Raw genomic sequence first — 57184 nt, 5'->3', positions numbered from 1 at the left:
TAAAGAAATTAAAAAAATTCAGAAATAATTATGAAGATTTGAGAGAACAAATTTATGATTTGTTGACGATGTTAATTTTTATTTTTGGTTTTCTACCATTAATGCTAAAATTTTCACTAACAAAATATGAAACGTTACTTGGTGAAGTTGATAAATTTTTTCTAATTTTTTTGATAGGAGTATTGCCACCGTATTTATATTCAAGTTTATCTAAAATATATTATGCTACAGCAGAAAAACAATTTAGTAAATCACTTATAAATCATATGGAAAAAAAGATAAATAATAAATAAATTATATTGTTCTACCAGCCCTCTGGAGGATAACAAAAGATAGCAGCTTAAACGCGCCATCTCTTGTTGTCCTCTTTTTATTTTAACCAAAGGAGTGTTGCATAATGGATATTCTAAAAAATATAGATGGTAAGGCTACGCAAAAAGCTATTGAAAAGATTTTACGACAATATCGAACATATCAACTAACGACACCGGAGGATTTGTTACCAACGATTACGGCGAATTATACTTTAAATATGCCTTCATACAGGGGAGAATACCATTCAAAAGTTGAAGAAGTAGCAATCCGAAATGTTGAGCAATATAAGCAAGCGAAAGCCTTTTTTGAAAGATTTAATCGTGCTTTTTACAAATTAACTCAAAAAGAGCGACAGATTATTGTTATGGCTTGTTTAGAGGAAACACCTTTGTTTAATTATCAGATTTCAAAAAAGCTCCATATTAGTGAGCGAACTTTTTACCGTATCAAGGCACAAGCATTGTATAAATTGGCTTTAGCATTGCGCGTGGAGGTATATGAGGGGGATGAGGTGAAGAGTCAATGAATTTTGTCCAGCCAATACGTGATATAGATAAGATTCGTGATGTCCGTAAAACATTGCAAGACAATCCACGTGATGAATTACTTTTCTGCTTCGGCATTTATACTGGGCTAAGAATAAGCGATATTTTGCGTTTAAAGGTAGGAGATGTTCGTCATAAGCAAGTCTTGTTTATAAAAGAGTTGAAAGTACAAAAAAAGAAGCAGAATAAGACGAAGCGCATTCCGATATTAAAAGAACTGCAAAAAGTGCTCATTCCGTACATTGAAGATAAGGAAGACCAGGAGTATTTATTCAAATCACGACAAGGAAAAAACAAACCAATCACGAGAGTAAGGGCATATGCAATATTACGTGCAGCTGCTTTGGCTAATGGCTTGAACGAGATAGGTACACATACGTTACGCAAAACGTTTGGCTATCATGTGTATCAAGATGAAAAAGATGTGGCGTTGCTGCAAGATATTTTTAATCATTCAGCTCCCTATATTACATTGAAATATATTGGGGTAAATCAAGATGCCATCGATCAAGCCTATCAAAAATTAAATAAGCGATTGAAATTTTAAAATAGCACTGTCAGGTCGGTGCTATTTTTATTTTGCTTATTTTAGGAAATGGAGCAAGTTCTAAAATTGTTTAACACTTTCACACACTAAAGACATTTACAAAATAAGGACTTGTAAAGCTCATGATTTGAATGTGGTGTAAAGTATTGAGAAATCTAACTTTTTAACACTTTCTGTACCTTAACAGAATATAAGATATGTTAATGTTATGTGTAGTAAGTACAACCATTTGGAATGATATAGCTTTGTACTAAAATCTATTTTTTATAAAGTTTGCTATTTTATTAAAATATAGAGAAGTATTTGGTAAAATAGTTATTAAATACTTTGTAATGATTTAGGAGGAATTTGAGTTGAGAAAAATGTTTCAAGGTTTCCTTACAGATAATGAGGAAGAATATAAAGAATTATGGGAAAAAGCATTAATTGCTGTTGATACAAACGTACTTATTAATCTTTATAAATATACAACAAAAGATACATATAAAACGTTCTTTGATATTCTTAAGGAATTAAAGGATAAGAATAGATTATTTATTCCTCACCAAGTTGCATTAGAATATTTCTATAACTATGAAAAAAATATGAACTTACAGCAAGAGGGCTATAAAAAATTAGCAAATAAGTTAATGTGCTTAAAAGAAAGTGCAAATACAAACATTAAATCTATAGAAAGTGAATATCCTTTTCTAAAAATTGATGATTTTAAATTTTTTGTTAAAGACTTAGAAGAAGCAAATAAAAAAGTAAAAGAACAGTTAGATAAAGAGCTTGAGTCTTTACCTGATGTTAAAGAAATTGAAAATAATATTATAGAATTACTAAATGAAATTGTTGGTCAATCTTATAACCAAAAAAAAATTGAAGCGATTCAAAAAGATGGGGAATATAGATTCTTATATAAAGTACCCCCAGGTTGGGAAGACGATACAGACCCAAATAAACAGGGGTTTAGAACTTATGGATCTATGATGTATCAACAAAAATATGGTGACTTGATTATGTGGCATCAGATGATGGATAAAGCAAAAGCCTCGTCTAAACCAATTATCTTTATTACTGAGGAAAAGAAAGAGGATTGGTGGGAAAAAGATAAAAAAGCAATTAAAAGACCTCAGCCTCATCTAATACAAGAATTTTTTGAGGTAACAAAGCAAAAATTCAACATGTTTAGAATTGAAAGATTTGTTGAAAATGCAAAAACTTATTTAAATATACAAGTATCTAATGAACAAATAGAAAACTTGACTACTCAAGTTAGAAATATTAGAAAGATTGCAGAGAAACAATTGGATCAAGAATATATATTAAGAAAAAAGTTAAATGTAAGCGAATTGTTTCAATATCTAAATGATGGTGATAAAGCTACATTTGATATAATGTTAGAATCATCCAATGATATAAACTTAGATGGAAAAACAGCGAATTTTAGACACAATAAGGCTATAGAATGGGCATTACTTAATTCCTTACCTAAGTTAGAGGATAGAGTAAGAGAATTAGGAGTTATATTAACTAGTTATAATCCTGCAATGGCAGCGACCGTATTTTATACCTTAAAAGAATTACCGAAGAATGTTTATCAGAGATCCTCACTCCTTTTAGATGCAATAGATTTTGCAGAAAGTAAGATAGATTTTTACCAAGGACAGGGATATTAATTTTTAATTAAGATTTAAAATGAAGTGTTATTAATACCACCATAACCTAAATTGATTAACAAAGCTTTAATTGTAATTAAGGGGACATTTATTTCGTTTTTTCTTAAACTAACAATGCGAATGGCAGACTTTTGGCAGTAATTTGGCAGGATGTTGGCACACTCTTTCGAAATAAACATGCTATTATGGTAGTATGCAATATCTATCAAACAACATAACGATAGGCGATGTAGCACATGCTGCGTCGTCTTTTTTTGTCTTAGGTTCTTCTACCCAAGAACGCCAACCTGCGGGTCTCCGAGGCCCGAAAAAGGGCTAGATATAGTGTGAAAAGAATTGTTCCTTCCAGCCATGAAATTTTGTGAGGTGAGTACATGTGTGACAGCGAAAACGAAATTGGATAATCGAACGATTGTCAATACGAAAACGATTGCCAAAATGTTTAATATGACAGAAAGAAATGTTCGTTATTTAGTTGAAGAAGGTGTGATTGCACGTGTTGCTCATGGCCGCTATGATCTGATCGATACCGTCAGTCGCTACATTACTTTTTTGAAAATGTCCTTTGATGGCATTGATGAGAACAAGGTGATGGAGTCTTTAGATTATGAGAAATGGCTGCATGAGAAGGCGAAGCGGGAGAAGGCTGAAATTGAGTTGGCGCATCTAAAACGAGAAATGCATAAGGCGGATGAGGTGGAGAAAATTCAAAATCACATGGTCATGGCGTTTCGTTCAAAGATGCTGTCGCTCCCCTCAAAGTCTGCATTACTTTTAGCGAGTAAGGATGACCCGAAAATGATAGAAGCATTACTGGAAAGAGATATTCATGAGGCATTAGCTGAGCTTGCTGAGTATGATGCAGCACAGTATTTTACAGAAGATAATGTTGAACTAGAAGTGGAAGGTGATGAAGATGGTCCAAAAACAGACAATGAGTCTATTTAAAGGAATTGCTAGCTTAGTAGCACCTCCTCCAAAGCTTACGGTATCACAGTGGGCGGATAAGCATCGTGTATTATCTAAGGAATCATCAGCTGAGCATGGGCGATGGAATACGGAGCGTGCGCCATATCAAAGAGAGATTATGGATGCAGTCAATGATCCAGGGGTTGACCAAATTGTCGTAATGTCTTCTGCGCAAGTTGGGAAATCCGAAATATTAAACAATATTATCGGTTACTATATCGATTATGATCCGTCTCCAATGCTTTTAATGCAGCCAACGCTTGAAATGGCAGAGGCTTATTCAAAAGACCGGATAGCCGCCATGATACGGGATACACCAACATTAACGAAGAAAATTAATAGTCCAAAGGCGAAGGATGGAAATAATACATTGCTACAAAAGAAGTTTCCTGGTGGTCATCTAACGCTTGTTGGTGCCAATTCACCTGCAAGTCTATCTTCTCGTCCTGTTCGTTTAATCCTTGCTGACGAAGTAGACCGGTTCCCAGCATCTGCAGGTGCAGAAGGAGATCCGTTAGCACTTGCGCAGAAGCGGACAAAGACTTTTTGGAACAGTAAATGGGTATCGGTATCGACACCTACTATAAAAGGTGCATCGAGAATTGAAGCTGAATATGAGGAAAGCACAATGGAACAATGGTGTGTATCTTGTCCGAGCTGTGGGTTATTTCAACCGTATAGTTGGCCACAAATTCGTTTTCAGACGGTGACAATGGAATGTGTGCATTGTAAAGCAAAACATAACGAAGTGGAGTGGAAGTCACGTCCTGGTAAATGGATTGCGCGAAATCCTGAAGCGTCGAAGCGAGGTTTTCATTTGAATGCACTAGCATCACCTTGGGAGAAGTGGGCAAAGATTATTGCGGAATTTAAAGAAGCGAAACGTAAAGGGCTAGAAACATTTAAAACGTGGGTCAATACAACGCTTGGGGAATCTTGGGAAGAAAAGACTAACGATCAAGACCATACAAAGCTTGTTTCCAGACGTGTTCGTTATGATTGTGAAGTGCCTAAAGATGTTTTAGTGCTGACAGCTGGTGTCGATGTGCAAGATGACCGTCTAGAAGTGGAGATAGTAGGCTGGGGAGTGGATGAAATTTCCTGGGGAATAGCATATAAAATATTTTACGGTGATCCTGCGCAGCAAGCTGTATGGAATCAAGTTGATGCATTTTTATTAAAGGATTATATTCGGAACGACGGTGTAAAGCTTTGTGTTGCTGCCACTTGTGTGGATTCAGGTGGGCATTATACAAGTGAGGTCTATGATTTTTGTAAAGATAGGGAGCATCGCCGTGTATTTGCGATTAAAGGAAAGGGCGGTAATGGCGTCCCTTATATTAATAAACCGTCAAAAGTAGGTAGACAACAAGTGCATTTATTTACGCTTGGCGTCAATGAAGGGAAGGATTTAATTTATTCCCGATTGAAAAATAAATATGAAGATAAGCCTGGTTATTGCCATTTTCCGTTAGAAGCGGATAAAGGGTATGACGAGGCTTTTTTTATTGGCTTAACGGCAGAAAGAAAAGTGACACGCTTGTTCAAAGGTGTTCCGCGGATTGAATGGGTGAAACGTTCTTCTAATATACGCAATGAACCGCTTGATATACGAAATTATGCAACAGCTGCTTTACGTATTTTAAATCCGGATTTGAACTATCTTGCTGAACACAATTTAACAAGCAACATTTATACGCAAACAACGAGGCGGAAAAAACGTAAGCGGAGAGTGATTTCTAAAGGAGTGTAGAAGATGGCTTTTACAGTTGATGAATGTAGAGAAAGGTTAGCTATTTGGTTGGAGGCAGAGGCGAAAATAGCCATTAATCAGAGTTATTCGTTTGAAAATCGACGTTTTGACCGTGCAAATTTGGCGCAAGTAAGGGATCAAATAAAGTTTTGGAGAAGCGAGTTAGCGCTAGCAGAAATGCGAGAGTATGGTCGAAGCCGTAGACGGGTGATACGAGTTGTGCCGCGTGATTTGTAGGGGGTGTAACAAGTGAACTTATTGGATAAAGCGATTGAGGTTGTTTCGCCTGAAAGAGCATTGAAGCGTGCAGGTGCTCGCAAGCGACTACAAATTATCAATTCAGGTTACGCCAATAGTGGCGCGAATAGGCGTAAAAAATCGATGATTGGTTGGATTTTTAAAGGTGGTTCCACAAAAGAAGATATCGATGACAATCAAGATACGTTGCGTCAACGATCTCGTGACCTGTATATGAACACCCCACTTGCTACTGGCTCAATTAAAACGATACGAACGAATGTTGTAGGCTACGGTTTGATTTTAAACAGCCAAATTGACCATGAGTTTTTAGGTTTGTCTATTGAGGAAGCGGATGCATGGGAAACGACAGTTGAACGTGAGTTTGCTCTATGGGCTGATTCTATTATGTGTGATGCGTTGCAAATGAATAATTTTTATGAGTTGCAGCAACTGGCATTTATATCGTGTTTGATGAGTGGAGAGGTGTTTGCAACGTTGCCTTATCGTAACCATCAACAACATTGGTATGGATTACGTGTGCAGCTACTTGAAAGTGACCGTATCTGTAGTCCAAATGGAGCAAGTAAAAACATTATCAATGGCGTGGAGCTTGGTCGGTATGGGGAAGTTGTTGCTTACCATATTTGTGATACACATCCTTTAGCGGAGAGTACCGGTCAGAAAAAGTGGGTACGTATCGACAAGTTTGGTCAGAAGAGCGGACGTCAAAATATATTGCATTTAATGGAGTCTGAACGGCCAGAGCAACGACGAGGTGTGCCAATCCTGGCACCGGTAATTGAGAGCTTAAAACAGCTCGGAAGATATACTGACGCTGAGTTAACGGCTGCCCTTGTGTCTTCACTGTTTACAGTTTTCATTGAAACGAAGGATGAGTATGATGCGCCTCCGTTAGGGTCAGCCATTAATGAACAAGAACAAGTGGATAAAGAGGATGAATTAAGCTATGAACTTGGCGCAGGTGCGATTGTGGCACTTGCTGAAGGTGAAAAAGCAAATACCTCCAATCCAGCACGTAATAATGCCTCATTTGATCCATTTGTTGTAGCTGTTTGTCGTCAAATTGGAACAGCGTTAGAGCTCCCTTATGAAATATTATTAAAACATTTTACATCCAGTTATTCAGCCTCACGAGCTGCACTTTTAGAAGCATGGAAGATGTTTAAGATGCGGCGCACGTTTTTAGCAAATGGTTTTTGCCAGCCAATTTATGAGGAATGGTTAACAGAAGCAATCCTTCTTGGCAGAATTCAAGCACCTGGTTTTTTGGATAATCGATTGGTGCGAAAAGCTTATTGTGGTGCTGAATGGAACGGGCCAACACAAGGACAACTCGACCCATTAAAAGAAGTACAGGCTGCGATGTTACGTGTGGAAAATGAATTTAGCACGAGAGCACGTGAAACGGTTGAACTAACAGGGGGTAACTACTGGCTTAATCATGCACAGCGTGTGCGTGAAGAACAAGCACGTCGCGAGGCGGGGCTCGATTTGAGTTATTTAGAAATTATGAAAAATATTGTACAGGAGAAAGGGGTGAGATAGACGATGAGGATTGACCTTCGTGGCGCGATTGTACCAGACGGAGAACAATGGATTTATGACTGGTATGGGATTCCTGCTGTTAGCCCTAAACGCATTATGCAGCAAATTGATAAAGCAATATCAAGTAACGAAAAAGAGCTGATCGTTAATATTAATAGTCCTGGTGGATCTGTTTATGCAGCGTCCGAAATATGGTCGCATATTAAAAAATTTCCTGGTGATTCTGTAGCAGAAATTACGGGCGTTTGTGCAAGTGCAGCGTCCATTATTGCAATGGCTACGAAACGAACAGTTATAGCTCCTGTAGGCGCATTAATGATTCATAATGCATCGACTATTGCACAAGGTGATTATCGTGAAATGGAAGCGATGAAGCAATTATTAATCAAAACAAATGAAGCGATAATGCAAACCTATAAAGTGAAAACGAAAAAGTCAGACGATGAGTTAAAGCAGATGATGGACGCGGAGACTTGGATGAATGCACAGCAAGCAGTGGAGCATGGCTTTGTCGATAGCATTATGTTTACAGAGGATGTAGAAGTCGTTGCTTCAGCACAAATGGCACAGGATTTTGGCTCCAATGGTTTATTACCTAAAGCAGTAATCGACAAAATGCGCAAATTGTTAGCGAGAGAGCCAAATTTAGTCGTCAACAACAATGTTTCACTAACAAGCGAGCAAGTAGCAGTGGAAGGAGAGAAACAACAAATGGATGTAAAGGAATTAGAAAGTAAACACCCTGACTTAGTCGAGCAAATTCGCAATAAAGCCAAAGAAGATGCAATTGCAGCTGAGCGTCAACGTATTCAGGAAATTGAAAATATTGCACTACCTGGCTTTGAAGAAATCGTGAATAAAGCGAAGTTTGAAACAGGCATGACGGCTGCTGAAACAGCGTTACAACTGTTAAACGCGCAGACGCAACAACGTACAACGAAGCTAGTAAATATCCAACAAGATGCTTCGGTACTTAATGGTATTGAAGGGCAGGAAGCACCAACGAATAATGATGACAATGAAATAGATGCACTTGTTAATAAAGTGTTAGGGAATGGAGTGAAATAGCATGCCGATTTTAGAGTTTGATAATTTACTAGGCGGCTTTCAAACAGATGTCGTTTCAGAGCATATCACAGTAGCGGCAAACCAAGAATTATCAGTAGGACAAGTATTTGCTCTGAATGAAAAAGGTCAAGCGGTTGCCATGACGAAAACGAGTTCGGCAAAAGATGTTTACGGTATTATGGCGGATGCCATTGCAACATCGGCTGATGAAACGAAACCGGCTGTTTGTTACAAGCGTGGAGAATTTAATGTCCGTAAAATTATTTTACCTGCGGATGCAGATGAAGTACCCTATCATATCGCTCTAAGCAATATCGGGATCACATTAAGAAATACTGTGCCAGCAGACCCGCAAAAGGAGGAATAGATCAATGGCTATCAATTTATTTGAAACACGTACAATGCTAAAGTTTTCCGAGCGCATGCCTCGTGTCACGACATTTTTACGAGATATGTTATTTACTGATACAGAACTATCGCCGACAAACATAGTCGATGTAGATATTAAAAAAGGACGTGCCAAAATTGCACCGTATGTAAGTGAAAAAATCGGCGGTAAAGTTGTAGAAAATAGCGGCTATCGGACAGAAACATTTGCACCACCATTAGTTGCACCTACGACGATTACAACAGCTGCGGATTTACAAAATCGTTCAATGGGCGAAAATTTATATTCTTCTCGTACGCCAGACGAGCGAGCAGCGGCAAAACTAGTGAAAGATTTAAAAGAGCTCGACACCATGATTACGCGTCGAGAAGAAGTGATGTGTGCGCAAGCGATTTTTGATGGTGAAATTAATGTGAAAGGCGCAGGTGTCGATTATGTGATTTCGTTTAATCATACCAATCGAGAGACGCTTTCAGGGTCGAACTTATGGAGTGCTTTTACATCACAAAAATATGCTGATTTGAAACGTTGGGTACGAACTGTCCAAGAAACAGGCTTTGTAAACGTTGATAATGTAGTCATATCACCAGATGTAACGGATGTCCTGTTGAGGGATAATGACATATTACAACTATTAGATATTCGCAATGTAAATATTGGTGAACTGAAGCCTGAAAGGTTACCAAATGGTGCAACGTATATCGGTACAATTGCAGGGGTAGGTCGTATTTATGAATATGCTAGTAGCTATTATGATGATGTCGATAATAAGGTGAAGCCAATTGTGCCTCCTGGAACGATTGCCTTGCTAGCGACAGAAGCAGATTTTTCCATGGCCTATGCAGCCATCACCATTGCTAAAGGGGAGGATTTAATCACTTACGAAGCGGATCGTGTCCCTGATTCTTGGACGGAAAAACGCCCTGCTCGAAAAATTTTGCAATTAAGTGCCAAACCGTTGCCGATTCCAAAAGAAGTAAATAGCTGGTTTGTAGCGAAAGTGCTATAAGGGGGAACGCATATGATTCGAGCAAAACATACGATTCGTCACGATAATGTGTTTTATGCAAAAGGAGCGATTATCGATGGGTTAACAGAAGCAGAGGAATCACGATTAGTTCACTTAAAGGCAGCGGAGTATGTACTTTCGCCAGAAGAGGAGCTTCAAAAGCAGAGAGTTGAAAATCAAAAGGTAACGATACCTGTAGAAGAAATGGAAGAGCTTCGCATTGCGCTCGACACTGAATACAATGCAGAAGATCTAAAACGTACAGCAAAAGATGTTGGGGTAGATTTAACAGGTGTTTCGAAAAAAGACGACGTCATACAAGCGATTATCCAGCAAGGAAAAGCGCATGCGATGTTAGAGGACGACACCGATGAATAGGACATTTAAAGACCTTGTAGCCGAGGATTTAGATGTCTTTTTTAATTGTCTGGAATTGGCGGAGGTGCATGAATTAGACGGAGAATTCCTTGATGTAGTTATAGAAAGTAACGTGGAAAATGTGAAAGACTATAGCCGTGATCAGTTAAGTGCGTCTCAAGAAGTGTTTGTCCATCTTAAAACAATTTTTGTGAAAAGTTGCGATTTCTATGTTCCGAAAGTAGGCAACCTTCTGATGTTGGATGGCGAAGAATACTATGTCGAAGAAGCGAGCGAGGACATGGGGATTATCCGCATTGTCGTTAGCGCAAATGAAAGTTAGGAGACAAAATGATTGAACTAAAAATGCATCAAGTGGAAGTGTTAGAAGCACTGTTTGCTACAACACCAAAAGAAGCACGGATGCTATTTGCTCGTGCAATTAATCGATCTGCAGAATCTTCAAGAACGAAGGCGAGTCAGGAAGTTAAAGCTAAGTATGTGATTCGAGCCCTAGATGTAAAAAAGCCGATGAAGGTCAAGAAAGCGACCGCTAGCCAGCTATCAGCACATGTTCATATAAGCGGGGGTGTAACGCCATTAATGAAGTTTGATATCACACCCACAATGCCCGATGACATGCCAGTGCGTGCTCGTGTGAAAAAAGGTAGTAGTAAAAAACTCATTCCACATGCCTTTGTTGCAAAAATGGATAATGCACATATGAACGCTTTTACACGTGTTGGAAAAAGGCGGTTACCGATTAAGGGACGATATGGACCTTCAATAGCACAAATGACGAGAGAGCCAAAAGTATTTACTAATATTACGACTCATGCACAAAAAACATTGGATAAACGGCTTGACCATGAAATGAACCGACTATTATACGGAGGCTGATAAGATGGATGCTTTAAATATGACCGATGAATTAGTTGCCTTTTTTACAGAAGCTTTGGCAGATATGCGCTTGCAAACGAAAGATGAAGATATATGGAAACCACCGACAGTATATGATGGCTATTTGCCACCGAAGAAGAATGCACGACGTGGTGATGACGATACCGAACAGGACGACTACCCATTCGTCATTGTTCGTTTTTTGTATGAAAAAGATAATTTAAAAGATAGTAATACGATACAATTTAGATTTTTAATTGGTACGTATAGCAAGGATGAACGCCAAGGGTGGCGAGATACGCTGCATGTCATGAACCGGATGAAATTTGCGTTAAAAGAAGTCGGATTTGTAGGCCCTGGTTCATTATCAGGTGATATCGAAATGGCGCTTTTTGAAGAGCAAATGAAACCGCTGTGGCGTGGCGTCATGGAAGTCGAATTTGCAACACCAGCAGTTCAATTAGATAGGAGTGAGTTTGGAGATGCCTTCAATGATTAAAATTCAACAAGCATCACTACAACAAGTAGGTCAAGTTATTACAGAGAGTGTACCGCAGGAGATTCTTATCTATGTAGGGCCACCCGTAATCGGTTTACAACGTTTCAGTTCTTTTGTTGGGGGGTACCCGGAGCATTTTAAAGATCACCTTGAAAAATCACCGGCATTTCGAAACATGTTTATTGCCCCCGAAAAGCTCGTGGAGGTTCAACAGCGTTTACTAGATGCGCATTCAGTGGAATCGATGTGGTTTAAAAAAACAGCAGCCTATTTTAGTGAGGTGAAATTGTGATGATACGACATGGTTCAAGAGTACGAGAAGTTCCTACTTCTATTTCTGCACCAGTGTTAGCAACAGCGACGCTTCCGGTTGTTTTTGGCACAGCACCTATTCATTTAGCTGAAACACAGGAAAACGTGAATCAGCCCATTTTAGCCTATTCATTTGCGGAATTTGTGAAAGCACTGGGGTACTCCGATGATTGGGCAAATTACACCCTTTGCGAAATGGCGGATTTAGCATTTAGACAATTTAAAGTAGCACCAGTTGTGTTTGTAAATGTTCTAGATGCAACAAAACATAAAACAAGCAAAACGGAATCCATAACGATTCGAAATAAAAAAGGGGTCATCGAAACAAGTGGGGTTTTATTAAAATCGCTAGTTGTTCAAAAGAATGAAACGAAATTGAAACATGATGAAGACTATATGGCGTCATTTAATGATGATGGCCAAGTTGTACTAGCAATAGTAAAGGGCAATGTAACAACCGTAAATGTCACTTATGATTATGTAACGCCAAATGTCATTACGAACAATCATATTATCGGTGGTTATGATATTGCATCTGGAAAAAGTACAGGTTTAGAGTTGCTGAACAATGTATTTCCTAAACTAGGGATGGTGCCAGGTCTTGTTCTTGCACCTAAGTTTTCGAAAGATCCAACGGTAGCAGCGGTGATGAAAGCAAAGGCTTCATCCATCAATTCCTACTTCAAAGCACAGGTGTTGGATGATGTGAATACCCGTGTTGCAAATACGTATACAAAAGTGAATGAATGGAAAAACACCAACAATTATACGGGTCATAATGAAGTCGTTTGTTGGCCACTTGTTGGCATGGGTGAAAAAGTGTATCACCTTTCGTCTCACATTGCTTGTCGTATTATGAAAACGGCTTATGACAATGGAGATTTTCCTCACGAATCACCATCTAATAAATCATTACCAATGACCAAATTATTAGTAGAGAAAGACAGTGGTTATGAAGAAATTGATTTATCACCGGATCAAGCAGAGTTGCTAAATAACCAAGGTATTACTACCGCTATTAACTTTATTGGTGGATGGCGTGCTTGGGGGAACTATACGGGAGCATACCCTGGCAACACGGATGTCAAAGATATTTTTACGCCTGTTCGGATTACGCACAATTGGTTAGGTAACACCATTATTTTAACAACTTGGAGTATGGTAGATGGTCCGATTGGTCCGCGACTAATTAACAGAGTGTTGGATACGATGGGGATGTGGTTGAACGGTTTACAAGGTCAAGGGGTTTTAATTGGCGGACGCGTTGAATTCAGAAAAGAAGATAACCCTTTAACGGATTTAAATAGCGGAAAAATACGTTTCCGTTATTTAGTAGCAGAACCGACACCAGCGCAAGATATTGATAATATTTTAGAGTTTGATGTGAATTATTATAATGCATTGTTTATCACTGATTAGGGGGGACAAGCATGTTTCCGGAAAAAATAAATGATTTTAGGGTTTTCGTAAATGATAAACCTGATTTATTAGGTATTACGGATGCAGAATTACCCGAGTTAAAATTCATGGCAGAGACTGTGAACGGTGCTGGCATTTTAGGAGAATATGAAGCGCCCAATTACGGTCATTTAGAGTCGATGAAGCTTAAACTCAATTGGCGTGTTATTACAGGGGAGCTAATTGATTTTTATAAACCAGAAAGCTTAAAAATAGACTTACGGATGTCTAATCAAATCTATGATATAAAAAAACGTTCACGCTCTCATGTACCTTCTAGAGTACTTGTGCATGGATCTGTACTAGGAAATCCATTAGGAAAAGTGGCAAAAGGCTCACCGTATGAAGCTTCAACTGAGATTGAGGTTTACTATATAAAGCTTGAGTATAATGGCAAAGTGATGTTTGAATATGATCGTCATAATTATATTTACAAAGTGGACGGCATTGATTACAGCGCAAAAATTCGAGAAGCATTAGGACTTTAATGTAAAAGGAGCAGATGAGAAATGAAGGACAATCGAGAAGTTCAAAATGAAATAAAAGAAGAAGTAGAAAATCTAAATATTAAAGTTATTACTTTACAAAGTCCTATCGAAATTGATGGGACTTTTTTCAATGAAATTAAACTGGATTTTGGCAATATGACCGGCGCTGATGTATTGCAAATTGATACGGAATTAAAAACAGAAGATCACCCAGAAGGATTCAATTCCGTTTACAATCAACATGTTTTATTAAAAATAGCGTCCAAAGCTTCAGGTATTTTACCGGACGATTTAATGAAATTATCGATTGCAGACTTTGTCGAAGTTACCTTTACGGCTCGTAATTTTTTGTTAGGATTATAGGTCCAACGGGAGGCGCAAGAGATATAAGAAAATTACTGCTTGTCATGGCCTCTAATTCTTTTACCTCCATTGACTATTGGGCACAACAATCCTTTCTGTCACTGAAAGAGTGGAAAGAGGTACTGGAAGAAGTACTAGAGGAAGGAGCGAAAAAAGATGGCTAGATCAAGATCGTATGATATGACTTTCGAGATTAACGGGAAAGTCGCTAGCTCCTTCAACAATGTTTTTAACAAAGCCACAACAAACCTGAATGATTTAAAAAAACGCTCACGTGAAGCACAGCGTGAAATGGCTCGCCTCGGTCGCGAGTTCCGTAATGGCAAGATACATCAGTCTCAATATGCAGAAGGTACTGCAAAACTAGCACGTGAATTAAAACAGCTAGAAGGAAGCCAACGCCGTCTTAATGCGCTGAAATCTACCTTTGATAGTGGCATGAATAAAGCGAAACGTGCTGCAGGTGTGGCAGTGGGTGGTACTGCAGTTGCAGCGACAACAGTGGCTTTGTCATCATTGAATAAAGCAGCGGATTTTGAAGCGCAGATGGCCAAAGCAGGTGCGAAAACCGAGGCTACTCGAATGGAAATGGCAGCTTTAAATAAAGAGGCATTACGATTAGGAGCCAATTCGAGTTTATCAGCGTCACAGGTTGCAGTTGCAATGGATGAGCTCGGTGCAAAAGGTTTTGACGCCAATAAAATTATCGCAGCAATACCTGGCTTAATTGCAGCGACAGAAGCATCGAGTGAAGATTTAGCGTTGGTTTCGAACGTTGTTACATCCGCCATTAATGCTTACGGTCTGGAAGCGAAAGAGGCAAGTCGGGTTGCCGATGTGATGGCCATGAGTGCCAATAAAACAGCTGCCGGTGTCGCTGATTTAGGCTTTTCATTTAAATATGCTGCGCCAGTCGCTAATACACTCGGTATTCAATTAGAGGAGTTGGCAGCGTCTACAGGTATTTTAGTGGACAAAGGTTTGGCTGGGGAACAGGCCGGAACAGCCTTGCGTATGGCTTTAATTCGATTATCTAAGCCACCAACAGAAGCCAAAAAAGCGCTAAAGGCTTTAAACATTACGGCTATCGATTCTAAGGGGAAATTTAAAAGTCTTACTCAACTTTCGCAAGATTGGGAAAAGGCAACCGCCAAACTTTCTGAAACACAAAAAGTACAGTATGCGGCAACGATTTTCGGTACTGAGGCTTCTACCGCCATGTTAAGTCTATTTGGATCTGGTCCAGCTAAAATTAATGAAATGACAAAGTCGCTTGAAAATAGTAGTGGGGCTGCAGCAAAAGCGGCTGCGGTAATGAAAGATAATTATGCCGGTGCGAAAGAGCAAATGTTTAGTGCACTTGAATCAGCTCAAATAGCTATAGCAACCCCGACATTGAATGTGTTTAAAGATACATTTCAAGGTTTAACCGCCATGATTGACGATGGTATGCCAAAGATTGAATCTTTAGGAGAAAAAATCGCATGGGGTTTGCGTGATATATTAGAACCTTTTGCAACTTTAAAACCAAAGCTAACACCAGAAATCAGGCATGATCCAGAAGCCTTTAAGGAATATGAAAAAGCTTTGGCCAAATTTCAACATTTTGATGGGATGGATTTAGGCGATAAAGTCATTTATATGTTGGATACGGCTACTGCTAAAGCGGAGGAGTGGCTAGGTGGCAGCGGCGGCCAAGCAATGGAAAAAATCTTCTCTAAACTTGGAGAAATAGCAGTTAAAGCATTTTTCGGAGCATTTACAGGTTCTTTAAAAGCAGCCGGCGGTAATGCATTAAACGGCAATTTTGCAGGCGCACTTGGCATGGGTGCTGTAACTTGGATGCTTGGTGGTGGAGCACTTGTAAAAGGTGCTATCGGTGCAGGTCGATGGGCATTGGAGAAACGAGGCGGGAAAGGAGCAAGGAAAGATTCCGCATCTTCTCAAGATACTTCAAGTGTTGAAACAGCATCTACAAAAGCAAAAGGAAAAAAATCAAAAGCCAAAAGAACCAAGGGAGCAGCGCAAGCAGCCACTGCAACTTTATGTGAAGTCACAACAGCGCCAACAAGCTCAAAAGAAAAGAAATCGAAAACTAAAGGAACAAACAAAGGCGCAGCCAAAGTAGCTCCTAAAGCTAGACAAGCATCTGCTTTATCTCAAATCTTTAACAAAGGGAAAAATGCCGTAAAAGGTGGCGGAAAGGCGCTAACGACTGTTGCGAAAGGGATTGGTAAAGGCTTTGCGCCAATCGGTTTAGCAATGGGTGTTCATGATATTTTTAAATCAAAAGATAAAGTTAAAACGACAGCACAAACAGCCGGTGGATTTGCAGGTGGACTTGGTGGTGCCAAACTAGGAGCGGCTATCGGAACAGCTATTGCCCCAGGAATCGGTACAACCCTTGGTCTTCTGTTAGGTGGAGCTGCTGGCTACATTGGGGGAAAATGGGCCGGTGGAAAAGCGGTAGATACAGCGCGTGGAGGACAGCGAGCTGCAAGTCATGCACCATCTGATAAAGGACGTACTGAGGTAACCAAATCAGTGGATACTACAAAATTAAATGCAGCTGCGACACAACTTGCAACTACGTTTGAGACGACGCATACAGCATTTACAAAACTAGAAACAAGTATTAGTACGACTACTGCCAATATGGATAATTTAACGAAGTATACAGGACAAGGCAGCACGGAATTTGTTACGTCCTTTGCTTCATTAAAAGTAACTACCGATCTATCCAATACAAATATGTCAACGTTAGCATCAACCATCGGACAAGCTACGGGGTGGGTTTCATCTATCCAAGGTATTCAACCTGCTGTCCATCATGTGATCGTCGCGTTAAATCGACTTCGCACACGTATCGACAATATGCAGATTCAAGGTGCTGGCGGCGCTATATCAAGGAGGACGCAATATGAATAGCTATACAACCATCCAGGGAGATACGTGGGATTTAATTGCCTATCGGTTATGGGGGAGCGAGTATTTGCTCCCTCTTTTACTTGAAGCAAATCCAAAGCATCGTGACACAATTATTTTTACGGGTGATGTTGTTTTAAACGTTCCGGTCATCGATACAGCGATTTATTCACCACGTCCTGCATGGCTTGGGGAGCACGATGATGTATGACGATGGCTAGACGAACAGAGCTAAATGTAAACTACAATAATACACGTTTGACCGATGAATTGGGAGACGATTTATTAGATTGGACGTATACCGATAATTTAAGTGGAGAAATCGATGATTTACAGCTTGTTTTACAGGATGCGGATGTGCATTGGTTAAATGACTGGTTCCCATCGAAAGGTTCCCTGATAGAAGCTGAAGTTGCAAAAACTCATTGGGCAGATCGCGTTGTAAAAACGAAGCTAGGAAAGTTTGAGGTAGATGAATTAATTGGTGATGGACCACCAACAAACATGACGATTAAGGCGTTAGCTGTTCCCGAATCCAATTCCATTCGAGGTGAAAATAAATCGAAGGCATGGGAAAACGCGACGCTAAAACAAGTAGTACAAGATATTGCGAAAGCGAATCGTTTAAAGCTTTTTTGGGAAACAACTGAAAATCCTAAAAAAGATCGCTATGAGCAAGAATCTGAAACGGATTTAGCCTTTTTGCATCGATTATGTAAAGACGAGGGGTTATGTCTTAAATTATCTAATAGTGCCATTGTGGTATTAGATGAGGCGGATTATGAGGCGAAACCTGTAGTTGATACAATACTGCGTGTGAGTAAAGAAACGTCTAACATTCAAGTACTTCATTGGCGTTTCAATACAACACTTACGGGGACGTATAAAGCTTGCCGAGTACAGTCACATGATGCTGGGAAAAAGAAGACGATTAAGGCAACATTCACACCTCCAAAGGCGCCAAAAGTCGGCCGTACATTAGTCGTAAAGGAAGAGGTTAAATCGGTGGCAGAAGCTCAAAAACTGGCGAAAAAACGATTGAGAGAAGTGAATAAAGATGCTACTACGATTCAATTGGTTGTTATCAGTGAAATGCATATCGATGCAGGCATGACGTTTGATTTAATCGGGTTTGGCCGTTTGAACGGAAAGTATATCGTGACGAGGGTACAACATCACAAAAGCAAAATAACACTCGATTTGCGTAAATGTTTGGAGGGATATTGATGCGTGTGCAAGTTGGCGAAGTCACAACCATTGATCCAACAAATGGAACAGCAAGGGTGAAAATTGAAGAGCAAGACAACAAAATATCAGCACCGTTGCGTGTGTTATATCGCGGAACTTTAAAAAATAAGGATTACTGGATGCCGAAGATTGGTGAACATGTACTTTGTTTATTTACAAAACAAAGTGAAGGCTTTATTGTAGGAGCTTTTTATTCAGAAGGCACACAACCACCCTGTAGCGAATCAGAGAAACGATGTATCGAGTTCGAAGATGGTAGTGTGATAGATTATGACGCTAAAACACATACATTGCATCTTAATATAACTGGTGAAATCAATATCCAAACAAAAGGGCCTGTTACAGTAAATGGCCAAATACTTTCACCAATTGCTAGTACTTCATAAAGGAAGGGATTCGAAATGGCGACAATCGGTAGCTTTGGCGATGTACTCTTTGAAGTATCCACGGAAAAAACTCTGACATTTTTTGATTTAGAGAAAAAAAGCAGTGCAAAGTGGGAAGAGCACGATATTCAAGGCAACAAGACAAAATTAGAGTTTAATGGGCCGGGGCTAACGGATATTACGTACAACCTTTTATTGCGGGCTGAACAAGGCATTAACCCTGTAAAGGAACTAGCAAAGTTAGAGAACATGCAACATAAAGGGGAAGCACATCACTTTATCTTAGGACAAAAACCAATCTCGCAAAATAAATTTGTAATAGCGGAGTTATCGGCAGGCTTACGAAATATTGATCCAATAGGAAATGTCTTATCTGCAGAAGTAACAGTTTCTTTAAAAGAGTATGTGCAAAGTAAAACGGTCGTTAAAAAAACAACGGCAAACACGCAGCAAAAAGCAACTACCAGTAATAAAAAAGCACTCGGAACGATGACCATTACGGTGAAATCGGTGCATATACGAAGTGGCCCAGGTACTAACCATAAGGTAATAGGGTATGCCATGAAAAATCAGCTATTGACTGTTTACGGTGTGAATAATGGTTGGTATTGCCTTGGTGGAGGCAAATATATTACAGCGAATAACGCTTACTCAACGTTTAAGAAAGGGTGATGTTATGTACGAAGTTGAGCCGACAGAACCAATGAAAACAATCGATTTTGGAGCGACAGGTGTAGAGGAGATTCTACAGAATGTCGCTTTTATTATGGCCACAGCTCGTATGAGTTGCCCACTGGACCGTGAGTTTGGTTGGGATAAGACGGTAATCGATACGCCTATACCGATTGCAAAAGCAAGAATAGTGGCCAATTTAACCGAAGCGATTCACAAATTTGAACCACGAGCAATCGTTGTAGCTGTAGATGTGTTAGGAGATGGTCTTCAAGGACGGTTAACGCCAAAAGTGCAGGTGAGCATTCATGAGTCGCTTTAATTTACCTGATTTATACTTTTTAGAAAAAGCACCCGAGCAAATTGAAAGTGAAATGTTGTTACATGTTAGAGAAAAAACAGGGCTAACTCTGCAGCGTGCAGATCCAAGGTTGAAGTTTATTCAGGCTTTGGCTGCATTTGTTTCCATAGAGCGCAACAAATTAGAACACGGTTTGCGCCAGAATCGCTTGTCATATGCCGAGGATGACATGCTAGATCATATGGGTGCTGAAATGTCTACAGAACGTCTACAAGCGAAGTATGCACAGACCACAATGGCATTTAGTTTAGAAGAAGATCGTGTAGATGCTCTGACAATTCCCGCGGGAACAAGGTATCAGGTTGGCGATGTTTATTTTGAGTCAAAGGAAGCCCATATCATTGCGCCAGGTACCCACCTTTATACAGTTGAAGCCACTTGTACAGAACCAGGAGAAATTGGCAATGGCTTTTTAGTTGGTGAAATCACCACGTTAGTAGAGCCTTTACCTTATGTAAAATCCGTCCAAAACACGACCGTTACTAGTGGAGGTGCAGATGAGGAAAGTGATGATACGTATGCAGAACGAATTCGATTAGCACCCGAAAGTTTCTCCGTAGCTGGTTCCAAAGGTGCTTATATTTATTGGGCTAAGGCTGTTAATCAAAATATAAGTGATGTAAAAGTAGAATCACCGATAAGCGGAGAAGTGCATGTCTATATTCTTATGGCAAACGGAAAGCTTCCGGTAGAAGAAGAGTTGACCTTAGTTGAAACGAAAATGAGAGATAACCAAATTCGACCATTAACTGACAAGGTATTAGTAAAAGCACCATCGATTGTTAATTACACAGTATCAGTAGAGTATTGGATTGCAAATCAAAACAGTATAGTTTCTCCAATTATCGAAAAGCAAGTGAATCAAGCTTTTGAAGGGTATCTTATATGGCAACGTTCAAAAATGGGGCGAGATGTTGATTTTTCAGAGCTAATAGCACGTCTAAAACAAGCCGGGGCAGCGCGTGTATCTGTAAGTTCACCTATGTTTATTGAAATTGCAGATACTCAGGTTGCAAATGAATTGTCAACAGAAATAACGTTTAAAGGGCTAACAAATGACTAGTGACTTATTGAAATTGTTGCCCCCTAGTTTAAGACAAGACCCTGTCCTTGAAGCCATTGCTGAAGCTGCAGAAATACAATTAAAACAAACTTATCAGGAAGCAAAAGTTGTCAGCAATTTAGTCAATATCGATGAAATGCCTGGTGAGTTACTTGATTTATTAGCTTTTGAAAAGCATGTCGATTTTTATGAGGCTAATTTGCCAATTGGCCAGAAGAGAAAACTAGTGAAATCTTCAATTAGCTTGCATCGTAAGAAGGGTACGCCTGCAGCTATTCATCTAGTATTTAATAAGCTTGCTCTTGATAGTAAATTAAAAGAATGGTTCCAGTACGGAGGAGAACCTTATTACTTTAAGATTGAAGTTAACATCAAGGATAAAAGTGTTAGTGAGGAAACGCTTAATTCACTAATTATGATGATTAATGAATATAAAAATATCCGTTCACATTTAGAAAAAATAGAAGTTTTCTTTACTACAAATGGTAAAACGCAAGTAGGATCTTGTTCAATTTTTGGTGAAGATATATCGGTGTTTCCATGGCAAATCACAAACATTGATACAAAAGGTATTTATCGTTTTGGATTAGGACAGCAGTTCTTTGATACAACAACGATTTTCCCAAAAGGGGGTATTTAAGTGGCTGAAAATTTTTATACAGTTTTAACGAACGCTGGTATAGCAGCATTTGCAAACGCACAAGTTTCTCAAAGTAAGGTAGATTTTTCTACTATTGCTGTAGGTGATAGTAATGGAGCTTATTATAATCCTTTAGCTACTGCTACAAAGCTTGCTAACGAAGTTTGGAGAGGACCTATTAATTCGATTTCAATTGATGAAACGAATCCAAACTGGTTAATTGTAGAGGCTGTTATTCCTGCAACAGCAGGTGGATTTAGCGTCAGGGAAATAGGTGTTTTCAACACAGCAGGCGTACTTTTAGCAATTGGAAAGGTTCCGGAAACATATAAGCCTGCGAGCGTACAAGGAAGTTTAAAAGATTTGTATTTACGTATGATTCTAGAAGTATCTAATGCTAGTGCTGTGACACTAAAGGTAGATCCTGCAGTTATATTTGCAAGTAAGAAGTATGTAGACGAAAAAGTCGCTTCTATATCTCAGAATACTACAAAAATTATGGAACAAGTAAGTGATATTACCGCACATTTGAAGGATATGACCAAACATAACCAATTCATGGAGGGTAATAAAAAATATCAAGTAATTCTTGGTTGGGATACAACTTATAATTGTCCAACTATGGATTATCAGGAGGTGGTTGAATAATGCCTTATAAGTTGCCAAGTTTTGAAATACAAGCACTGATAAAAACTGCAGTTGATTCAATAAAAACAGTAGTAGACGGTATGAAAAGAACTACTGATGTAACTAAAACAATAGTAGATAGTACGAAAAAAACTGCTGATACGACTAAAATAGTAGTGGACGGTATTAAAGAAACAACTGAAACAACGAAAACAGTAGTAGATGGTATGAAAAGAACTACTGATGCAACGAAAACAGTAGTGGATGGTATGAAAAGAACTACTGATGCAACGAAAACCGAAGTGGATGGAATGAAAAGTACTATTGACACAACCAAAACAGTAGTAGAAGGAATGAAAAGAACAATTGATACAACCAAAACAGTAGTAGATGGTATGAAAAGAACTACTGAAACAACGAAAACAGTAGTGGATGGAATGAAAAGAACTACTGAAACAACGAAAACAGTAGTGGATGGTATCAAAGGAACAACTGATAGAACGAAAACAGTAGTAGAAAATCTAATTAATAAACAAGATTCACTCTTGCTCAAAATCCAAAATGGTGATTTAAAACGTAATATTGCTGTTTTTGATATGCCTGGTACTTATTCTTGGGCATGCCCAGAAGGAGTTACCGTTATTGTTTTAACCATGTTTGGTGCTGGTGGTAGTGGTGGTGTTACTGTAATAAATAACTGGAGGACAAGTTCAACCGGTGGTTATGGAGGAGCGTCTGTTCGTAGAAAACCAATCAAGGTTACTCCGAGAAATACGTATAGATTAGTCGTTGGTCGTGGTGGTACCGGTCTTACAAATATTTCTACAACCATTGCTGGAAATGCTGGCGGTGCTACTTCTGGTTTTGGTATTGTTTGTAATGGAGGAGCTGGAGGTCTTCAAGGTGCGGTAAAACAAGCAACCGGTAATTCTCCATTATGCAACAAAGGGACGACACCTCATTTTTTTGTGCACTCAAGTTCAATTGTAACCCAGTCAACTTCAGCTCTCTTTGATAAGTCGAGTACAATTTTTGGTTTAGGTGGATCTAGCAACACAGACAATGGCGTTAATTTTTATGGGGGTGGAGCAGGGTTTGGAGATGGTGGAGATGCGGGAGACACATCTAATACAGTTGCTCCTGGAGCCGGTTCAGGAGCCGGTTATGGTTTGAATAGTGGAACGACTATTAAAGGCGGAGACGGAATCATTATTATTGAATATTAAAGGAGAATACAAATGAAAAAGTTTGTTCAAATAGTAGATAATACAGCATACTGGATTTTCGAAGCAGAAGAATTACCCCCATATCCAAATGCTGAGGATTTTTTAGAAATTACAGGTCGTGAAGAAATCAAAGAAGGTTTTTTATACAATAGCGAAACGGGAGAGTTCACAGCACCAGTCATTGCTAAGGCACCACCATTTGAATCACAACCGACAGTTGAAGAAATACAAGCACAAATATTATTAAATGTTGAGTACCTAGTATCGAGATCTGAATTGGGATTAGGAGGAAAATAAGATGAAGGTATTTGAATTATGTAAGTTTTTAATTGACCGTAAACGTTATGGACATGCGGCTATGCTGAATAAGGTAAATGTCTTTTATGCTAATAATCAATTAGAAGATCAAGAATACACAGAGCTATTAACTATAATGGATGCACAACAAACGCAAGCAAAGGCTTAGCGTTATTTTTATTGTCAAAAAGTTATTAGAGCATACTTTACTACTTTGTGATTACATTGAAAATGAAAGGAGTGAAGTTTATGGTAAATATCGTTAAATCAACTGAGTATTGCGATATCTTGAAACAAGTTAAAATTCAGGATGGAGAAAATGTATATGCAATTGAAGAAATTTATGTAAAAGCCCTTAAAAGAATTGAAGTTCGTTTCGCCTGGTATAAAATAAATGAGAATGGTGTATTGAGATTTATTAAGAGTGCATTAGATTTAGAAAAAGAAAGTTTGTTTGAATTGTTGAAAATGTCCATTGAAGAAGGGATTTTCGCGAAAGAACAATTCCATGCTCTGTCTAAATAAATTTTAATTAAAAATTATTTTATTGCCTTCCACTAACATTAGTGGAGGGCTATTTTATGCATAAGGAAGGTATCCAATGAAAACAGACACATTATATACATCACTTGTAGGCGGCTCCGTGGCAGGGGTCGCCTATTTTGTTGGTGGCATTGACCATTTAATCAAAGCATTCGTTATTTTTATGGCGATTGATTATATTTTAGGCGTTATGGTTGCGTTTGTTGTGAAAAACGTTGATAGCAGAAAAGCATTAATAGGACTGTTTAAAAAAGTGGCCATGATTTTGATGGTCATTGCAGCAGTACAACTGGACTTGGCAACCGAAAGTGGCAACTTTATGCGCAATGCCATGATTCTTTTTCTAATTGGTATGGAAGGAATCAGTATGATTGAGAATCTTGGAAAGCTAGGGTTGAAAGTACCGAAGTTTTTAACGAACTCTTTTAAACAGCTACAAATCGACAATGATGATAAAAAGGATGATAAACAATGAGTGTTACAACTACATGCCGAAATTTAGGTGAATTACTACCAGTAGCGCAAACCGCGTGCAGAGTGCTCTTTCAACAGTGCTATAAAGCAGGGATAAAAGACATCTTTATTACCGAAACATATCGTTCACAAGCACGCCAAAATTATTTGTATCAGCAGGGGCGTACAAGACCAGGCAAAATTGTAACGTGGACACTCTCAAGCAATCACACTTCACGTTTAGCATGGGACATTGCGGTAGCTCCCCCGAAACCCTTATATGATGTAGATACATTAACAAAAGTCGGGGCAATCGCTCGTAAGTTAGGTATTACGTGGGGCGGTGATTGGGCACGTAGAATTGATCGACCTCATTTTGAAGTGAAGCGCAATTGGAAGATGCCTAGAGGGTACAAATTAGAAGGACAAGTACTCGTGCCAAGCAACAGCAAAATGAAAGTCCAATTAATTGTAAAAGACAAGAGGGAGGAAATCAACGTGGCAAACACAACGTGGAATCCAGGTTCACCAGCGATGAGAACTGAAACAGAGAACTTTATTGCACAGGCTGTGAAGGAGGGGATTATTAATGCTTCACATTTGAAGGATTTACAAAGTGGAACCATGACAACTGATCGTTTGATTGGTTTGTATATTACGATTCAGCAACGTAGAGCAACAAAATAAACGGAAAAAGTCCAGAATCATTTAATCTGAGTCTGGGCTTTTATATATTGGCTGTTTTCTGATTGTTGCTATTCGAATAACGGAGCAGGTAATGGAAGATGGTAGTGGTGAAAACCAACAATCCAGCATTTGTTATGATTAATGGACGAATTTAATCCCTTCATTAGAACATCCTATGATAAAAAGGTGGGATGATTAATGGCAATTAGGGTTTTATTATTAATACTATTTATTAGTTTTAATTTTTCAATAGGTGTTTCTGCTGACGGCCCACTTAAAGCTGCTTTCATACGAGACCACCAGCTTTGGATAAAAGAGGGTGATAAGGAACTACAGCTTACGACAGGTCAGTATGTATCCTCTCCAAAGTGGTCAAAAGACGGTCAATTTATTGCCTATTTAGCAGGTAAGGAAGAGGATGGAAAAACGAATTTATATATTTATGATGTGAAGAAAAAGGAAAGTTATAAGCCGTATCCTATAATTGAAGCAAATGAAATCAAATGGTCGCCAACATCCAATCAACTAGCTTACAATTCGGGAGGTATCCTAAACGTTACAAAAACTGAAAATGGGCGACCACAAGGTTTTGAAAATGTATCTCTAGGTGTTAGTGATTTTGAATGGTTCCCCGATGGAAAAGCGTTTATCGTTTCATCTCAATCTAATTTACTTCCTACTGGATGGGAACCTGTTCGTCTTTTTAAAGTGCCCTTAGATGCCAATCTCGATACGAATAAAATAAAGCCCTTTTACACCATTCAAACAAATACAACGGACTTATTCGCTATTGATGCTGACTATTTAACGTTTAGTCCTGATGGGAGCTGGATTAGTTTTCTATTAACACCCACAGCGTCTTGGTCCAATGATAGCAATACATTATCAGTACTTTCATCAGTAGGTGATCAATTTCAAGTGATAGGGAAAATGCTTGGGTATGAAAATTGGATAAAGTGGGCTCCATCAAAAAATCAACTAGCCTACATATCGGGTGAAGGAAGATTTTTTGTTGAAAACAAGGATACAACAGTTACCGAGATCCCTACAGCGAATAAACAAAAGGACTATACACCTAAAGGATATGTAGACCTAGATTTGGAATGGCTTTCTCTAGATGAAATAATTGTTGCTCGGGCAAAAGAAAACAAAGCATGGAAATTGGGACCAGTTCCAACTATGTATACAGCGCTATATGTAATTAATCTTGAATCAGGAGAACAAAGGCAGTTTACATTTCCAAAGAACAATAAAATAGATAATACTCCTCAAGTAGTTGGTTCAAGGATTACTTGGTATCGAACAGCTAAAAAAGAAAACCAAGGAGATGTCTGGATTAAAGATAGAATAGATGGTCTAGAATATCGGTGGTTAAAAAACGTAGACACTGCACCAACTTTTTTCAATAGTAAGTAACTGAAACATCCGCAGATTCTACACTTCTTTATTCTAGTAAAAGAGAGCATTAGTTGAATATTCGGTCCAAAAGGCAGATTTAATCTACAAAACGTGTAGAAAAAATTCTGTCTTTTTGTTCTGATATTTCTTGAAACGAAAAACTCTCGTCCCAATTTTTAGGTGTAAAACAATCCCCAACCAATCCGACTTCGTTACACAAAAAAAGTCACGAAAGTCACGAAAAAGTTACATTTCTCCCGAAAACATGTGAATTTGGGCGAAAACAAGTTTTTGTACATTCGTAAGAAACCTTGCTATAATGGGCTTTGTGATTACATATGAAAGAGGGTAAAAGCATGAACGCTTACGACGAATATATGAAACAGGTAGTGAAGCCGATGCGTGAAGAATTGGTGGAGGCTGGATTTAGTGAGTTGACAACGGCTGATGCTGTGAATGAATTTATGGCGGAGGCAAAAGGGACTTCTTTGGTTGTCATTAATTCGGTTTGTGGATGTGCAGCTGGGTTAGCGCGTCCAGCAGCACGTGAAGCGGTAGGTACGGTAAAACCGGATAATCTTGTAACAGTATTTGCAGGGCAAGATCCTGAAGCTACTGCTGCTATGCGTGGTTTCTTTGAGGATGTGCCACCAAGCTCGCCGTCAATGGCTATTTTAAAAGATGGGGAATTGGCTTACTTTATTCCACGTGAACAAATTGAAGGTTTTCCAGTGGAGCAAATTACAGCGCATTTAACAGGCGTTTTAGAACAAACATGCGAGAAATAAAAACGATTGTGACTACAGCGGGCAGACCAGACGACATGTCGATGGTGCTCGCTGGTTTTGTGTGTGATACGTTACATGTTCCATTTGTGGCTCGTAATAAGCGTTCAATTCGTAAAATTTCAGAGCAAATGCAGGCAAACGTCATTGTTGCAGGAAAAAATCGCTATGAATATTATGCATTTGGAGCGGACGAGCCTTTTTTCTTTCATCCAAATTCCGCCGCATTTCGTTTAAAGCGGGTGGCACGTGGAGAAATTGAACCGTTTTTAGAGGCAGCTCAGCTAGAAAAAAATGATACTTTATTAGATTGTACATTAGGTTTAGGTGCAGATGCGATGCTAGCTGCTTTTGTTGTCGGGGAATCTGGGCGAGTGGTTGGGTTAGAGGCAGATCCTAATGTGGCGTTTATTGTGGCACATGGTATGAACACGTATGATACATCGGAGCTTCCTTTAACCGCATGTATGCGACAAATTGAAGTTGTGCAGGCAGAAGCGATTGCATATTTAAAATTACAGCCAGACGATGCATTTGATGTCGTTTATATGGATCCGATGTTCGAAGAAATAATAGAAGAATCGAATAATTTTCAAGCACTTCGCACGGCTGGCGCACATATAACATTGACCGATGAATGGGTAGCAGAAGCGAAACGAGTAGCAAAAAAGCGTGTCGTTTTAAAGGCTCACTTTCGATCGGCATGGTTTGAAAGATACCATTTTTCAAGATTGACACGTGTAACGTCAAAATTCCATTATGGCGTTATTTTGAAGCAATAAAATCGGCATACCGATTTACAATTAAATAAGAATGACGATTAGAACAGACTAAATAAAATGTCTGTTCTTTTTTCTTGTCGAAAACCATGTCTTGAAAAAAGAAAAACAACTTCTTAAATATATTAATTTATAATTTGAGTCAACTTTTAAAACAAAATAAGTTTACACAAATGAATTTTAGCGCTATTATAATTCACATACAAAGAAACTGGTTTATTGCATAAATATTTTTAAAGAGAGGTTTTTTATATGACAACTAAAGAAATGGTGTATGCGGCACTTTTTGCGGCATTAATAGCGGCTCTAGGATTGATTCCTCCAATTTCAGTAGGTTTTATTCCTGTACCAATAACAGCACAAACATTAGGTGTAATGTTAGCAGGAGGATTTTTAGGAAAGAAAACTGGGGCAATTAGTCTCGTACTGTTTATTGTTTTAGTTGCTTTAGGTTTACCTTTATTATCTGGTGGACGAGGTGGCTTTTCGGTATTAGTTGGTCCATCAGCAGGCTATATTTTTAGTTGGCCGATTGCCGCTTTTCTCATTGGTTTTGCAACTGAGAAATTATGGTCTTCTATTAAAATATGGAAATTACTAATTATTAATTTTGTATTTGGTGTATTACTAGTTAGTTTAATAGGTGCACCTGTTATGGCATTAATTACACAAACATCTATTTGGGCTGGTTTAGTGGGAGCATTAGTATATTTACCTGGAGATTGTATAAAGGCAATTATTGCAGCAATTATTGTTTTGCAATTAAGGGCAGTTAGTCCAATTGAACAAAAGCTAAATAGCGATGTAGAATAAGATATTTTTAAAGGTGTGTGAAGAAATGAACATCATCGAACCCATTATCGAACATGCAGTTCATCAGCCAAAGGGGATTGCCCTAATTCATGAGGAACGGTCTTATACATACGAACAATTAGTAAGTGCAATGAAAAAAATTGCAAAAGGTATTCAATGTAAAGGACTTGAACATGAAAAAATTGCGATATTATCAAGCAATCGGATTGAATTTGTGGAAGTTTTTTTAGGAATTATGTACGCAGGTTGTGTGCCGATTTTGCTTGATCCAAAGTGGAGTTTACATGAAATCGAGTTGGTATTAAAACAAGCACAGCCGAGAATGATTTTTCTTGAGTGTAAGCTTAAGGATAATATGCATCGTTTCACGCATATCGACACGTATGTATTTTCGGGCAAGCAAGTAGCTTCTTACGAAGAATGGTTTTCTACTTTAACAGAAGAAGCTTCTGTTAATCATGCGAAAGACCCGTTATTTATAGGCTTTACCTCTGGTACAACTGGCATGCCAAAAGGGTACGAACGAACACACAATTCTTGGCTGAAAAGCTTTATGGCAACAAAACAAGCATTTCAGTTAAATCCTTTAAAAAATTTTTTAGCACCTGGACCATTCGTGCAGTCATTGTCATTATTTGCGCTAATGCAAAGTTTATATTTTGGTGGGACGTTTCATATTCTGTCCACTTTTGAGGAAGAAAAGGTAGTCAAGTATTGCCGAGAGGTGCCAAATATGATTTTATTTCTTGTGCCAACAATGATTGAAAAGTTATTGAGATTAGATGGCTTGGAAGATATGCCTGCACAAGCTATCATTTCTTCCGGAGCTAAATGGTCTGTACAATCCAAAGCACAAGCAAAAAAGGTGTTTGGCTCAGCGAAATTATTTGAATTCTACGGTTCTTCTGAAGCAAGTTATATTAGTTATTTGGCTGTCCATCAAACGATGGAAGAACATGTTGTCGGGATTCCTTTTCCTGGTGTAGAGATTTCCATCCGAGATAACGACCAACGTGAAGTGCCTACTGGTGAAATTGGATTACTCTATATTCGTAGTGATATGATGTTCACTCGTTATTTTCAATTACCCGAAGAAACAAATGCAGTTTTTTATGAAGGTTGGTTAAAAACAGGAGACTATATGATGCAAGATGAAGCGGGTGCATTACATTTAATTGGTCGAGCTAAAAATATGTTGATTACAGGTGGCTTAAATGTGTATCCAGAAGAAGTGGAAACAGTGCTAAAACGACATAGTGCCATAGATGACTTGATAATAATTGGAGTGCCAGATGAATATTGGGGAGAGCGGCTTATTGCCTGTATAAAATGGCGAGTTGACCAAACGATTTCACTAGAGGAACTTCAACAATTTGGGGCGCAGTTTTTAGCTAGTTTTAAGTTACCTAAACAATTAGTAACGGTACAAAAATTCATTTATACAAGCAGTGGAAAAATAGCTCGTAAGGCAATGAAAGATTGGGTAATGGAGGTAATGTCATGAGAGACGCAGTGATTGTGATGGCAAAACGAACACCAATCGGCAAGTTTGGTGGTCAGCTAGCTACACTTGAACCCGAGCATTTAGTAGCTCCATTAATAAAAGAAATTATTAAAGAAACAGCATTGCCAAGCGATTGTATTGATGATGTGATTTTAGGTAATGCAGTCGGACCAGGAGGGAATTTAGCCAGACTTGCTGCTTTAGAAGCAGATTTACCATTTTCGATTCCAGGTGTTACCATTGACCGTCAATGTGGCTCAGGATTAGAAGCTATAAATATGGCTGCGAGATTCGTTCAAAGTGGAGCAGGAGAGGTTTATTTAGCTGGTGGTGTAGAAAGTACGAGTCGAGCGCCTTGGAAAATGAAAAAGCCGAACTCATTAATGGCAATGCCCCAATTCTATTCACGCGCTCCATTTACCCCACAGCGGTATGGAGATCCTGATATGGGGATTGCAGCTGAAAATGTAGCAAAGAAATATTCCATATCACGACATGCTCAAGACCACTATGCATACAAAAGCCATCAAAAGGCGATTCAAGCAATGAAATCAAATCGTTTCGCCGATGAAATAGTGCCTTTACAAGTAAAGGAGGAATGGATAACTTTAGATGAATGTCCAAGAGAAAATACAAGTTTAGAAAAGCTTCAATCTTTAAGCCCTGTTTTTTTAGAAAATGGTACTGTTACAGCTGGAAATGCTTGTCCGTTAAACGATGGCGCAGCGCTAGTATTAGTTATGTCATTAGAAAAATGCCTTGAATTCCAATTACAGCCGATACTACGATTTGTCGATTCTCAGGCTTCAGGTGTCGATCCAAATTATTTAGGGATAGGTCCAATACCAGCTGTACAAAAACTTTTGAAAAGGCAGCAACTAAACGTACAGGATATTGATATTGTTGAATTTAATGAAGCTTTTGCCTCACAGGTGTTAGCATCAATTCAAGCATTACAAATTCCAGAGGACACGGTTAATCGTGCTGGTGGTGCAATTGCCATCGGTCATCCATACGGCGCATCAGGCGCTGTTTTAATCACACGATTATTTTATGAAATGAAATATCAACCGTATAAAAGAGCACTTGCAACATTAGGAATTGGTGGGGGCATGGGGCTTGCAACGCTTGTGGAGGCAATAAAATGAAAGCAACTAAGAAAATAACCGTAACGGCTGAGTGGATACAACGCTATGCAAAAAGTATAGATGCACCGTTGCAATATCTACATGGTAAGCTCATTGCTCCTGCTACAATGCCAATCGTATTTTGGCAACAATTCAATCATGCGCATTTTCATGACACAATGCCAGTTCTCCATGGCTCTCAGCAATTTATTTATCAATTACCAATTCAAGAAGGCATGGTACTAGACTGTGAATTAGCGTTAAGTCAAACAGAACATAAACAAGGAAAACAAGGACCAATGACTTTTAATACTTATACGTTAAATTGCTTTGAACAAGGAACAGAAATAGTGCAAGTAAAAACAGTTTTGATTCATGTTGGTGCTGCCATATGAAAAAAACAGTTACTGCCAAACAGGTCCACTACTATGCACAAGTATCGAAGGATAATGCAGCGATTCATATTAATGCTGAGGCGGCGAAGCAAGCGGGCTTCGAACGCCCGATTGTTCATGGAATGTATTTAATGGGACTTGCGCAATCATTGTATATGAAAGAACATCCGTTGAAATGGATTGTTCGCTATAATATGCGCTTCCAGAAACCACTACTTATAGACGAAGAAGTAACATTTCTGTTTATAGAAAATCACACTAGAATAGAAGTATCGATATCGAATCGCAACAACGACCAAATCGCTTTAGGAAATTTTGAAGTAGAGGAGTTGGGATCATGAGTAGGGTCGTACTTATTACAGGGGCGACAAGGGGAATTGGCCGCAGTACGGCTATTTATCTTGCGAATAGTCAATACAGTGTCGTTGTAAATGGCACGAACCAGCAATTAATTGATGAGGTCGTCCAACAAATTTCTGCCAATGGAAATAGGGCAATAGGGTATTGTGCGGATATTGCGGATGTTGAAGCGGTGTCTAGGATGATTGACTTTGTCATGGAACAGTTTGGGCAAATAGATATATTGATTCATAATGCAGGAAATCTCCGAGATGAAAAATGTATGCGAATGACAACTACGCAATGGCAAGATGTTATCAATGTGCATTTACACGGAGCCTTTTACTGTATTTCGTGTGTACTACCTCATTTACTTGATCGAGGCGGTGATATTTTATTGATGACGTCAACAGCTGGACTATTGGGCTCCAAAGGCCAACTCAATTATAGTGCGGCGAAAGCAGGCATTCTTGGGATGACATGGACATTGGCGGAAGAGTTGAAGCCTTTTAATATTCGTGTAAATGCCATTTCACCTGCTGCGTTAACTGATATGACGAAGCCTGTGATTGATTTTATATCAAAAAAATATGCCCAACGCAATGAACCGTTTCCTGATTATTGGAAGGTGGGGACTCCAGAGGATATTGCCCACTTTATCGGTACATTATTAACACAGCAAGATGCAAATCTAACGGGAGAAATATTTGGGGTAAATGGTACAACGGTTACGAAATGGACGAGACCACAGCAAAGCATTTCTGCCAGTAGTCCAGAGCGTTTTTTCGCCATGTACGATGAGCAAAAGGGAAGTGTTTAAATGCTAGTATTTGAGCATGTCAATTTTTATCACAAAAAGAGTGCACCGATTTTAAAAGATATTCATTTTACCATACAGGCTGGTGAATTTGTATCAATTGTCGGCAAAAATGGATGTGGCAAATCAACACTTGCAAAATTAATGAATGGCTTATACCTTCCGAAAAACGGGGTTGTACGATTTCAACATTTGGAGACAAGTAATGCTGTAGATTTAAAAGAAATTCGACAGAAAATAGGTTTTATTTTTCAGAATCCTGAAGATCAATTTATTACAACGAGCGTTCGAGATGAAATCATTTTTGGGCTTGAAAATATTCGTTTACCAAAGGAAGAAATGGATCAGTGTGTTCAATGGGCAAGCAAAGCAGTTGATATGGAAACATATTTAGATAGCATGCCACATGAATTATCCGGTGGACAAAAGCAACGTGTTGCGATTGCGGCAATTTTAGCAATGCGTCCACAATGCATTATTTTCGATGAGGCAACGTCAATGCTTGATCCATTAGGAAGGGAACAAGTATTAGCCCTTATGCATGCACTGCATCAAGCAGGCATGACGATTATCCATATCACGCACCATATGGATGAAGTTATGCAATCAAATCGTGTACTTTTACTTGATAACGGTCAAATCTGCTTTGATGGGCATCCAATAGTACTATTTGAAACAATCAATGTTAGAGATTATTCCTTACAGGAACCGATAGCGGTCAAAATTCATCAATTAGCAAATGAAGCATGGTCATTAACAGCAGACTGGGAAGGGGCGATTCGTTTACGATGGGATACGAGCTCAAAAACGTAACTGTTACATATGAACATCGAACAGCCTTGAAAAATATTTCGTGTTCCATAGCAGATGGAAAATGGATTGCGGTCATTGGGAAAACAGGCGCAGGTAAGTCCACCTTTGTTCAATTGTTAAAAGGATTAGTAGACTTTAAAGGGGAGTATAGGCTACATAATAAGCTTATTACGCTAAGTGGAAAAGGCCAACCAAAAGATTTGCAAGAAATTGGCTATGTCTTTCAATATCCAGAGCATCAGTTTTTTGAAACAACAGTTTATAAGGAACTAGCGTTTGGACTAAAACAAAGGGGACAATCCGAAAAAGAAATACGAGCAAGTATTTCAGCGATGCTTGCGACAATAGGCTTAGATGAAACCATTTTAACACTCGCCCCTTTTCAACTTAGTGGAGGGCAAAAGCGGCGTGTAGCAATTGCATCAATATTATTAATGCAGCCAAAGTTACTGATTTTGGATGAACCTACTGCAGGACTTGATCCAACTAGCAAGTCATCAATACTAGACCTTTTGAAGAAATGGCAATTAGAAACGAATCATACCGTTCTGTTTGTTACCCATCAAATGCAAGATGTTGCGGAGTACGCTGATGAAGTCATTGTTCTTCACGAGGGAGAAATAAAAGCACATTTAACTACCAACCAATTGTTTTTGCAGCAGGCTCATATAGTAACAAGTGCAGGCCTAAAAATGCCAGACCAAATCCAACTATTAAAAGTAGTGGAACAATTACTTGGGAAAAAAATAGCCGTAGCAAACTGTATGGAGCATACTATCTTCAACGCAGTTAAGCCGTATCTACAGTTTAGAGGGAAGCTCAATGCGTAGTTCTATTATTATTGGGCAGTACGTCGACAAGCATTCCATTTTTCATCAATTAGACCCTCGAATCAAGATCATCAGTATTTTTATGTTGATGCTAAGCTTCTTACTATTAGATACAGCAACAAGCTATGTAATCACTACTTTTTTTGTATTTACTCTAATAATTGTTTCTAAAGTCCCTTTTGTTGTAATTTTAAAAGGTTTGAAGCCGTTACTTTTCATCTTATCCTTTACACTTATTTATCATCTGCTTTTTACTCAAGGACAGGTAATATGGTCAATCGGATTCATCACCATTTCGTTAGAAGGTATGGTAGCAGGCATACGGTTTGTTTGGCGTATTTTGCTTCTTGTATTATTGGCTTCTTTGTTAACCCTTACAACAAAGCCACTAATTTTAGCGAAAGGTTTAGAAAAATTGTTAAAACCGTTATCGAAGCTTCGTGTACCAATTGAACAATTTTCATTAATGATTGTCATTGCCATTCGATTTATTCCAACAGTGTTAGAGGAGTTGAATAGAATTGTGCTAGCGCAAAAATCAAGAGGGTTTGATATTAAATCATTACCTTTTATGCAACGTATTTTTGCGTATGTTCCAATTGTTATACCGTTACTGTTTACAACAGTACAAAGGGCAGATCAATTAAGTGATGCCATTGATGCTAGAGGATATGGCGATGGTAAAAATCGGACGAGCTATATTGAACTACATTTTGAGAAAAAAGATTTCATAGCAATGCTCGTAACAATTTTATTTGTCCTTGTGTTATTTTTTATAAAATGGAGTGGTATATAAAATGGAGATTTTCGGACCTGTAATGGATAATGAAACGAGATGTATGCATTATCATACTGAAAAAGATATTATCGCGATAAAGTTTGCATGCTGCGAGCGCTATTATCCTTGCTATAAATGTCATGAGGAACATGCCAAACACGCCATTAAACGTTGGCAGCAATCACAATTTAATGTAAAGGCAATACTTTGTGGACATTGTAAACATGAATTAACTATCCAAGATTATATGGAGTCATCATCTTGCCCGCAATGCATGGCTGCTTTTAATCCACGCTGTGCAAATCATTATGCTATTTATTTTGAAATGTAATGATAAGAGAAGTAATATCATATAATGGGTTTACTTTTAAAAGATAATATGCTATACTAATAATCGTGCTATTTTGGGTAGCAAATTTCAGTAATCTGGCATTCTGCTTTTTGTTTTTTAGGATACTTATTCACACTGGCGCATGCTTTGGGGCTGCAAGGACGCAAAAGAAGGTTGGGTTTGCGTTGCTTAAGTTAGAGGGCACACAGTGGAATTTTACCGCGGTGATGAAACGAAAACGTTTCGAAATAATATTCCCCAGATGATTGGGTTGAGACTTTACAATTTACAGAAATGTTACCTATTAAATACTAAAGGGGTAGTTTCGCAAAAGCGAAGCTGCCCCTTGTCTAATTTTTTTGATAATATTAACAGTAATAATAAATATTTGCCATTTCGCACCTGCTTTTTTAAAAAAGGCAGGTGTATTTTTCGTTTTATTTTCCTAAATAACGACAAAAAACGACAAACTATCTCTGGATTATATTACCGTTTACTATTGTGGGAAAATAAGTAATAATGAAGTACAGAGTTTTTTCAAAAATCAAATATATGCTAGTTTGGTTGAAAAATTCTGAAAAATGATTGAAATGAGGGTGGCATATGAAACAAGTAAATGATGTATCAATCCCTGTATTGGACCAATTAACAGATGTAGCTCAGCAACAACAAAAAGGCTTAGAGGTATTTGTAACACTCTATTCACATGAAAGGTTACTAGTTCGATTAGCAGCTTCTTGCTACGAGGATCAGTATTGGCTATATGGAGATTTTTTAATCGGTACATTAACAAATGATTACGAAAAATCTACTACTGGAATTACATTGTGTACTAAAAAAATGGCCAACAAAGATAGCATTATAAAGCATGCTTTCAAAGAAATTTGTTCGATGAATGTACAAGAGGATGGAATTCAATTTGTTAGCGATGAACTAGAAATTATTAATAGTAATGAAAATCAAATTTATATTAGAATTCCTGCACATTTAGGGCACATAACAACATACATAGAAATAACGATTAATCTTTTTGATCAAATTGCAATGGCTCCAAAAAAGATAGCGATTCAGTCAATACTAGATAATACGCCAATCGAGTTATTAGCTTATTCAACAGAGCTTATGATTGCACATAAATTTAACTTACTATATCAATACCCAGCATTCGAACAAGCGATGAAAGAATACTATGATGTATATTTATTAGCAAGTACACAGAATTTTGAAGGTCGAGTTTTACAAGAGGCTATATCAGATACATTTGACCGACATAAAACAACACTAGAAAAATATCCATCAATGTTCTCTAAACAGCTTTATTTAGACGCTACTAACAACAAGAGATGGCAACAATTAGTTAATCAACAGACGTTACCGTTCGATAAAGTACAAAAACTTGTTCATCAATTGTTAGTGCCAATTTATGAGGAAGTAATAGTAGAAAATGAATTTTTTGAAAATTGGGATTACAAGCAAGCTATTTGGCGATAAGAAAATGAAAAATCCGCGAGCTTAAATAAAGTTCGCGGATTTAAAGAAAAAAATATGAATTAGTTCGTGTAACATAAAGAAGTTAAATAACCTAACATTAATAAAAGACCAATACCCATAACGATTGACATATTTTGTACCTCCTTTTAAAAAACGACACATTTATACATAAATTATTGTACAATGAAATATAGAAATATGAAACCTTTTATTGGTTGGGACGTATTATATTATAAGAAGAATTACCAATTTGTACATAAAAGAGAAGGTGTTAATTAATGAAAAAGTGGGTTCAAAAAAGTATCGTCATAATGGTTGCGTTTTTAACATTTGGATTAATTACGCCAACACATGAAATTTGGGACGCATTCGATCATAATCCATCTAATCGTGCTTCCATTGGTCCATCACCAGGGACGAGCACTGCCCTAGCAGCTGAGCCAGAAACAATAGCAGATGAAGCGACCGAAATACAGCACGAGGCGATTGACTATGGGGCGCTACTTGTTGACGCAGCGAAAGAGCAGTCCTATATGAAGTTTGGAACAAAAATTGGCCCTAAAATTAGCAATGAATTTGACTCCATTATCTTCCCTAAAATGGAAGAAGCAATTGCGATGACCGTTGCAAATGTAGAAGACGGATCACTGGCAAATCTCACAATTACAGAAAAACCAAGTGGTAACTACGGAGAGAAAATCTTCAATATCGTTAATAACGAAACAGGAGATGATTTAATTCGTTTCCACGTACGAACTGAAAAGCGTCCACAAGAAGGCTATTACTATAACTTCCATTACCATAGTGCCGAGGACAATTTTATGGCTCATAACAATCTTGGTGATATTTACTGGGAAAAAAACACACCACCGAAGTGGTTGTCATAGTATGCTTGAAACACTCGTATTTTATGCGAGTGTTTTTTTGTGCGGAAACGTTGATAATGTTTATAGAAAATCACTAAAGATGAAATTAATAATGTAATGCAAGGAGGAGAGTGGAGAAAATACGTGTACCCCAAAAAGTACCCCAAAATCACCATTTTTTGATTTCATAAGATTCTTAATATGAATTTAAAGTGATGATATCATCCATGAGGTTAGATGCGTGTACCTCATCTTTTTCGAATGAGTGTGCATATACTTTATAAATTGTTTCAGGCGTATCCCGAGAATAAAATGTATCTTCCTTTTACTTTCCGCCCCATTCAATCGTTACGGTTGCCCTCGGATTATCCGAATACAACTCGAAGGGGAAAGCATTATAAGTACATCTGGGGTTCGATGCTTGCCATCCCAAAGCTAATTTATGTAGTGAAGTTAACAATATTACTACTATAAATATGTGATTTACAAAAGCATTAAAAGGGTCGCTGGACCAGAGTGACCCTAAACCAACAAATCATGTGGTGTCAAACTGAGAAACTAGCTAAACACTACTATTTATATGATAGTAAAACTATGTTTGTATAGTTTATAGCCTTTAAAAAAGAAATAAAAAAAGCTATAACAGCGAGGTCGTTATAGCCAGAGAAAAATTTTGTGTGACAGTGACACATCTATCTTTTCAAGATTGTATTGAATTTTATACATTAAAAAATAAAAAAGATCCTCAGACGATCTAAATATGACAAGAAACCCCCAGATTTTAACTGGGGGACGGTTTGTCAGGTAAATAAAATAAATATTATTTTTCTGGATAATCTACATGTAATGGTGGTGGTATTAACCAACCTTTATTTTTATTAAGACGTAACAGTTTAGCTCCAAGTTGAGCCTTAGCAATATGGAATTGACCATACATTAATGCGATATCTTCGCGAGTAGAGGTGCCCATTGCTTGACTGCAAGCAACTAATCCAGCTGCTAGGTCAGCACTGAGAGTAGCGCTAATTTCAGGATCGTTAAATTTCGCTCCTGGAGGAATATTTTCCATTCTTGCTACAGGTCTTTCAGGAGATGCAGGTGGTAAAGCAATACCATTTGTTTTTAGGATTTTTTCTAATTGTTTTACTTCTTCCCTAGAAAGTTCGATGATATCTTCAATAATTTTTTTCAAATCTTCATCGCCAGCGTGATTATAAAATGTTTGATAACCAGAAATCATACCATAGTCTGCAATTAAGCTTGACCAAACAGCAAATACTTCACCGTAATGTAACGGTTCATTTTTAGGATTTCCACCAAGAATACCCATGCTTACACATCCTTTTCTTATTTTAGCTAAAGCAAGGATAGCATGGTTAAAATTTATAAAAAGATACATTAGTAAATAACTTAAGGAGATTATTTAGTAAACAAAAAAGCCGCAGCGATTGCACACGTTAAAAAGGGCTACTTTAACAACAATGAGACCGTCATTAAGGTGGTTTACTAAGGAGGTAGATAAGTGCAAGACTAATTAAAATTTAGAAGTACTAAATATAAATGTAACCAAGGGCAATAGAAAAAGTACTTTTGCAATAGGGATACAAAAGTACTTAAACTTATATTTAGGGTTTTAAAACCACTTTTATACAGTCTTCCTGTTTTGTATCGAATATTTCATAACCATGTTTTGCTTTTTCGAGAGGGAGGACATGTGTAATGATATCACCTGCACTCACTTTACCATCAGCAATTAAGTTATAGACATGAGGCATGATATGAACAACTGGGGCTTGTCCAGTACGAATCGCTACATTACGCTGAAAAATATCTCCGAGTGGGAAGGCGTTGTATCGACCACCATATACACCGGTAATTTGGATAGTTCCACCTTTACGGACAGCTTGACTGGCTGTGACAATGGCTCCCATAGCCCCACTTTGAAGTTTTACGCCACTTGCAAGAAATTCGAGAGGCGTCATTTTTCCGCTCATTCCGACACAATCAATGACAACGTCAGCCCCTCCTTTAGTAATCTCTTTCAGATATTCACCACAATTTTCATGATCTTCAAAATTAACAATTTCGACGTTATTTGTTTTCTTGGCATGTTTAAGACGATACCCGATGTAGTCCACTGCGATTACTCTTTCTGCTCCTTTCAACCAAGCAAATTTTTGTGCTAATAGTCCAACAGGTCCACAGCCAAGAATAACAACAGTATCTCCTTTCTTTACGCCGGCATTTTCTACACTCCAAAAAGCAGTGGAAGCAGCATCGGCAAGGAGAACTAGACTTTCATCAGGAACTTCAGATTTCTCTGGAATTTTGAATGGGATAAAATTACCATATGGAACCCTCAAATACTCTGCCTGTCCTCCTGGAAAACCGCCTGTTGTGTCTGAATAACCAAAGTAGGCACCCATTTCGCCATTATCGTTTGCATTATCACACTGACTTTCCAAATCATGATTGCAATACCAACATTCCCCGCATGCAATATTAAAAGGAATGACAACTCGGTCACCCTTTTTAACCTTCGTCACACCTTTACCAACTTCTTCTACAATGCCCATCGGTTCATGGCCAATGACATAGTCTTTTCCAATATTCGGAATCATTCCATGAATCAAATGCAAGTCGGACCCGCAAATGGCAGTAGTGGTTAAACGAACAATAATATCATCGGCTTTTTTAATTTTTGGGTCTTTTACTTCTTTAACCTCAACATTTTTTATGCCTTGAAAAGTGACAGCTTTCATTAAAAAATCCCTCTTTTTCTTTTATTTTTTCGGTGGGGTAGGGAACATTCCTTTTCGGTTCATACTTTTAGGGAATAAATCCAACTGCGCAATACTAATCGCATTTTCGGCAGATTTAATATCTAGTTCTTTTTGGCCTTTTAGATCATAAGGTTTTAACCACTCTTTTTTTAACATCAGTTCAGAAATTTCAAAGTATAAATCAACCATGACATCCAGCTGAGTTTTCATGATTTTCTGAAGAGTAGGGGAAGCTGTTTCTGTTAAAGCAATTGAAAGATTTCTAATACCCGTCTTGGTTGTTAGTAAAAACTCAAGAGCAACCCCCGAATCAGTTAGTTCAGGCATTCCAATTGAATTTATAGGATCTAAATAGTCTTCCATACAATTGTCCTCCTAATATTCTAATTCAGATTTAGAGTAGAGTTTAACCATAGCAGTGAGTGCTGGGGTAGATAATTTTACATTTTTGACCAATAACGCTCTTAAATCATCATCAAAAACTACACCTTGACTTAGCTTTGATTTAAGTAAACTAGTTGTCATAAAGTTAATGACTTCATGAAATTCCAATGTTTCATGAAGTGCTAATTTTTTCTCAAACACGTAATTCGCACCTCCAGAATTTTCTTTAAAAAGTCTACCCTGTAGCAATTTGATTTATACAAATTCGCCTTAGAGATTAAATTTTCTTTCTAAAACTATGTTGATTGCCAGAAAATTAAGGGCGGTTTTATCAAGATAAATGCATGAAAAATCAAAGAGAACTCTGATTTGAAATTGAATTTCCTCCGTTATTTTCATTCTACACATATTCTCTTAATATTTGATGAAAGAGTTACTCTGTTGAACTATCTAAAGCCAGACTTACAACTATTGGAGGAGATTTTTTAATTGAAGAAATGAATTGTCAAAACAACGTTCTCTAATGAAAGTGAGGATAGGATACATACTTAAAAGCCACAAAACAAAGTTTTTACTTGGTATCTGTTGCTTCAAGAACGTACCACTTTCCTTTTTTATACTTATTGGGAATCCTGGCACATAGTTATATATTGCCTTTATAGTGATATTGGGAGAGAATTTTACATAGGATTAGGTTTTATTGTAATACCTAATGATCGTCAAAAGTATAAAGATAGCGTTTGTATGTATTACTCAAAAAAAATGAGTTCGACTCCAGCTCACTTAATATCCCCGATTATTTTTAAAGCACATCCTTATTAACGTAAAGGGGCCAACCGAAGTGGTTGTCATAGCATGCTCGAAACACTCGAATTTTATGCGAGTGTTTTTTGTGCTTAGACGTTGATATATCAATGTTTGAGATAGATCTTTAAGGGACAACTTATCACGTCAATCCGTGTCGGTCCTCCAAGGATACTTTCAATTTTAATTTTGTCATCTTTACGAGCGCTATCCTTCCTTCATCAAATAGGGACGTTGTTTTTTAAGGATAAGAAAAAGCGTCCATGTGAACGCTTCTTTAAGCTTTTAAAAGTTCGTTTTTCTTTTCTTCAAATTCTGCTTGTGTTATTGCACCCATATCCAATAGTTGTTTATACTTCAATATCTCATCTGCTGCAGAAGTTGTTTGCCCTTGATGTCTAACTGCTTCAACGGTAGGTTGTTGTTGACTACAAATTAATTCTAAAATAGATAGACATTCATGAGCTGCATTATATGCATTTTGATATAGCACGCCACTTTTTTTCATATCCGTCTCAATGAAGTGAACATAAACGACTGGGTTGTAAATATTGTTTAAAGTAATTTTTAATTTTAAACTGCTACAAATACCTTTAATTTTCTTTTTGCCAGTTACTGCACCTACGATTGCACCAGTATCTCCAAATAAAGCTCCACCCACAAGAGCACTACCTAAGCCGCCAGAAATTATAGTCTCGCCATCTTCTAGTAATTCAAAATTGAGGATATCACTATAGTCATATACAGTAGATTTATTACGTTTCCCTAAAATTGTGGATAAAACAAGCCATTTTTTATTGTTATCATCAAACTCTACAAAATTTCCCACTCTTTTTGTAGGATTAAATGTTTTTAATTCGCGTTTATTTTCTTTTTGTGTATGGATTGCATTTCTTATATCTTCGACGGTCATATGAAAAATATACTTTTTATTAAGACCTAATTTTTTTAGATTAGCTTCTTTATAACAAGAAGCACACACCCATTCTTTATTAGCTATTCGAAACCGATTTAAACCCACTTCTTGTTCACATACACCACATACTTGTTTTAAACTAAAAAAGCCCATGTTTAACCATCCTTTTTTTAAAAAAATTATTTGTATGTATTAAAATAGCCACTTACCTATTAGGTGTCTAAATATGCCTATTAAAAAACCTGCCATATTAATACAATAATACCATTTAATAAACACTAAAGTATAATGCATTTATAAGGGGATGAATATAAAGTGAAAATTTAATAGATTCTTGAATTAAGATGGGTTCTCAAAAGAAAGTATATAAATGTTAATTTCTATAAACTGTTAAGGGGGATAGGAGCAATAAATCATCGGATATTTGATATCTAGAAAATTCCTCCACTTTTAGTACACTAGATGAAGAGTCAATTTGAGAATCTGCAAAGGCACTTGAACTAAAAGATAGAAACACTACTAAAATTAAACTTGAAATGAACGATAAAAGTAATTTCATATGAAAGTTCCTCCTTTAATAAAAACTAATTCTCTCCTTATCTTAATATTATTTATAATTAGACATTAAATTTTATGTTTCCTCTAATTCTATTGTATTATTTTTATCAGGGGAAAACATATTATTTAAGAGAGGTGTAGTCATGGAAAACAAAAAACGCAATGTACGCAATGATGATAATAATTGGATTCCAGAAAGAAATATAGTGAAAGGATTTACTTTCAAAGGATTCCTAATTTTTATCATTATATTGATTATTGGATCGCTTGTTAATTATTTTTTAAAACAATAATTTTTTGATTATACATTTACATCTTTTTACTCTTATAGAGATTGTTTTTACCACTAATGGAATAGTGCTATTAAATCCTTGTATGTAATGAATAGGCTCTAAACTGTAAAATTGTTTAAATCCTCATATAAATTGGAAACTATCTATAAAATTTACAAAAAATATGATATACTAATTTTGTTTTACAAAAAACAAAGAGGAGGGGAAGTAACATCTAAAAGGTGTGATATGTATGAGCAAATTGAAACAAAGTTTTGGAAAATTAAATAAAATTGATATGTTTTCTCCGTATTTCTTTTTGCCATTTATTTTACTGTTATATTTTTTTATCAGTTTATTTGATTGGCATAAATTTGAACAATTCGGTATACATGTATCCATATGGCCAGCTGTTTTTTTAGCTGTTGTTTGTTATTACATAGGTGTATTAATAATCGATAAACTGGATTGGACAATTCCATCATTTGGATTGTCGTTTTTAGGGAAATATGTCGTTCATTTTATAGTTGTCTTGACAGTGCTTGGGCTCGGCTCCTATTTAATGATGATTTTTAGTGGTAACTTAGGAATTACGGATGAAGCAAACCGCCGTAATTTAGATCCAAAGTTAAACTTCTTTAGCCAATTATTATGGTTTGGTGTGTTATTGCTTTTGTCCTATAAAATGATTTTGGAGAAGACGATGACATGGAAAAAGGCAATCGTCTATGTTTCGATTTTTGCGGTTGTCATGTTCTTATTTCTATTAATGGGTTATCGTACGCCGCTTATCATTATGTTATTTACAGGCATCATTATTTTCCACTATGTTGTAAAAAGAGTGAAATTAACATGGTTTTTAACAGCATTGGTCGTAATTGGTGTAGCGTTTTCATTGTTTGGATTTATACGCGTCCTTACAGAAGATACATCAATTGAATTCAATAAGCGTGAGCAACCAAATGTAGAATTAACAGCTGAGGAAAGAGATAAACTATTAACTGCTGAACAAAAAGTAAACTTAGTACCGAAATGGGTTCGTGCATTAAATGCAGAAGCTGTCACAAGTCATATCGTTTTAAGTACGATAATCGAATACACAAAAGAAGAAGATTACTTAAAAGGTGAAATTCATAAAGGAATATTTAGTACAATTTTACCAGGTGAACAAATTTCACCCCGCATGAAGGTTACCGAGGTCGTTAACTCGATTACGAGCGAGCGAGGTGTCAATGTTACACGTGAACAGCGAACAACAACCCCAACATTTATTGGTCAATTGTTTTTAGATGGGGGTTATTTGTTAGTAGCGATCGGCTTCTTGTTATATGGTGTCTTAATATCGTTAGTTTATAATAAAGTAAAGCAAAATGGGATTCGCAGTTTCCACACTGTCGCTTACGCATTTATAATTACCGTGTTTACCGTTTCAATGCATACAGGTTTACTCGATTTAATTTTTGTTCTTATGCTAGGCTTCGTTATTATCGCATCTTCCATTATGACAACAGATAAACGTAGGCTTTCATAAAATATAGGCAAACTATCCTTTAAAGTTAATGGAAACTACTTTTAAGGATGGTTTTTTTGTGGGGAAAGTTTGTCTGAATGTATTAACGACATACAAAATACAGCCTTCCCTAAAGTAGGGAAGGCTGTTTATGATCAAGTAACGCGCTCAAAAAATGCAATTGTTTTATCCATATCTGTCACATGTTGATTACACGTTTCGCTGTCAGCACAAATATAATTACTATGGTTCGTATAAGTGCCAACGACATTCCCTTTGATGGAAGTTGTAAATAGTCCTACATCAGAGTGACGATTACAGATAGCACATATACCACGAACGGTATTATTTGCAAATATGCCTTTGATTGCTTTTAGCTTAGCGTCTTGCTCTAAAATGACATATTTACGATGTGTGCCAGGATCATCCCAAGCGAAATAACAAATTTGCTGAAAATCTAATCGTTCTAGATTTGGCAACTTAAGCTTCTTTTCTTTTTTAAACAAGCTTTTTATAGTGCTTGAGGTAATTGGCTTAAATGGGATGACATATGATTTTAGGTTGTGCAAATATGCTTCACCTGCTGCACGCTCAGTTACTGTATAAATGGGCTCAATTAGTTGGGCTTCTGAAGTTGTCATGACAATGTTATCAGAAATCTCTGTTTGAACAAGGCCACGCACAGTTTGAATGACATTTGTATCTTTTGAAGTAGCGATTGTTTGTAAAATTTTATTCATTTGTTGACCAAGTAAATTATAGTTTGCAACCGTTAAAAACGGCTGAATTAATTGTTTATCCATTGAAATCACTCCTGTAATTAGGCTTTTGTCTTTGTGGCCTAAAGAGATCATCCATTTTTAAGTTAATCTAGACCTCTTCGACCTGTATAAAGTCGGGTCTAGAGCAGGCATTACAAAAGAATGCGACCATTTCGATTCCTCCTTATAAAGAGAACTATTATTATTTTAACATTTTAAGGCAGTGAAATAAAGAAAGAGGTGGGGTTTTTTCTAAAATAAAAAAAGGCTGTGCTCAGCAGCCCTAAAACCGTCCACTATTGAATTTACGATACCATAGACATAATAAATTTCCCTGAAAGCATGAAAATCGCGTAGATAAGTAATGCACCAATAACAGCAATGCTAGGCTTATACCAGTTTGTTAAGAGGAAGGCGAGTACAGTGAAGAGCAACATACCGACTGCACCAAAAACTGTATTTTGTAACACACTATGAAAGGTATCAGCTTTCATATTTTTCATCTGCATGCCCATATTAATGAGCGTTAGTATAGGCAATGCGGTAATAATGCCCGATAAAAATAAATATTTAGACTGACTTAAGAGTAAGGCTAAAACCATAATGATTCCACCAACAAAAAAATACACCAAATATAACACGCATAACCCTCAATTTCATAAACTCTTTAAGATTTAGTAGTGTAATGATACTGCACATAGTACAGGCTTACAATAGCCTATCAATGTAAGTAGAAAAAAGTTATCTAATAAATGAATCAATTTGCAATAACTAGCGATTTTAAGCAGAGAGCAGTGAGCAAATAGACTATTGTATGAGGATGGAACAAATTAAATGAAAGGGACAGAAGGATAGTTTTCCGAACACCTTGTTGCATAATAAATATCTAATATATTAATAATAATCGCTTTATTTATATCGTCATTTACGATATAATCGCTAAAGACGATATATTAAAGGAGTATAGAAATTATGATACAAGAAATTAATCATTATTTTACAAATATTTTTTATCATCTCCATACAACACATGAAGATGTAATTTCCCATCAGAGCGTGCGTATTTTACAGATGATTCAAAAGGAAGATGAAGTGACAGTTCGCGATATAGCAACATTACTGAATATTTCACAAAATACAGCTTCGGAGCATATAAAAAAGCTTGAACGGCATGGCTGGGTTGAAAAGATTCGAGCAACCGATGATCAACGCAAAGTAAAGCTCTTTCTAACCGATAAAGGGAAGCTTGTTTTAAAGAAAAACACAGAATTAGACGATAATAAGCTTAAGCAAGCACTGAACCTATTATCAGAAGAAGAACAAAAAACTATTTTGGAAGCATTTCGGCTATTAAGTGAGGTGTCGAAATGATGTACACACTTGTAAAAATTATTAGCTCCGCTGCAATTATTGCTATTGTGACTGAAGTTGCGAGAAGGTTTCCTACATATGGTGGTGTAATTGCTGCATTGCCCCTTGTCAGTATTTTAAGTATTATTTGGCTAACCGTTCAAAGTGAACCAAATGAGCATATTCAGCGCTTTACGGTAGGAGTTATTGTTGGACTTCCAGCTACAATGGTCATGCTTTTTGTGATGTATATGGCGATGAAATCATCGATTCATATAATATTTGCCATAGCGTTAGGAGTCGCATCATGGGTAGTTTGTTTAGGTATTCAGAAAGCCATTGCTGGAGTATTCCATATATCTATTTAAAGAAGGTGAAGCAAAATGTCAGTCATAAATATTTCTCAAGTTCATAAAAAGGAAGTCATCGAGTTTTTTCAAGCACATTGGGGAACTACCGAAATGGTCATATCTAGTGGGGTCTATGATTGTAGTAAGTTAGAAGGATTTGCTTTTCTTGATGAAAGTCAAAAAATTGTAGGTCTTGTAACTTACATTATCCGAGACAAGGAATGTGAAATTATTTCTCTCGATAGTATAGAAGAGGGAAAGGGAATCGGTACATTACTTGTTCAAGCAGTAGAGGACCAAGCCCGCCAACATCATTGTACAGTTGTTTCACTTATTACTACGAATGATAATTTACATGCATTAAAATTTTATCAAAAGCGTGGCTATTATCTCGTGGAAATTTTACAAAATGCGGTTGAGCGTGCCAGAGTATTAAAACCAGAGATTCCCCTAATCGGCAACGATGGAATTCCTATACGTGATGAAATTCGTTTGCAAAAACCATCTGCCTCGATATGAGACAGATGGTTTTTTATGATTTTTTTCTTCTTGGAATTTTTATTTTAGGAGTGAAGAGGACGGTAACAAGCAAGCCTAAATATAAAGGATACTTTAAGAATTCATTCGTTGAATAACCTAATAAAAACGGTAATCCGATTAAAATCATCATTATGCCAATACTAAATAGTACAATCCCCATTGTTTTAAACAAATATAACCTCCTCTATTTTCCATTAAGATGCCAACGTAATGGACTTTTTCTATTCTAGATTGATAGTAACAAATATTAACAAAATCTGCACGGAGGGTCGTTACTTAAAATTAGGAAGTCAAAACGCATCTATCCCGACAGACCTATTGTTTTCTTAGAATACTAAATTGCAAGATGAACCATCATTGCTAGTTGAAAGAATTATGTTCCGCTGCTTGCCATTTCTCGTTATACTAATGTGGGAGATTGAAAGTGAGGAATCTAATGAAAAAAATATTCTTTGTGTTCTTTTTTAGCGTACTAGTAGTGGGTGCAACTTTTGTAATTTATTTAAAAAGTAATCCTCCGCTTGTAGTGAATGGTTATACAAGTGTTAATGGTAATCCAGATATTCGTTTAATTGAAATTGAAAATAAAGGTATAAGAGAGCTAAAGTTACAAACGATTCTCGTCGATGAAAAGTATCCTGAAAGTGCTAAGCTGGTCGTTAGCAAATCAGAACCATTTGAAGTCGGGACAAAAATTGAAAACAACGCAAATATGACATTTCATAAGTTAACGCAAGTAAGGATTTTCCCAAGTCAATACATAGACAGACAGGCAATTGGTAAGCAACCACAACATTATGCAATACAAGTAAATGCTGCATCGATTCAAAAAGTAACAATTCAATACAACTATTTAAAAATACCATTTACATTAACAGCAGAGCTCCAAGCAAATAGCGCGGAAAAAAATGATACTAAATCAAATTAAATCATAAAAGAAGCGTTTATCATTTACGTATAATTAAATTATTTGTCATATCGTTTAGGCCAATGTCATTTCATAAGATTGTTTGATGAAAAAATCCCTTTTTTCCTAAATCATGGTAATCTATTGGTAATAGTTATTGCGATGATAGGAGGGGGCTAATGGGATTAGTAATCGTTGGTGTCGTACTTGTACTTAGTATTTTAGGTACCATTTTCGTTCTTGTTAAGAAGCAGTCTAAAGGTGATATAAGGCTCCAGGTTGAAGCAATATGTGAAGGAAAGAATGAATTGGATCAGGCCATTATGAAGATTTACTTTACGTTTTCAATTGGAAAACTTGCCAGTCGTCGTAAAGAAATTATCGGTAGTATTGATTGGTCTGAAGGATGGATGCCCGTCAGCTATAATTTGAAAGAACACGGCAGCTATAGGGAAGATCGAATCCCTACATTGATAGAAGACAAATACACTACTTTTGATATAGATGCAACGAATGCAATTGATAGCGATGGGAGTGGGGAGGGTTATATTGTACTCGTGTTAGAAAAGCCGACGCATACAATGCTGTCTAGAGCAGGTGTGATGCTAGTCGTAACGGCTAACTTAGTATCTTATCAATTGTCAGAATCTATAAGCTGGCATAATGAAGTAGTGGTCAACCATTATTAACTCATAAGGATTGCACTTCACAATAAATGCTCGATTCCATAACAAAAAAATTTTTTTTTAGAAAAAATGTATGCGTTTTACACACAGTGTTATTAATAAAAAGGTCATCATTACTAATGTGAAAATTAATTTTCAAATATTGACAAGTATTTAGATGTCCGATATAGTAAATACCAATTTCATGAAACAATGAAAATAGCTATGACAGGGACACGAGAACTGATGAACGATTCACAGAGAGGGAAGCCTAGCTGAAAACTTCCTAATGCCGCATCATTTTTTACTACCTTCGAGCAGTGCTTGGAAACATGCACCGTAATTGCGACGTTACTGCAAATCAATGAGCCGCTAGTGCATCTAGTGGGAATTTGGGTGGAACCACGGGTAAATTACACATACTCGTCCCTGTTTTGGGACGGATATGTGTTTTTTTTATTTTCTAGTAAAGGAGAAAAGAACATGTCAAATCAAGTATTAAACATTCAGTTTCCAGATGGAAAACAACAAGTATTTACAAAAGGTGTTACACTAACCGACATTGCACAGGCGATTAGTCCCGCATTGCGCAAAAAAGCAATTGTAGGAAGTGTGAACGGAACCATCACTGATTTGACGCGCCCTATATTGGCAGATGCCCAAATCAATCTATTTGATGCTAGCTCACATGAGGGAATCGAGGTTATTCGTCATTCAACTGCTCATTTATTAGCACAGGCTATTAAACGAATATATCCAGATGCGCAGTTTGGGGTAGGACCTGTCATCGAAAATGGGTTTTATTATGATATTGATTTAGCACAATCCCTTGTACCAACAGACTTACAAAAGATAGAAAAAATGATGAATCGAATTGTTCAAGAAAATATTGAAATTCACAGAAAAGAAGTATCTCGTGAAGAGGCAAAACGATTGTTTCAACATGATAAATGAAGTTGGCATTACTCGCTGATATTCCTGAAGATGAAATCATAACAGTTTATGAGCAAGGTGATTTTTATGATTTATGTCGAGGACCACATGTATCCTCTACAGGTAAATTGCGACACTTTCAATTAATGCAAGTTTCAGGGGCGTATTGGCGAGGGGATAGCCAAAATAAAATGTTGCAGCGGATTTATGGTGTTGCATTTGCTACAAAAGAAGAATTACAAGATTACTTTATATTTTTAGAAGAAGCAGATAAACGCAATCATCGTAAACTAGGAAAAGAGCTGGACCTATTTATGTTCTCCGAGGAAGCGCCAGGCATGCCATTTTATTTAGCTAACGGTCAGATTCTTCGCAATGAATTAGAATCCTTTTTACGAAATCTACAAACGAAATATGACTATCAAGAGGTGCGTACACCGTTTATGATGAACCAGCGTCTATGGGAACAATCGGGACATTGGGACCACTATAAAGACAATATGTATTTTACACAAGTAGATGCTCAAAGCTTCGCATTAAAGCCGATGAATTGTCCTGGACATATGTTGATTTTTAAAAATGCAAGACATTCATACCGCGATTTGCCAATTCGCATGGCGGAATTTGGGCAAGTGCATCGACATGAATTTAGCGGTGCATTAAATGGTCTATTACGCGTACGAACATTTTGCCAAGATGATGCCCATATTTTTGTCACACCAGAGCAGATTGAGGATGAAATTAATTTAGCGCTGAAGATCATTGATCACACGTATCAAGTATTTGGCTTCGAGTATGAAATTGAATTATCAACACGTCCTGCTGATTTTATGGGTGATATTCAACTTTGGGATGAAGCGGAAACGGCATTGGAAAATGTCCTCACTAATGCAGGGTATCCTTATAGAATAAACGAAGGAGATGGTGCTTTTTACGGACCTAAAATTGACATTCATATAAAAGACGCCATTAAACGAAGTCATCAATGTGCAACGATTCAACTTGATTTCCAACTGCCTGAGAAATTCGATTTAACATATTTAAATGAACTGAATGAAAAAGTAAGACCTGTCGTTATCCACCGTGCTGTTTTTGGTTCAATTGACCGCTTTTTAGGCATCTTGATAGAACATTTTGGTGGAGCTTTTCCAACTTGGTTAGCACCACAACAAGTTATCGTAATTGGTGTTGCAAATATCCATCAAGAGTATGTTCAGCAAGTTGTACAAGCACTTGAAAAAGAACACGTACGAGTTCGTATAGATAATCGTCAGGAGAAGCTCGGGAAAAAAATAAGAGAAGCACAAATGAAGAAAACACCCTATATTCTAGTATTGGGCGATAAAGAACGCGACAATCAAAGTGTTACTGTACGCAAATATGGTAATCAAGCATTAAATGAAAAACCATTACAGCAGTTTGTTGAAGAAGTTAAACAAGAAATTTTGCAAAAAGCCTTACCTACTAGTTGATCGTAGAGAAAAGCCTGGTTGGATATTTCAATCAGGCTTTTTCTCATTTAAATGTAAAATCAGAAAATATTGATTAATGTAAGAAAGATACTTCTAGTAACGGTTATTCGAGCATACTATATAGTAGATGTACTTATTAAGAAACATTATGACTCATCGACTATTAGTAATGAATGGCGAATACTTACTACTACCTAATAGAATATTATTCGTTCCAGCATCGATCACTATATATTTATGCAATTCATCTTGTCCGTTTTGGCGATATGAAGCTAATAAATATACTTGTCTGTTTGGATGAATCCGAATGTAATTTGATAAATCTAATTTTTCACTAGTATCGTTTGTTTGCATATGAAAAATTTGAAGCGTGTCAGGCACATCTTTAAAAAGAATTTTTTGACGAAGGTTGAATGTTGCATCTTTATACTCTTCATAGATGGATTTATCTAATTGCTTATAAAATTCATCTTCAACAAGAAAAGATTGAAAGTGATTACTAGGGTATTGAAGCGTAGTGTCAGATGTTGTGATAGGTTCACAAATAGTAGTTGTTGATTCTTCAGGTGTGTGTGTTTGTGAAAATAAATTCGAAATAACGACCAAGGTTAAAAAAAGCACTTGCATCATTTGGCCTCCTATAATTAGCGTTATAGGTAGAATTCCCAATTTTTTGTTATGTATACGTTTCATTACAGTAACATTGAAAAACGAGGGAAGTCGACAGGGCGTTTTAACAAGTAATTAGGCTGAATGAAAAACCAGCCAAGTTAACATTCAATCTGACTGGTTTTATCGAAAATGGGATTACTTTATAAAATTTATTTATAAATACTCCTCCTTTATGTTAGGATGCTTGTTTTAAATATTTATTTAGTAAAACATCAAGCTCTTGGCTATAATCTACTACGGCGGGGTGAGTAAATCCTAAATCTTTTGCCTTTTTATACATAATTCTCCTTTTAATCTCAATTTCAAACTTCAAGAATTGTTTAAGCAATAAATGTACCAACTTATTCTCCTCCTAATTTTTTTCTGCATATTCTTGATTTAAAATTCCAATGACTTTGATTCAGCTTTTTCATTGTATATCAGTTAAAACAAAAAAATTGTCATATTGTGTATCGAAATTGAAATTCGTAATTTAGTCACAAATTAGTCTATGTAACTATAAAAATACTGTGAATTGTAGTGAAAATTTTATCTTCTTTTGTTAGATACATAAGCTATGTAAATAGCGAATACACGGCATTTTTCCAACGAAAAAGGTTTAGAATTAAACTTTTTGTATTTATGTCTTTTTTACTATATGGAATTCTCCTTCTAACTAGAAAAGTTTAAGAGAACTATGCCATTTTTTCATTTCTTGTCGCAATTTATCAAATTCTATTATTTGCTGTTTAATTATTAGGAATAATTCTTTTTTCTATAATTACTTGACATATATAGACTTTTTGATGCTCAGAGCGTTTAGGCAAAATTCACAACGTTTCATTATATACGCATAACGCACACATTCTATAATTGAATGTGTGCGTTTGTTTTTTAACTACGGAAGGGCCACTCTTCACGTAACAGGCCGAATAAAATAATATCGTGAAATTCACCGAAGCGAAAAATTTCATTACGAAGAGTACCTTCTTTTGTAAATCCACATTTTTCATAGGAACGTATCGCGCCTGCATTAAAGCTAAACACTTGTAGTTTAATTTTGTTTATCGCAATGTAGTCGAAGATAAACGTGATGAGCGTCTGCATTGCATCAGTTCCCAATCCTTTACCCTGCCATTTTTCACTAATAGAAATTCCTACTTGACAGGTGCTATTAGTCCAATTTATAGAATATATGCCACAAGAACCAATAAGCTGTTGTGTCGTCTTTTCAAATATACCAAAGATAAATTCTTCTTTTTTTCCACTAATACTTTGAAAGAATGAGGTATGGTCTTCTACAGTATGTGGGAAAGGAATGTCATCATTAGCAAGCAATAGTGTATGTTTTTCACTCTCCACTTTTATAAATTCTTCTAAATCAGAAGATGCCATTTGCTTTAATATAATTGATTGCCCATTAAGAAAGTTTTTAAAATATTGTTCCATATTAATTCTCCCATGTTTAAGGGCTGTAGAGTAAGTTTTACATCCCTTTGAAATTAGTTAGTTCCATACGTTTCTACTGCTTTGAGCGCAATCATATTCGTTTCTCCTTTAATTTGAATAGTGTAATAATATCATATATTGGAATTTAAAGTAATTAAATACAAAAACAACGTAAGCGTGTGTGATTTTTTAGTAAATTGAAGTTTTTCTATTTTTCCATTAATTGTTAAAATATGTTAGAATTGTTTGAAAGAAAATGAAAGAAGGGATAAAATGCGCCTAAAATTTTATGAAGCATCAGATAGTCCACTGATTAAGCAATATACATTATCTGAAGAGCAGCTTTGTTATACGATGTCCCCTCAGGCAAGTATTGAACTAGTTAAAACCGATAAAAGTCGACATGCGGTTTTAGCGTTGAAGGAAGGGAAGCTTGTTACTTTTTTTGTTCTTCACGAAAAAGAAGGAGTAAGACCTTATACTCAAAATGAACGAGCTTTATTAATCCGTGCATTTTCAACTGACATTTATGAACAGGGTAAGGGGTATGCAACTGAAGCATTACAATTATTGCCTTCATTTGTACGACAATATTTTCCTAACATAAACGAACTAGTTTTAGGTGTGAATTTTCCGAATACTGCTGCACAGGCATTGTATAAAAAGTGTGGTTTTATAGATGAAGGTGTAAATGCAGTAGGGATTAACGACGATGAGTTAAAAGTAATGCGTTATGATTTACAATCAGTCAGATGAATGAAGGGTGAAAGAAAAGATGCCAATAATGCAGGCGAATATAGAGCAAGTGGATGCGCTCAGTACAATGGATAAGGAAGTAGTAGGGGATTTTTCAAGAAAAGAAATGATAATAACTGCTATTAAAGAAAAACGATGCCTTGTTCAAAGAACGCACAGAGGGATCGCAGGATTTTTAATTTATACGACTAATTTTTTTGAATGTAGTTTTATTTCATTAATTATTGTAAAGCCTTCAGAACGAAGAAAAGGGGTGGCTACATCTTTACTAGCTCATTTTGTCAACATGGCTCCCACACTTAAAATTTTCTCCTCTACAAATCAATCAAATTTGCACATGCAAAAAGTTTTTGAGTTAGCTGGATTTAAGAGAAGTGGCTATATTGAAAACTTAGATGATGGTGATCCTGAAATTATTTTCTTTAAATCAAAAGTGGATTGAAATAGAAAAAAATTGTTTAAGTGCCTGTCACTTATTTATTTCGTTTTCCACGGGCACAGTGTATGCCGCAACCCACGCTAAGCGTGGATTGTTGCGACTTACAACTTATGCTATTCTATCAATTGTTTAGAAAATTCAGAATTTTTTGAGTGCCTGTCACTCAGTTAGTACTTTTTTTTCTTTGCTCTAATTAATAAAAAAGAGGGTTTGCGTAATTCTTTTTTGAGCTTCGGTAGTGCTTGAATGGCTTCAAGCGAAGGGATAGGTTCTTCAATTTTTTCGATAGTGAGTCCATGCGCAATTAATGTATTAAGTATCGTAGATAACGTCCGATGATACTTAATAACACCGTCCACTAACCATGTTTGCTTTCGCATACCTTCCGCTTGATAATTATCCATTGCATAATGACTTACATTACCATCCTCATCGAAAATCCAATTATCCATTTGTTTGCGTGCTGTGACAATCGGGTGTTCAATGGAAAAAATGATAATACCTTCTTCACGAAGCATTGACGATATTTTAGTAATAACTGCTTCGAAATCCTCTATATAATGTAGTGCGAGTGAGCTTGTGATACAATCAAAGCTATTTTCTGGTGCATTAAATTCTTCAAATGATTGTAAACAATAAGATATGTTTGGATGTGCATGTACAGCTTTAGCAACAGCAAGCATATTTTTCGATACATCTATCGCAGTTACATGGCGCGCTTTGTTTTCAATACAGAACTTTGCAAATTCTCCCATACCACAGCCGATATCAAGTACCTGTAAGTCATGTAGATTAGGCAGTAATGCTTTAAATGCTGGCTGTTCAAGTAATTGATTATAATTGAATGGGGATGTTCGTAATTGTTGGTATTGCTTAAAAAAATTGGGGTTATCATAAATATTCTGTTGCATGTAAAACCTCCGATTTATTTTCAATAACGTTATGTTTTATTTGCGCATGTTTATTTTCCCACATAGTTAAAGAAAGAAATAGACTTAAAATATAATTTTTGGTAATATGTAGATAGAGGCATGTCTGCTTTATCAAAACCA

The 57184-nt window shown here is 36.9% G+C and carries 69 protein-coding genes and 1 pseudogene (1 of these 70 cut by a window edge); 58 read left to right on the top strand and 12 right to left on the bottom strand.

All coding sequences use genetic code 11. The features are described 5' to 3' along the window. The 49 genes from FH508_RS12980 to FH508_RS12740 form a co-directional block, all read left to right on the top strand. A protein-coding gene (locus FH508_RS12980; RefSeq protein ID WP_172771721.1) for a hypothetical protein crosses the window boundary here: on the top strand, positions 1 to 293 show its 3' portion. Its footprint begins 298 nt before the window's first position; only the last 293 of its 591 coding nucleotides appear in the window; the start codon falls outside the window, past its left edge; it ends in the stop codon at positions 291 to 293. Positions 294 to 397: 104 nt separating this feature from the next. After that, on the top strand, positions 398 to 841 hold the full coding sequence (locus FH508_RS12975) for an ArpU family phage packaging/lysis transcriptional regulator (RefSeq protein WP_172771720.1): 444 nt from the start codon (positions 398 to 400) through the stop codon (positions 839 to 841). Then, a complete protein-coding gene (locus FH508_RS12970) occupies positions 838 to 1407 on the top strand; it encodes a tyrosine-type recombinase/integrase (RefSeq protein ID WP_172771719.1) in 570 nt (189 codons plus the stop codon). Before FH508_RS12975 ends, FH508_RS12970 begins: the two co-directional genes overlap by 4 nt. A gap of 362 nt (positions 1408 to 1769) precedes the next feature. After that, the gene (locus FH508_RS12965) at positions 1770 to 3068 is read left to right on the top strand and encodes a PIN-like domain-containing protein (RefSeq protein ID WP_228134513.1); all 1299 of its coding nucleotides are present in this window, start codon (positions 1770 to 1772) and stop codon (positions 3066 to 3068) included. Positions 3069 to 3446: 378 nt separating this feature from the next. Continuing rightward, positions 3447 to 4016 carry a hypothetical protein gene (locus FH508_RS12960; RefSeq protein WP_172771717.1) on the top strand — a complete coding sequence of 190 codons (570 nt, stop codon included), beginning with the start codon at positions 3447 to 3449 and terminating at the stop codon, positions 4014 to 4016. Beyond that, a complete protein-coding gene (locus tag FH508_RS12955) occupies positions 3985 to 5790 on the top strand; it encodes a phage terminase large subunit family protein (RefSeq protein ID WP_217270085.1) in 1806 nt (601 codons plus the stop codon). Before FH508_RS12960 ends, FH508_RS12955 begins: the two co-directional genes overlap by 32 nt. 3 nt (positions 5791 to 5793) lie before the next feature. Continuing rightward, on the top strand, positions 5794 to 6027 hold the full coding sequence (locus FH508_RS12950) for a DUF6148 family protein (protein WP_217270084.1): 234 nt from the start codon (positions 5794 to 5796) through the stop codon (positions 6025 to 6027). Between the two features lie 12 nt (positions 6028 to 6039). Then, positions 6040 to 7596, top strand: a complete 1557-nt coding sequence (locus FH508_RS12945; RefSeq protein ID WP_172771715.1) for a phage portal protein — start codon at positions 6040 to 6042, stop codon at positions 7594 to 7596. 3 nt (positions 7597 to 7599) lie between these two features. Then, complete coding sequence (locus tag FH508_RS12940; RefSeq protein WP_172771714.1) at positions 7600 to 8664, top strand: head maturation protease, ClpP-related; 1065 nt, start codon at positions 7600 to 7602, stop codon at positions 8662 to 8664. Between the two features lies 1 nt (position 8665). Further along, entirely contained in the window at positions 8666 to 9031 is a 366-nt protein-coding gene (locus FH508_RS12935) for a head decoration protein (RefSeq protein ID WP_172771713.1), read from the top strand. 4 nt (positions 9032 to 9035) lie between these two features. Then, entirely contained in the window at positions 9036 to 10061 is a 1026-nt protein-coding gene (locus FH508_RS12930; RefSeq protein ID WP_172771712.1) for a major capsid protein, read from the top strand. A gap of 12 nt (positions 10062 to 10073) precedes the next feature. Then, the gene (locus FH508_RS12925; RefSeq protein ID WP_172771711.1) at positions 10074 to 10439 is read left to right on the top strand and encodes a hypothetical protein; all 366 of its coding nucleotides are present in this window, start codon (positions 10074 to 10076) and stop codon (positions 10437 to 10439) included. After that, positions 10432 to 10761: a hypothetical protein gene (locus FH508_RS12920; protein ID WP_172771710.1), complete on the top strand. Its 330-nt coding sequence runs from the start codon at positions 10432 to 10434 to the stop codon at positions 10759 to 10761. The genes FH508_RS12925 and FH508_RS12920 overlap by 8 nt, the downstream gene beginning before the upstream one ends. A gap of 8 nt (positions 10762 to 10769) precedes the next feature. Then, positions 10770 to 11318, top strand: a complete 549-nt coding sequence (locus tag FH508_RS12915; RefSeq protein ID WP_172771709.1) for a phage tail protein — start codon at positions 10770 to 10772, stop codon at positions 11316 to 11318. Between the two features lie 4 nt (positions 11319 to 11322). Next, positions 11323 to 11817 (top strand): hypothetical protein, encoded by a 495-nt coding sequence (locus FH508_RS12910; protein ID WP_025219710.1) that lies wholly within the window; start codon positions 11323 to 11325, stop codon positions 11815 to 11817. Beyond that, on the top strand, positions 11810 to 12109 hold the full coding sequence (locus FH508_RS12905) for a hypothetical protein (RefSeq protein WP_228134068.1): 300 nt from the start codon (positions 11810 to 11812) through the stop codon (positions 12107 to 12109). The genes FH508_RS12910 and FH508_RS12905 overlap by 8 nt, the downstream gene beginning before the upstream one ends. Further along, positions 12106 to 13548: a phage tail sheath family protein gene (locus FH508_RS12900; protein WP_172771707.1), complete on the top strand. Its 1443-nt coding sequence runs from the start codon at positions 12106 to 12108 to the stop codon at positions 13546 to 13548. The genes FH508_RS12905 and FH508_RS12900 overlap by 4 nt, the downstream gene beginning before the upstream one ends. A gap of 11 nt (positions 13549 to 13559) precedes the next feature. Further along, positions 13560 to 14075, top strand: a complete 516-nt coding sequence (locus FH508_RS12895; protein ID WP_172771706.1) for a phage major tail tube protein — start codon at positions 13560 to 13562, stop codon at positions 14073 to 14075. Between the two features lie 21 nt (positions 14076 to 14096). Then, positions 14097 to 14438 carry a phage tail assembly protein gene (locus FH508_RS12890; protein ID WP_172771705.1) on the top strand — a complete coding sequence of 114 codons (342 nt, stop codon included), beginning with the start codon at positions 14097 to 14099 and terminating at the stop codon, positions 14436 to 14438. Between the two features lie 156 nt (positions 14439 to 14594). After that, on the top strand, positions 14595 to 17366 hold the full coding sequence (locus tag FH508_RS12885) for a phage tail tape measure protein (RefSeq protein ID WP_172771704.1): 2772 nt from the start codon (positions 14595 to 14597) through the stop codon (positions 17364 to 17366). Then, a complete protein-coding gene (locus tag FH508_RS12880; protein WP_172771703.1) occupies positions 17359 to 17574 on the top strand; it encodes a tail protein X in 216 nt (71 codons plus the stop codon). The genes FH508_RS12885 and FH508_RS12880 overlap by 8 nt, the downstream gene beginning before the upstream one ends. Further along, positions 17571 to 18590, top strand: coding sequence for a phage late control D family protein (locus FH508_RS12875; protein WP_172771702.1), 1020 nt, complete (start codon positions 17571 to 17573; stop codon positions 18588 to 18590). Before FH508_RS12880 ends, FH508_RS12875 begins: the two co-directional genes overlap by 4 nt. Beyond that, a complete protein-coding gene (locus FH508_RS12870; protein ID WP_172771701.1) occupies positions 18590 to 18997 on the top strand; it encodes a phage baseplate assembly protein V in 408 nt (135 codons plus the stop codon). Before FH508_RS12875 ends, FH508_RS12870 begins: the two co-directional genes overlap by 1 nt. Positions 18998 to 19012: 15 nt before the next feature. Next, positions 19013 to 19669: a phage tail protein gene (locus FH508_RS12865; protein WP_172771700.1), complete on the top strand. Its 657-nt coding sequence runs from the start codon at positions 19013 to 19015 to the stop codon at positions 19667 to 19669. A gap of 4 nt (positions 19670 to 19673) precedes the next feature. Next, positions 19674 to 19991: a GPW/gp25 family protein gene (locus tag FH508_RS12860; RefSeq protein WP_172771699.1), complete on the top strand. Its 318-nt coding sequence runs from the start codon at positions 19674 to 19676 to the stop codon at positions 19989 to 19991. Next, positions 19978 to 21093 (top strand): baseplate assembly protein, encoded by a 1116-nt coding sequence (locus FH508_RS12855; protein ID WP_172771698.1) that lies wholly within the window; start codon positions 19978 to 19980, stop codon positions 21091 to 21093. Before FH508_RS12860 ends, FH508_RS12855 begins: the two co-directional genes overlap by 14 nt. Continuing rightward, complete coding sequence (locus FH508_RS12850) at positions 21086 to 21733, top strand: phage tail protein I (protein WP_172771697.1); 648 nt, start codon at positions 21086 to 21088, stop codon at positions 21731 to 21733. Before FH508_RS12855 ends, FH508_RS12850 begins: the two co-directional genes overlap by 8 nt. Continuing rightward, positions 21734 to 22381, top strand: a complete 648-nt coding sequence (locus tag FH508_RS12845; RefSeq protein ID WP_172771696.1) for a phage tail protein — start codon at positions 21734 to 21736, stop codon at positions 22379 to 22381. It begins immediately after the preceding gene. Beyond that, entirely contained in the window at positions 22381 to 23586 is a 1206-nt protein-coding gene (locus FH508_RS12840; protein ID WP_172771695.1) for a glycine-rich domain-containing protein, read from the top strand. The genes FH508_RS12845 and FH508_RS12840 overlap by 1 nt, the downstream gene beginning before the upstream one ends. Before the next feature lie 12 nt (positions 23587 to 23598). Next, complete coding sequence (locus FH508_RS12835; protein ID WP_172771694.1) at positions 23599 to 23883, top strand: hypothetical protein; 285 nt, start codon at positions 23599 to 23601, stop codon at positions 23881 to 23883. A gap of 1 nt (position 23884) precedes the next feature. Then, positions 23885 to 24052 carry a hypothetical protein gene (locus FH508_RS12830; RefSeq protein ID WP_172771693.1) on the top strand — a complete coding sequence of 56 codons (168 nt, stop codon included), beginning with the start codon at positions 23885 to 23887 and terminating at the stop codon, positions 24050 to 24052. A gap of 80 nt (positions 24053 to 24132) precedes the next feature. After that, on the top strand, positions 24133 to 24408 hold the full coding sequence (locus FH508_RS12825) for a hypothetical protein (RefSeq protein ID WP_081769896.1): 276 nt from the start codon (positions 24133 to 24135) through the stop codon (positions 24406 to 24408). A gap of 76 nt (positions 24409 to 24484) precedes the next feature. Beyond that, positions 24485 to 24901: a phage holin family protein gene (locus FH508_RS12820; protein ID WP_172771692.1), complete on the top strand. Its 417-nt coding sequence runs from the start codon at positions 24485 to 24487 to the stop codon at positions 24899 to 24901. Beyond that, positions 24898 to 25566, top strand: coding sequence for a M15 family metallopeptidase (locus tag FH508_RS12815; RefSeq protein WP_172771691.1), 669 nt, complete (start codon positions 24898 to 24900; stop codon positions 25564 to 25566). Before FH508_RS12820 ends, FH508_RS12815 begins: the two co-directional genes overlap by 4 nt. A 198-nt stretch (positions 25567 to 25764) precedes the next feature. Further along, the gene (locus FH508_RS12810) at positions 25765 to 26982 is read left to right on the top strand and encodes a PD40 domain-containing protein (RefSeq protein WP_172771690.1); all 1218 of its coding nucleotides are present in this window, start codon (positions 25765 to 25767) and stop codon (positions 26980 to 26982) included. A gap of 338 nt (positions 26983 to 27320) precedes the next feature. After that, on the top strand, positions 27321 to 27752 hold the full coding sequence (locus FH508_RS12805; protein WP_172771689.1) for a BrxA/BrxB family bacilliredoxin: 432 nt from the start codon (positions 27321 to 27323) through the stop codon (positions 27750 to 27752). Further along, entirely contained in the window at positions 27740 to 28531 is a 792-nt protein-coding gene (locus FH508_RS12800) for a class I SAM-dependent methyltransferase (protein WP_172771688.1), read from the top strand. The genes FH508_RS12805 and FH508_RS12800 overlap by 13 nt, the downstream gene beginning before the upstream one ends. 249 nt (positions 28532 to 28780) lie before the next feature. Further along, the gene (locus FH508_RS12795; RefSeq protein ID WP_172771687.1) at positions 28781 to 29341 is read left to right on the top strand and encodes a biotin transporter BioY; all 561 of its coding nucleotides are present in this window, start codon (positions 28781 to 28783) and stop codon (positions 29339 to 29341) included. A 25-nt stretch (positions 29342 to 29366) separates the two neighbouring features. After that, on the top strand, positions 29367 to 30845 hold the full coding sequence (locus FH508_RS12790) for an AMP-binding protein (RefSeq protein ID WP_172771686.1): 1479 nt from the start codon (positions 29367 to 29369) through the stop codon (positions 30843 to 30845). After that, positions 30842 to 31993, top strand: coding sequence for a thiolase family protein (locus FH508_RS12785; protein ID WP_172771685.1), 1152 nt, complete (start codon positions 30842 to 30844; stop codon positions 31991 to 31993). Before FH508_RS12790 ends, FH508_RS12785 begins: the two co-directional genes overlap by 4 nt. Continuing rightward, positions 31990 to 32367 (top strand): FAS1-like dehydratase domain-containing protein, encoded by a 378-nt coding sequence (locus FH508_RS12780; protein ID WP_172771684.1) that lies wholly within the window; start codon positions 31990 to 31992, stop codon positions 32365 to 32367. Before FH508_RS12785 ends, FH508_RS12780 begins: the two co-directional genes overlap by 4 nt. Beyond that, positions 32364 to 32708 (top strand): MaoC family dehydratase, encoded by a 345-nt coding sequence (locus FH508_RS12775; protein ID WP_172771683.1) that lies wholly within the window; start codon positions 32364 to 32366, stop codon positions 32706 to 32708. The genes FH508_RS12780 and FH508_RS12775 overlap by 4 nt, the downstream gene beginning before the upstream one ends. Continuing rightward, a complete protein-coding gene (locus tag FH508_RS12770) occupies positions 32705 to 33526 on the top strand; it encodes an SDR family NAD(P)-dependent oxidoreductase (RefSeq protein ID WP_172771682.1) in 822 nt (273 codons plus the stop codon). The genes FH508_RS12775 and FH508_RS12770 overlap by 4 nt, the downstream gene beginning before the upstream one ends. After that, positions 33527 to 34336: an ATP-binding cassette domain-containing protein gene (locus FH508_RS12765; protein WP_172771681.1), complete on the top strand. Its 810-nt coding sequence runs from the start codon at positions 33527 to 33529 to the stop codon at positions 34334 to 34336. It begins immediately after the preceding gene. Next, on the top strand, positions 34312 to 35166 hold the full coding sequence (locus tag FH508_RS12760; RefSeq protein WP_172771680.1) for an ATP-binding cassette domain-containing protein: 855 nt from the start codon (positions 34312 to 34314) through the stop codon (positions 35164 to 35166). The genes FH508_RS12765 and FH508_RS12760 overlap by 25 nt, the downstream gene beginning before the upstream one ends. After that, complete coding sequence (locus FH508_RS12755; RefSeq protein ID WP_172771679.1) at positions 35159 to 35962, top strand: energy-coupling factor transporter transmembrane component T family protein; 804 nt, start codon at positions 35159 to 35161, stop codon at positions 35960 to 35962. Before FH508_RS12760 ends, FH508_RS12755 begins: the two co-directional genes overlap by 8 nt. 1 nt (position 35963) lies before the next feature. Next, a complete protein-coding gene (locus FH508_RS12750) occupies positions 35964 to 36275 on the top strand; it encodes a CHY zinc finger protein (RefSeq protein ID WP_172771678.1) in 312 nt (103 codons plus the stop codon). A gap of 603 nt (positions 36276 to 36878) precedes the next feature. Then, positions 36879 to 37766, top strand: a complete 888-nt coding sequence (locus FH508_RS12745) for a nucleotidyl transferase AbiEii/AbiGii toxin family protein (protein WP_172771677.1) — start codon at positions 36879 to 36881, stop codon at positions 37764 to 37766. 278 nt (positions 37767 to 38044) lie between these two features. Beyond that, positions 38045 to 38653, top strand: coding sequence for a YpjP family protein (locus FH508_RS12740; protein WP_172771676.1), 609 nt, complete (start codon positions 38045 to 38047; stop codon positions 38651 to 38653). A 799-nt stretch (positions 38654 to 39452) separates the two neighbouring features. On the opposite strand, the gene FH508_RS12735 is transcribed toward FH508_RS12740, so the two are convergent. The 5 genes from FH508_RS12735 to FH508_RS12715 form a co-directional block, all read right to left on the bottom strand. Further along, positions 39453 to 39962 carry a DUF3231 family protein gene (locus tag FH508_RS12735; protein ID WP_172771675.1) on the bottom strand — a complete coding sequence of 170 codons (510 nt, stop codon included), beginning with the start codon at positions 39960 to 39962 and terminating at the stop codon, positions 39453 to 39455. A gap of 295 nt (positions 39963 to 40257) precedes the next feature. Then, positions 40258 to 41394: a zinc-dependent alcohol dehydrogenase gene (locus tag FH508_RS12730; protein WP_172771674.1), complete on the bottom strand. Its 1137-nt coding sequence runs from the start codon at positions 41392 to 41394 to the stop codon at positions 40258 to 40260. A 21-nt stretch (positions 41395 to 41415) separates the two neighbouring features. Continuing rightward, a complete protein-coding gene (locus FH508_RS12725) occupies positions 41416 to 41778 on the bottom strand; it encodes a spore coat protein (RefSeq protein ID WP_172771673.1) in 363 nt (120 codons plus the stop codon). Positions 41779 to 41790: 12 nt separating this feature from the next. Further along, positions 41791 to 42000, bottom strand: a complete 210-nt coding sequence (locus FH508_RS12720; RefSeq protein WP_172771672.1) for a spore coat protein — start codon at positions 41998 to 42000, stop codon at positions 41791 to 41793. A gap of 880 nt (positions 42001 to 42880) precedes the next feature. Continuing rightward, positions 42881 to 43672, bottom strand: a complete 792-nt coding sequence (locus FH508_RS12715; protein ID WP_172771671.1) for an SHOCT domain-containing protein — start codon at positions 43670 to 43672, stop codon at positions 42881 to 42883. Positions 43673 to 44602: 930 nt separating this feature from the next. Here FH508_RS12715 and FH508_RS12710 point away from each other — a divergent pair. Then, a complete protein-coding gene (locus FH508_RS12710) occupies positions 44603 to 45880 on the top strand; it encodes an oligosaccharide repeat unit polymerase (RefSeq protein ID WP_172771669.1) in 1278 nt (425 codons plus the stop codon). Between the two features lie 134 nt (positions 45881 to 46014). On the opposite strand, the gene FH508_RS12705 is transcribed toward FH508_RS12710, so the two are convergent. Then, on the bottom strand, positions 46015 to 46662 hold the full coding sequence (locus FH508_RS12705; protein ID WP_172771668.1) for a FusB/FusC family EF-G-binding protein: 648 nt from the start codon (positions 46660 to 46662) through the stop codon (positions 46015 to 46017). 263 nt (positions 46663 to 46925) lie between these two features. Further along, complete coding sequence (locus FH508_RS12700) at positions 46926 to 47222, bottom strand: hypothetical protein (protein ID WP_172771667.1); 297 nt, start codon at positions 47220 to 47222, stop codon at positions 46926 to 46928. 370 nt (positions 47223 to 47592) lie between these two features. Between FH508_RS12700 and FH508_RS12695 the strand changes: the two genes are divergently transcribed. The 3 genes from FH508_RS12695 to FH508_RS12685 are packed head-to-tail and all read left to right on the top strand — an operon-like array spanning position 47593 to position 48839. After that, the gene (locus tag FH508_RS12695) at positions 47593 to 47991 is read left to right on the top strand and encodes a MarR family winged helix-turn-helix transcriptional regulator (RefSeq protein ID WP_172771666.1); all 399 of its coding nucleotides are present in this window, start codon (positions 47593 to 47595) and stop codon (positions 47989 to 47991) included. Next, positions 47991 to 48338, top strand: a complete 348-nt coding sequence (locus tag FH508_RS12690) for a DUF3147 family protein (RefSeq protein WP_172771957.1) — start codon at positions 47991 to 47993, stop codon at positions 48336 to 48338. The genes FH508_RS12695 and FH508_RS12690 overlap by 1 nt, the downstream gene beginning before the upstream one ends. 15 nt (positions 48339 to 48353) lie before the next feature. Continuing rightward, a complete protein-coding gene (locus tag FH508_RS12685; RefSeq protein WP_172771665.1) occupies positions 48354 to 48839 on the top strand; it encodes a GNAT family N-acetyltransferase in 486 nt (161 codons plus the stop codon). 13 nt (positions 48840 to 48852) lie between these two features. Here FH508_RS12685 and FH508_RS12680 read toward each other — a convergent pair whose 3' ends face one another. Continuing rightward, on the bottom strand, positions 48853 to 49032 hold the full coding sequence (locus tag FH508_RS12680) for a hypothetical protein (protein WP_172771664.1): 180 nt from the start codon (positions 49030 to 49032) through the stop codon (positions 48853 to 48855). A 264-nt stretch (positions 49033 to 49296) separates the two neighbouring features. Between FH508_RS12680 and FH508_RS12675 the strand changes: the two genes are divergently transcribed. The 3 genes and pseudogenes from FH508_RS12675 (at position 49297) to thrS (ending at position 52837) form a co-directional block, all read left to right on the top strand. Next, positions 49297 to 49788 (top strand): hypothetical protein, encoded by a 492-nt coding sequence (locus tag FH508_RS12675; protein WP_172771663.1) that lies wholly within the window; start codon positions 49297 to 49299, stop codon positions 49786 to 49788. Between the two features lie 158 nt (positions 49789 to 49946). Continuing rightward, positions 49947 to 50456, top strand: coding sequence for a hypothetical protein (locus tag FH508_RS12670; RefSeq protein ID WP_172771662.1), 510 nt, complete (start codon positions 49947 to 49949; stop codon positions 50454 to 50456). A gap of 459 nt (positions 50457 to 50915) precedes the next feature. Next, a pseudogene (gene thrS, locus FH508_RS12665) lies at positions 50916 to 52837 on the top strand (threonine--tRNA ligase). Between the two features lie 153 nt (positions 52838 to 52990). Here thrS and FH508_RS12660 read toward each other — a convergent pair. From FH508_RS12660 to FH508_RS12650, 3 genes are all read right to left on the bottom strand, one after another. After that, on the bottom strand, positions 52991 to 53467 hold the full coding sequence (locus tag FH508_RS12660) for a hypothetical protein (protein WP_228134067.1): 477 nt from the start codon (positions 53465 to 53467) through the stop codon (positions 52991 to 52993). Between the two features lie 217 nt (positions 53468 to 53684). Then, positions 53685 to 53849: an aspartyl-phosphate phosphatase Spo0E family protein gene (locus FH508_RS12655; RefSeq protein WP_172771661.1), complete on the bottom strand. Its 165-nt coding sequence runs from the start codon at positions 53847 to 53849 to the stop codon at positions 53685 to 53687. A 533-nt stretch (positions 53850 to 54382) separates the two neighbouring features. Continuing rightward, the gene (locus FH508_RS12650; protein ID WP_172771660.1) at positions 54383 to 54937 is read right to left on the bottom strand and encodes a GNAT family N-acetyltransferase; all 555 of its coding nucleotides are present in this window, start codon (positions 54935 to 54937) and stop codon (positions 54383 to 54385) included. A 273-nt stretch (positions 54938 to 55210) separates the two neighbouring features. Here FH508_RS12650 and FH508_RS12645 point away from each other — a divergent pair, with 273 nt between their 5' ends. Next, entirely contained in the window at positions 55211 to 55693 is a 483-nt protein-coding gene (locus tag FH508_RS12645) for a GNAT family N-acetyltransferase (RefSeq protein ID WP_172771659.1), read from the top strand. A 19-nt stretch (positions 55694 to 55712) separates the two neighbouring features. Further along, entirely contained in the window at positions 55713 to 56135 is a 423-nt protein-coding gene (locus FH508_RS12640; RefSeq protein WP_172771955.1) for a GNAT family N-acetyltransferase, read from the top strand. A 164-nt stretch (positions 56136 to 56299) separates the two neighbouring features. On the opposite strand, the gene FH508_RS12635 is transcribed toward FH508_RS12640, so the two are convergent. Further along, on the bottom strand, positions 56300 to 57043 hold the full coding sequence (locus FH508_RS12635; protein ID WP_172771658.1) for a class I SAM-dependent DNA methyltransferase: 744 nt from the start codon (positions 57041 to 57043) through the stop codon (positions 56300 to 56302). Positions 57044 to 57184 lie beyond the last annotated feature (141 nt).

Origin of the sequence: Lysinibacillus sp. CD3-6 (assembly GCF_006351725.2) — a bacterium.
Lineage (GTDB): Bacteria > Bacillota > Bacilli > Bacillales_A > Planococcaceae > Lysinibacillus.
This window is presented reverse-complemented; position numbering and strand designations above follow the sequence as displayed.

Coding starts and splice junctions, on each gene's coding strand:
- FH508_RS12975 (WP_172771720.1), top strand. CDS start 398: ATGGATATTCTAAAAAATATAGATGGTAAGGCTACGCAAAAAGCTATT.
- FH508_RS12970 (WP_172771719.1), top strand. CDS start 838: ATGAATTTTGTCCAGCCAATACGTGATATAGATAAGATTCGTGATGTC.
- FH508_RS12965 (WP_228134513.1), top strand. CDS start 1,770: ATGTTTCAAGGTTTCCTTACAGATAATGAGGAAGAATATAAAGAATTA.
- FH508_RS12955 (WP_217270085.1), top strand. CDS start 3,985: ATGGTCCAAAAACAGACAATGAGTCTATTTAAAGGAATTGCTAGCTTA.
- FH508_RS12950 (WP_217270084.1), top strand. CDS start 5,794: ATGGCTTTTACAGTTGATGAATGTAGAGAAAGGTTAGCTATTTGGTTG.
- FH508_RS12940 (WP_172771714.1), top strand. CDS start 7,600: ATGAGGATTGACCTTCGTGGCGCGATTGTACCAGACGGAGAACAATGG.
- FH508_RS12935 (WP_172771713.1), top strand. CDS start 8,666: ATGCCGATTTTAGAGTTTGATAATTTACTAGGCGGCTTTCAAACAGAT.
- FH508_RS12930 (WP_172771712.1), top strand. CDS start 9,036: ATGGCTATCAATTTATTTGAAACACGTACAATGCTAAAGTTTTCCGAG.
- FH508_RS12925 (WP_172771711.1), top strand. CDS start 10,074: ATGATTCGAGCAAAACATACGATTCGTCACGATAATGTGTTTTATGCA.
- FH508_RS12920 (WP_172771710.1), top strand. CDS start 10,432: ATGAATAGGACATTTAAAGACCTTGTAGCCGAGGATTTAGATGTCTTT.
- FH508_RS12915 (WP_172771709.1), top strand. CDS start 10,770: ATGATTGAACTAAAAATGCATCAAGTGGAAGTGTTAGAAGCACTGTTT.
- FH508_RS12910 (WP_025219710.1), top strand. CDS start 11,323: ATGGATGCTTTAAATATGACCGATGAATTAGTTGCCTTTTTTACAGAA.
- FH508_RS12905 (WP_228134068.1), top strand. CDS start 11,810: ATGATTAAAATTCAACAAGCATCACTACAACAAGTAGGTCAAGTTATT.
- FH508_RS12895 (WP_172771706.1), top strand. CDS start 13,560: ATGTTTCCGGAAAAAATAAATGATTTTAGGGTTTTCGTAAATGATAAA.
- FH508_RS12890 (WP_172771705.1), top strand. CDS start 14,097: ATGAAGGACAATCGAGAAGTTCAAAATGAAATAAAAGAAGAAGTAGAA.
- FH508_RS12885 (WP_172771704.1), top strand. CDS start 14,595: ATGGCTAGATCAAGATCGTATGATATGACTTTCGAGATTAACGGGAAA.
- FH508_RS12880 (WP_172771703.1), top strand. CDS start 17,359: ATGAATAGCTATACAACCATCCAGGGAGATACGTGGGATTTAATTGCC.
- FH508_RS12875 (WP_172771702.1), top strand. CDS start 17,571: ATGACGATGGCTAGACGAACAGAGCTAAATGTAAACTACAATAATACA.
- FH508_RS12870 (WP_172771701.1), top strand. CDS start 18,590: ATGCGTGTGCAAGTTGGCGAAGTCACAACCATTGATCCAACAAATGGA.
- FH508_RS12865 (WP_172771700.1), top strand. CDS start 19,013: ATGGCGACAATCGGTAGCTTTGGCGATGTACTCTTTGAAGTATCCACG.
- FH508_RS12860 (WP_172771699.1), top strand. CDS start 19,674: ATGTACGAAGTTGAGCCGACAGAACCAATGAAAACAATCGATTTTGGA.
- FH508_RS12855 (WP_172771698.1), top strand. CDS start 19,978: ATGAGTCGCTTTAATTTACCTGATTTATACTTTTTAGAAAAAGCACCC.
- FH508_RS12850 (WP_172771697.1), top strand. CDS start 21,086: ATGACTAGTGACTTATTGAAATTGTTGCCCCCTAGTTTAAGACAAGAC.
- FH508_RS12840 (WP_172771695.1), top strand. CDS start 22,381: ATGCCTTATAAGTTGCCAAGTTTTGAAATACAAGCACTGATAAAAACT.
- FH508_RS12835 (WP_172771694.1), top strand. CDS start 23,599: ATGAAAAAGTTTGTTCAAATAGTAGATAATACAGCATACTGGATTTTC.
- FH508_RS12830 (WP_172771693.1), top strand. CDS start 23,885: ATGAAGGTATTTGAATTATGTAAGTTTTTAATTGACCGTAAACGTTAT.
- FH508_RS12825 (WP_081769896.1), top strand. CDS start 24,133: ATGGTAAATATCGTTAAATCAACTGAGTATTGCGATATCTTGAAACAA.
- FH508_RS12820 (WP_172771692.1), top strand. CDS start 24,485: ATGAAAACAGACACATTATATACATCACTTGTAGGCGGCTCCGTGGCA.
- FH508_RS12815 (WP_172771691.1), top strand. CDS start 24,898: ATGAGTGTTACAACTACATGCCGAAATTTAGGTGAATTACTACCAGTA.
- FH508_RS12810 (WP_172771690.1), top strand. CDS start 25,765: ATGGCAATTAGGGTTTTATTATTAATACTATTTATTAGTTTTAATTTT.
- FH508_RS12805 (WP_172771689.1), top strand. CDS start 27,321: ATGAACGCTTACGACGAATATATGAAACAGGTAGTGAAGCCGATGCGT.
- FH508_RS12800 (WP_172771688.1), top strand. CDS start 27,740: ATGCGAGAAATAAAAACGATTGTGACTACAGCGGGCAGACCAGACGAC.
- FH508_RS12795 (WP_172771687.1), top strand. CDS start 28,781: ATGACAACTAAAGAAATGGTGTATGCGGCACTTTTTGCGGCATTAATA.
- FH508_RS12790 (WP_172771686.1), top strand. CDS start 29,367: ATGAACATCATCGAACCCATTATCGAACATGCAGTTCATCAGCCAAAG.
- FH508_RS12785 (WP_172771685.1), top strand. CDS start 30,842: ATGAGAGACGCAGTGATTGTGATGGCAAAACGAACACCAATCGGCAAG.
- FH508_RS12780 (WP_172771684.1), top strand. CDS start 31,990: ATGAAAGCAACTAAGAAAATAACCGTAACGGCTGAGTGGATACAACGC.
- FH508_RS12775 (WP_172771683.1), top strand. CDS start 32,364: ATGAAAAAAACAGTTACTGCCAAACAGGTCCACTACTATGCACAAGTA.
- FH508_RS12770 (WP_172771682.1), top strand. CDS start 32,705: ATGAGTAGGGTCGTACTTATTACAGGGGCGACAAGGGGAATTGGCCGC.
- FH508_RS12765 (WP_172771681.1), top strand. CDS start 33,527: ATGCTAGTATTTGAGCATGTCAATTTTTATCACAAAAAGAGTGCACCG.
- FH508_RS12760 (WP_172771680.1), top strand. CDS start 34,312: ATGGGATACGAGCTCAAAAACGTAACTGTTACATATGAACATCGAACA.
- FH508_RS12755 (WP_172771679.1), top strand. CDS start 35,159: ATGCGTAGTTCTATTATTATTGGGCAGTACGTCGACAAGCATTCCATT.
- FH508_RS12750 (WP_172771678.1), top strand. CDS start 35,964: ATGGAGATTTTCGGACCTGTAATGGATAATGAAACGAGATGTATGCAT.
- FH508_RS12745 (WP_172771677.1), top strand. CDS start 36,879: ATGAAACAAGTAAATGATGTATCAATCCCTGTATTGGACCAATTAACA.
- FH508_RS12740 (WP_172771676.1), top strand. CDS start 38,045: ATGAAAAAGTGGGTTCAAAAAAGTATCGTCATAATGGTTGCGTTTTTA.
- FH508_RS12735 (WP_172771675.1), bottom strand. CDS start 39,962: ATGGGTATTCTTGGTGGAAATCCTAAAAATGAACCGTTACATTACGGT.
- FH508_RS12730 (WP_172771674.1), bottom strand. CDS start 41,394: ATGAAAGCTGTCACTTTTCAAGGCATAAAAAATGTTGAGGTTAAAGAA.
- FH508_RS12725 (WP_172771673.1), bottom strand. CDS start 41,778: ATGGAAGACTATTTAGATCCTATAAATTCAATTGGAATGCCTGAACTA.
- FH508_RS12715 (WP_172771671.1), bottom strand. CDS start 43,672: ATGGGCTTTTTTAGTTTAAAACAAGTATGTGGTGTATGTGAACAAGAA.
- FH508_RS12710 (WP_172771669.1), top strand. CDS start 44,603: ATGAGCAAATTGAAACAAAGTTTTGGAAAATTAAATAAAATTGATATG.
- FH508_RS12705 (WP_172771668.1), bottom strand. CDS start 46,662: ATGGATAAACAATTAATTCAGCCGTTTTTAACGGTTGCAAACTATAAT.
- FH508_RS12700 (WP_172771667.1), bottom strand. CDS start 47,222: ATGGTTTTAGCCTTACTCTTAAGTCAGTCTAAATATTTATTTTTATCG.
- FH508_RS12695 (WP_172771666.1), top strand. CDS start 47,593: ATGATACAAGAAATTAATCATTATTTTACAAATATTTTTTATCATCTC.
- FH508_RS12690 (WP_172771957.1), top strand. CDS start 47,991: ATGTACACACTTGTAAAAATTATTAGCTCCGCTGCAATTATTGCTATT.
- FH508_RS12685 (WP_172771665.1), top strand. CDS start 48,354: ATGTCAGTCATAAATATTTCTCAAGTTCATAAAAAGGAAGTCATCGAG.
- FH508_RS12675 (WP_172771663.1), top strand. CDS start 49,297: ATGAAAAAAATATTCTTTGTGTTCTTTTTTAGCGTACTAGTAGTGGGT.
- FH508_RS12670 (WP_172771662.1), top strand. CDS start 49,947: ATGGGATTAGTAATCGTTGGTGTCGTACTTGTACTTAGTATTTTAGGT.
- FH508_RS12660 (WP_228134067.1), bottom strand. CDS start 53,467: ATGATGCAAGTGCTTTTTTTAACCTTGGTCGTTATTTCGAATTTATTT.
- FH508_RS12650 (WP_172771660.1), bottom strand. CDS start 54,937: ATGGAACAATATTTTAAAAACTTTCTTAATGGGCAATCAATTATATTA.
- FH508_RS12645 (WP_172771659.1), top strand. CDS start 55,211: ATGCGCCTAAAATTTTATGAAGCATCAGATAGTCCACTGATTAAGCAA.
- FH508_RS12640 (WP_172771955.1), top strand. CDS start 55,713: ATGCCAATAATGCAGGCGAATATAGAGCAAGTGGATGCGCTCAGTACA.
- FH508_RS12635 (WP_172771658.1), bottom strand. CDS start 57,043: ATGCAACAGAATATTTATGATAACCCCAATTTTTTTAAGCAATACCAA.